Below are 56,855 nucleotides of genomic sequence, written 5' to 3'. Positions count from 1 at the left end.
AAAGATTAGAAGAATGTATGAAAAGATTGAAGCCTTCAGAATGTCTCGTTATAAGGAAGTTTTATTTTGAAGAAAAACTTCTTGGAGAAATAGCAATTGAGTTAGGCATTACGGTTAAGGCAGTTGCAGGACGTAAAGAAAGGGCACTTAAAAAATTAGAAAAAATTTTTCGGGGAATTTGAGAGACATAGGACTATATATAAGGTGTAAGCACCGGAGCTTAATAAAAAATCAAGGAGGAATGCAAAATGGCAGTAAACACTAAAAAAGACGAAGTAAAAGTTGTATTAAAATTTAAAAAAGGATCTCAGACACTGGCTCATTGTAACCAAAGTGCAACAGATGAATCCCTTTATAACTTAGGGGAAGCGATTGGCAGCTTAAATGCAGAAAGCTTAGAAGAGATCATGAAGGTAACAGAAGAGCAGCTTATTAAGACCGTTTAATAGAGAAAAAACAGAGTACATGGAATAAATCAAATTTAGGAGGTAGGAATATGGAAATTACAAAAAGAAGTTTAGTACTTGTATTTGGTACACCAGCAGGTAAAGAGGAGACAATCACGATTGCGAATCCAGGCGAATCACTTGAAGGGACTCAGATTAAGGCCGTTATGGATACAGTACTGGCAACTGGAGCTGTTGGCGAAAAGTCAGCAGTAGATAGTATTGTAGGCGCTAAATATGTGATTCAACAAGTGGATGAAGTGGATTTAGAGCAGGCATAAGATGCAAGATAGCTTAGGGATATAGGTGGGGGAGCCACTCCTTCATATTCGTGTCATGATTTTGGAAAAATCTAAGTTCCTTTTTCAAATGAATGCTGCAAACTCGCTGACGCTCAAACATGCAGCTAAAATCCATTTTAAAAAACTCACTAAGATTTTTCAGTCAAAATCCTTCCAATGAGTACTACGGAGTGTCTCTCCCACTTTTGGAGACCTAGGGATATCTTGCATACAGAATACTTGCTTAGGGATATAGATGGCAGGGGCTACTTCTCCATATTCGTCTCAAAAGCTTGTAAAAATCTAAACTCCTTTTAAAAATGAACACCATAAACTCATTAAGATTTTTTAGCCAAGCTTCATCGAATGAATATTACGAAGTACCCCTGCCATCTCTGAAGCCCTAGGAATATCTTGTGCATAGAAATGCTTGCTGAGGGAACTAGGTGGGAGAGGCACTCCTCCGTATTCGTGTCATGACTTTGGAAAAATCTAAACTCCTTTTGAAAATGAATGTCATAAACTCATTAAGATTTTTTAGCCAAGCTTCATCGAATGAATATTACGAAGTACCCCTGCCATCTCTGAAGCCCTAGGGATATCTGCGCACAGAAATGCTTGCTTAGGGAGAGAGGTGGGGGAGCCACTCCTTCGTATTCGTGTCATGATTTTGGAAAAATCCTTCCAATAAATACTACGGAGTCCCTCTCCCACCTTTGGACTTCTAAGGATATCTTGCATACAGAGATGCTTGAGTAGGGAAGAGAGGTAGAATATTATGAAGTACCCCTGCCATCTATGAAGCTTTAAGGATATCTTGTGCATAGTAATGCTTGTTTAGGGAACTAGGCGGGAGAGATCCTCCCACCTTTGAGCCCATAAGGATATCTTGCATATAGGAAAGGATAAAGATAAAAAAGCATGGGATGAAGGGAGGAAGTACAGATGGAAGAGATTTTAAGTGGTATTAGTAATTTTGGTTTTCCGATTATATTGTCTATGTATTTGCTTATTCGTATTGAGGGGAAGATGGATAAGTTATCGGAAACCATTGCCAAGCTAAGTAGTGCGCTAGAGAAATTTTAAGGGTCCCATTCTAGAAAAGATGGGACTTTTTTATGCTTATTGATAGGTAGTTTAAAAGTAAGATTTCAAGTATATTACATGCAAGTTAAAAAATGTTGAACAATGTTAGTTTGAATTGTATTTTAGGATTTAATCTATTAGAATAGAGATTAGATTAAATATTAGGGAGGCTGTATTTATGAGAAAGCATTATTCTAAGTTGCTCCTTGCTCTTGGGATGGCAGGAGTCATGTCAGTTAATATTTTTGCAGCAGTAACATTTAAAGATGTTCCAAATACACACTGGGCTTATCCAGCGATTAGCTATATGCAAGAGAAGGGTTATATGTCAAGAAATAGTAGTGGCGAGTTCCTTCCATCATCCGAGGTAACTTACTTTGAACTTGCTGAAATCCTTGCTAAAGCAACAGGTTATCAAGATGAACTCGTTGTTAAAGACATGGATCCGACTTTAAAGAAACAAATTGCAGATAACTATGCAGTTCAAAAACCATTACTTAAGACTTATTCCGATAAGTATAAGTCATGGGAATCACGTTGTAATGAAGAGATTGCTTATTTAATTGGTAGAGGTTACTTAAGCAAAGACGAATTAAGTAAATTCATGGTTAAGACAGCAGATGGCAAAGAAGTAAAAAACATTGTAACGAAACAGGATTTAGCAGCGCTTCTTGTGCGCGTTATTGGGAAAGAAAAAACTGCTAAAGAGAGTTACACAGGGAAAACACCATTTGCAGATCATAATTTAATTAAAGAAGAAAATAGACCTTATGTAGCATACCTTAACAAAAATGGTCTTTTAAATGGTGATGCAAAAGGTAACATGGGTGCCAATACAAAAGTAACACGTGCCCTTTGTGCACAAATGACTTATAGTGCGCTTATGTTTAAAGATAAGCTTGAGCAAGCAGAAAAGCCAGTCACACCTGAAAAACCTGTTACACCAGAGGCGCCAGCAGATGGGAGCAACTTGGAAGGTAGAGTCGATAAAGTTGTTGTAAAAAATGCAGCAGAAGGCAGTAACTACGTACTTCTTGAAGTGAATGGAAGTACTAAATTCTACACCGCTACTAAGGATACAAAAGTTGTAGATAGCAATAACAGCGCATTAAGCTTTGATGCAGTGAAAGCAAATGCTAAAGTAAAAGTAACAATGGCAAAGGAAAACGGTGTAGAAGTACTGACTAAAATTCAAATTTTAGATGAGAAAGATACAACCCCAAGTACGAAACCAGAAGGAGATAAGGATCAGACAGAAGAAGAAGTGACAACTTACAAAGGAACGATTGAAAATATTGGAAGAAGTGGTTCAATCTCTGTTCTTACTTCAGGGAAAACTGTAACTTATAAAGTAGAAGATAACTGTGAAATCCTTTACCAAGGGGAAGAACTTGCGCTTGAAGATCTTAACGTAGGGGACAATGTTCGTATCTATGTAGAAGACTTAGGCGTTACTAAAATTAATGTTTTAAAACGTCAAGAAGTAGAAAATGAAAAAATGGATGTGGAATTCCTTAAGAGTGTACGTAAGCCTGATGGCTATAAAGTAACCGTAGTCGAAAAGGGCAAAGAAAAAGAAGTATTAGTAAGCACTGATGTAGAGGTAATACGTAATGGTAAATCAGTAGATATGAGTGATTTACGTATAGGGGATAAGCTTACTGTGAAAATGGAAGGGAATGAAGCTATAGAAATCGAAGCAACTGCAACGACTGAAAGCTTTATTGGGACTGTAGAGAGCATTATCCTTGCTCAAAATCCACAACTTGTTGTTCTCTCAAAAGGTGAGAAAAAGACAGTTAGTGTTACAAATAATACAGAGCTTTATGATGCCAGCCAAAGAGTGGATACAGTACTGAGAGAAATCCAATTAGGTTCTAAAGTAGAAGTGCTTACAGAAAGTAAGGAAGCTATCTCAGTAGTGATTAAAGATGCGCCAAGCCAAATTACTTATAAAGGAACTGTAGAAAATGTAGGTCAAGGTGCTAAATACATAGATGTATTAGTAGAATATGATGCAGTGACTGGTGAAACGATGACCGTAAAACGCATTAATGTACCAAGCCAGGTAGAGATCATTGTAGATAAAGAAAAAGGCTACAGAAATCAAATTAAAAAAGACATGGAAGTTCTTGTTACATTCAACTACGGTGAAGAGATGTATCCAGAATCTATAGAAGTCATTCGATAATGCATAGAAGAGAGGTTAATGCCAAAAGATAACTGTGGCAATAACCTCTTTTTTCTTTGATTTAGCCATGAGAAACTGGTATGATTGTAAAGAGAAGGGGTATTTCCTGCATGTGGGACCAATAGGAGGTAGAACCATGAGAAGAAAATCAAAAACAATTTACTTAAGCAATACAAAAAGAAGACGTAACCGTGCAAATCCAAAAGCTATTTTAATGGGCATTATTGCAATAGGTGCCCTTGGAGGGACAGCATTTGCTTTTTTACCAAATGCCTATGCAGTGAGTGTAGGTGGGGAAGTCATTGGTTATGTCGATAAAAAAGAGTACATAGATACGGCTTTACAAACTGTAGAAAAACAGTTAGAAAATAAATATAACACAGAAGTGCAAATTGAAGGTTTAGATGAACTAAAAAAAGTACATGCCAGCAAAAAGGACATGATTGATCCGAATAAATTACCAAGCTATTTAAGAGAAAACATGGATGTAACACTGAAGTTCCAAAAGCTTTTTGTAGATGGTAAAGAAATTGCGGTTATTGAGTCAGAAGAAGTTTTAGATGAACTTAAAGAAGAACTTAAAGATGTGTATTTTGATGATAAAAATGTAAAAGCTGAATTTAAAAATAAAGTCAAACTAGAAGAAGTTTATACAACAGAAGATGAGCTAGTGGATATGGAAACCCTAGTAGACTTATGTAAGAAACGTCAAAGAAAAGAAGTAACTTATACAGTAGCGGATGGGGACACACTATGGGGAATTGCAAGTAAGCTCGGGATAGATGTACAAAGCCTTATGGATGCCAATGAAGGGGTAACTCCTAAATTAAAGATTGGACAAGAGCTTAAAGCAACTGTACGTATTCCAGTACTAGGGCTTGAACTTATAGAGGAACCAGCAAAAGAAACAAATAAAGAAGCGGTAAAAGAAACACCGTAAAGCATATAAATAAATATAGAAAGAGTGGGGGGATTTTAATGCAAACGATCGCCATTATTGAAGATGAGAAACCAATCTCAGATATTATCAAATACAACCTTGAAAAGGAAGGCTATAAAGTATGTACGGCCTATGATGGAGAAGAAGGCTTAAAACTCATAGAAGCAGTAGACCCTGACCTCATTTTACTCGATATTATGATGCCGAAATTAGATGGACTCGAGGTTTGTAAACGTGTTAGGCAAGTCAAAGAGACACCTATTATTCTGCTTACAGCTAAGGCTGAAGAAATTGATAAAGTAGTAGGCTTAGAGCTTGGTGCAGATGACTATATGACAAAGCCTTTCGGTATGCGTGAGTTAAGTGCTAGGGTAAAAGCAAACCTTAGAAGAAGCCATATACAAGCAGAAAAATTATCAGTAAGTGAAGAAAAGAAAGTCTTAGAAGAAGATAATTTACTTATTGACCTTGTGAAATACGAAGCCAGTAAAGATGGAAGAAATCTCGACCTGACTTTAAGAGAATTTGAGCTTCTTAAGTTTTTAGCGATGCAAAAAGGGAAGGTGTTTTCAAGAGAAATGTTACTTGAGAAAGTATGGGGATATGAATACTATGGGGATGTAAGAACAGTCGATGTAACCATTAGAAGATTAAGAGAGAAGATAGAAGACGACCCATCTAAAGCAAGTTTCGTACTCACTAAACGTGGAGTAGGCTACTATTTCAGAGGCTAACTTATGAGAACCAGTATACAGTGGAAAATCGTAGTCATTTATCTAAGTGTTGTCTTCGTGATTATGGTAGTGAGTGGAAGCTTTATCATTTGTAACATTGAAGATACACACTATGAAAAGATTAAACGTGAATTAATGTCTTCTGCAGAGACGATAGAGGGAAGACTTGGTGTATCGAGTGGAGCAGACTTTGAAGAGAGTATGGATAAAGTAGAAAGTACACTGTCGACTATGGTGGCACTGAATCAGCATGCTATTTATATATTAGCTCCTAACGGAGAGGTGCTTTTAGGCTCTAAGTCAGAGCCAGCTGTAGGGGAGATTATGGTGTCGGATGTACTACCAGAAGTGATTGCTAAGAAGACACCACAAACTCTTGAATGGCCACTTTTTGCCTATAAGGAAGCCAAATATGATTATATAGAACATGATAGGCCTATCTTAGATGCTACAACAGGTGAAATTCTTGCTATTATTTGTGTAAGAGCAGATGCTACAGATATTTATGATAATGTTTTTAATGTCATGAAAACCATTACCCTTGCAGCTATGATTGCCATGGGGATTGCAGCTGTATTTAGTGCGATTTTCGCTAGAATGATTACAGTGCCTATTAAGCAGCTTACGAAAAGTTCTAAGCAGCTTGCAGCAGGGTCCTTTAGTCGCATTCCTATTTATTCGGAGGATGAGATTGGGCAGCTTACCCAAAGTTTTAATTACATGGCAGCAGAGCTTAGTAAGACCATGACTGCTATATCGAGTGAAAAGAGTAAGCTGGAGAAGATTTTAGAGAATATGGCAGATGGGGTTATGGCCTTTAATAGACAGGGCGTCCTTATTCATGCCAATTCTGTATGTTATGAAATGCTAGGAAATACCAATATGGATCATCGTTTTGACTTTATCTTTCCAAAGTTAGGTGTAGAGGTATCCTTTGATAAGCTCCTTGCTGAAGAAAGTAATGGTGAACGCGTTAAGAATGAAGAAGGTATCATGATGGCACTCGAGGATAAATTCTACAATCTCCATTTTGCACCTTATATGAATGGGAGAGGAGAAAGCGAAGGTGTTGTGGTGGTGATGCAAGATGTTACAACTCAGCAGAAGCTTGATCAGATGCGTAAAGAGTTTGTAGCCAATGTATCGCATGAACTTCGTACACCTCTTACAACCGTTAAAAGTTATACGGAAACCCTTATAGATGGTGCCATTGACGATCGAGAAATTGCCATGCAGTTTCTATCCGTTATGGAGAAGGAAGCAGACCGTATGACGACGCTGGTACAAGATTTGCTTGAGCTTTCACGTATCGATAATAAGCAGATGCAGCTGGATATGAGGCCTTTAGATCTAAAAGAAATTGTAAAAGAAACAATAGAAGCACAGAAGATTCATATTGAGAAAAAAGGTCATCGCATTATTTATGAGGCAGATGAAGAGATGATTTATAATATGATAGGAGATAGTGCGAGAATCAGACAAATCTTACACAACATCTTATCAAATGCCATAAAATATAGTATAGATCCAGGAACCATTCATGTGAAACTGTATAAGAACCCAAATATTATTACACTTCAAGTAAAAGATACAGGAATCGGTATTGCTAAACCAGACTTAGAGCGTATTTTTGAAAGGTTCTTTAGGGTAGATAAAGCGCGCTCCAGAAGTCAGGGAGGTACAGGGCTTGGACTATCTATTGTAAAAGAGATGGTAGAACTCCATCATGGCAAAATCAGTATTACAAGTAAGCCTGGAAAAGGTACGACAGTAACAGTGCAATTTAATGTAAGCTAAACGTTATGCCTTTGTAATATAACTGTAAAATAACTAATATATACTATAAATAGGAGTATTACAGTCAAAAACTAAACGGAAGGGGGTTCCACATGAGTAGAATAAAATATCTTATAAGTATAGCTGTATTAGGATGTACCTTTTTAGCACCCAATGCAGTTTATGGGGCAGAGATTAAACCAGAAAAAAAACCAGTACAGACTAAAACAGTACAAACAGTAGCAAAAGAGGAAACACCAACGAGCACTTCATCTGCTATTACATTTGAAAAAGATGAATATGTGAGAATTACCCAATCACTAGCAGGCAAAGAAGAAATTCAAACGTTTGATAGCCAGATTAACATCATGGGTGAAGCACGTACCGGAACAGCTATAGAGATTATTGTGTATACAGGTGATAAGGTAGATAATCCAAAGGCCACTGATACCAATAATTACAAAACCTATACATTAAAAGAAGTAGGGGCAACCATGCTCTTTAGTCAGCTCATTGATCTTAAAGAAGATCAAAATAATGTAGTGATTAGCTATAGCTATCCAGCTGATGAAAAAACAGGTAAGATATACCTTACAATTATAAGAAAAACTGAAAAAGAAAAAGAACAGATTAAATCCTTCATTGTAGAGGATGCAACGCTTTTAAGAAGTAAAAGGTGAGAAGTATGAATGCAAGAAGAGAGCGTATGAAACTGATCTTATTAGGTGCTCTTATAATAATAGCTGTAATACAAACAGGAATGTTGTGGCTTGGCGGTATGTCAAGCCACAATTTTTTAAAGCAGACTATTAAGTATGAGCCTATTATGCCTACCAATATATGGTTTGTAGAAACCAGTAACAGTAATACGGGTGTACCGGGTGCCCTTGCTTATCGTTTAGATGATACGACAGGAAATGAAAAAAGAGAATATGAAAGGCTTATAGGTGAGCTTTCAAAGCTAATGGATAGGCAGAATGAAGAAGGCAATATGCAGAAAATAGATGGTGTAGACTGGGTAAAACTTTTAAGTATGCCAAGTGTTATTTATGAGTATGAATTTCCGATAGATCTAGCTTCGATTACAGGAGAGAGTCAAAATAAATGGATTAAAGAAAAGATAGACCATGTCATTATCTATTCTAAAAATAAATTTGAGAAAGAGGCGACGCTTTTCTTAGTCAACTCAGAAGAAGATTTTATGTATGAACTGAGCGTGGTGGGAACCTTTGATGATATTGAGAAAATCTATAAGGTACTTACAGCAGATGACCTTAAAAGGCATATTATGGCTTATCAGCCTAGTGCTACCATTGATAAGGTGCGTTTAGCAGGCAATAGCTTTTTACCTACAAGTAGCAAAGAAACCCTTCTTAATTATGAGGTACTGACATCGTATAATCCTATAGATCTTAGTCGTGAAGAGGGCTATGAAAAGCTTGAAAGTATGATTAATGGTCTGTTTATTAGTCCTTTAGTTAAAGAGAGGGTGCATCAAGGTGAAAATGTTATTTATACTGAAGATATGAAAACTTTAGTGGTCTATAGACCTGAAGGGGTTATAGAATACTTAAATCTGGCACCAAGGCAGCTGCAAACAGGGACAAGTATGCTAAAAGGCTATAATGTTGCCCTAGAATTTATAGAGAGGGTGCAAGTGATGCCTAAAAGTATAGCAGATAACTTATACTTAGCAGATGTGAAACAAAAGGGACTAGACTTTACCTACTCTTTTAATATGATGTATGAGGGCTATCGTTTACAACTTTCAGAGGAAATGCAAGCGAGCTTAGGAATGGATGCCCTAGTGCAGGTAGTAGTAAGAGGGAAAGATGTGATAGAGGCTCATTTCTCTACCCTTGAGGTTGTACCTAAAGAAGTAGAGCTTAAAGCACTGAGTACCCATTACTTAGAGCCCATTGATAAGATGTATACCTTATTTGAGAAGCAAGGGATTGAGGATTTTATGATTGACCACTTAGAACTGGTTTATTTACTAGAAGGTATAGGAGAAGATATTGATATGACTTGGGGTGCTGTTTATGACCATAAATGGTATTACCCGTTAATCATGAGGCAGATACCAGGCTTTTAAAACGCCTAGTATGCTGCCTATACTTTTGAAGACAAAACATATAAAAAAGGTATAGTAGAGAATAGGAGGGCTGTAAGATGAGATGGAATAAAGCTTTAAACTTCTTACTTATTATCTTTATTTGTTTAAACATAGCGTTAGCATGGATAAATTATGATAGATTTAATGGGTCTTATAAAGTATCTGAAGAGCGTATACAGACTATAAAAAGCCTATTAGCAGATAGGAACATACAGGTTAAAGCGGATTTACCAACTTTATTTCTACCACGTTCTTCTATTTGGATAGAGCCTATTGAGATTAGCGCATCTTTAAGAGATGCTATTGTTAATAGATTGTTTGGTAAAGAAAGAGCAGATGTTACCATTACAAATGAAGTAAGTGGAGACTATGGGAAAAATGCTCTGATTTACAGTAAAGGAGAGGCCCAGCTTAAATTTTATAAGGACCATATTGGTTATAGGAATGAGGCGGCTAAGAGCAAGGAAACGGCAGTATCCATTAAGCAGGCAAGTAAATTTGCAAAAGACTTTATAAGACAGCTTGATTTGGCTGATCATCTTAAAGAAGTAAAAATTGACTATAGAAGTGAGTCATATGGCATAGCAGTGACATATTATGAAGTATATAGAGGTTTACCTATTTTTGACAGCTATGTAAAAATGAAAATATCTCCTAATGGAGTATTTGAAGCAGAGGTAAGGTGCCTTGAGGTAACAGATAAGGTCAGTCTTACAAAACCTTTATATCCTATTGACCAAGTCTTATTTGCATTACAGAAGCCCATAGTAGAAAATGAGACTTATGTCATTGAATCCGTAGAACTTGGCTATAGGTTAGATCATTCAGAAGGCATGCATATTTTGTCTGAAGAAGCTGTGCCTGTGTATAAAATTACAATAGAAGGTTTAAGTGATCCTATATTTGTCAATGCTTATACAAATACCTATGAAGAAATACTTTTTATTTCCCAAGTTTAATGGTATAATGAAAATTGACTAATTCTGAGGCGCGATAGGCCATGTTGCAATAGATATAACAAGAGTTAAACGAAAATAATAAATACAAATTAAGAGGTGTTTAGGTTGAGCAAGCTATGTATACGAGGTGGTAAACGCCTAACCGGAGATGTAGTAATTAGTGGCGCTAAAAATGCAGCAGTGGCTATACTACCCGCTGCACTTTTAGTAGATGGAATATGTGAAATTGAAAATTTACCATATATTAAGGATGTAGTTTTATTAACTGAAGCGATGCAATCTTTAGGAGCTATTACAAGTTTTGAAGATAAGCACACTGTTAAAGTGGATGCAACAACCGTATACAGTTACTGTGCTACAGAGGAAAGTATAGGGAAGATGAGAGCGTCCTATTACCTTATAGGAGCCCTTCTTGGACGTTTTGGGAAAGCAGAAGTTGCTATGCCAGGTGGTTGTAACTTTGGAAAACGCCCAATTGACCAGCATATTAAAGGTTTTGAAGCACTTGGAGCGAATGTTGAAGTGCGAGGAGAGACAATTTACGCAACAGCAGAAAAGTTAAAAGGTACACACATTTATCTTGATGTGGTGAGTGTAGGTGCAACAATCAACATCATGTTAGCAGCAGTTCTAGCAGAAGGGACAACTACTATCGAAAATGCTGCAAAAGAGCCTCATATTGTAGATGTGGCGAACTTCCTTAACATGATGGGCGCAAACATCAAAGGTGCAGGTACAGATGTTATTCGCGTTAAAGGTGTAGAAAAGCTACAAGGTGGGAAATACTCCATTATTCCTGATCAAATTGAAGCAGGAACTTATATGATGGCAGCAGCTATCACAGGTGGAGAGGTATATGTACGTAATATTATTCCTGAACATATGGAGTCTGTGTCACTTAAAATGCGTGAGATGGGCGTGGAGATTGAAGAGGGAGATGACTATATTCATGTATCAGCAGGTAAAGATCTTATTGCAACGAACGTCAAAACTTTACCTCATCCAGGATTCCCAACAGATCTTCAGCCACAAATGACAGTGCTTCTTAGTACTGCAATGGGCAGAAGCACAATGCTTGAGAGCGTATTTGAAAACCGCTTCCAATATGTTGATCAGTTAAATAATATGGGTACAAACATTACTGTATATGGTAATAAAGCAGAAATTGAAGGTGTAAGCCAGCTACAAGGAAGTGAAGTGACTGCAACGGACCTTAGAGCAGGGGCTGCCATGATTCTTGCAGGACTCAAAGCTGATGGTGAGACTTATATCAATGAGATTAAGTATATCGACAGAGGCTATGAGTGTGTAGAAGAGAAAATGAGAGCACTTGGTGCTGATATAACAAGAATTTAATGAGGGAGTTGCCTGGGGCGGCTCCTTTTTTGTATGCGTGAGAGGGGGGGCGTGGGTAGAGGAACTCTTCCGGCTTCTGTTTCCAGGTTGATAACAGCCTCTAAGTTTGATGTCCTCATGAACGCTCACAACTCGCTACGCTCAAACAGTTCGCTAAGAGCCATGAGTACATCTTCTCTAAGAGGCTCTAATCAATCTTTCAAAGGAAGCCTACAGAGCCCACCTACCCATAGCTATCTAACGAAAGGAAAAAAGAGTCGCATGAGGTGAGCCTGAGGAGAAGCTTCCAATTTCTACTTCTAGAACGCTAAGAACCTCTAAGCTCAATGGATTCATAAACGCTGCAAACTCGCTACACTCAAACAGTGCAGCTAAGTACTATGAACCCATTTTCACAAAGAGGTTCTAAGCAACCTTTCAAAGGAAATTTCCAGTTTCTCCTCAGCCACCGGCAAGGAGCCTCGCGAAGGAAGCTTTCAGAGTCTCTCTCCATCTAGCCCTTATGCACTTCGTGTATAAAGAGAGGAGGGAACTTCAAAGGAGGTCTACAGAGTCTCCCTACCCACGCCCGTCTAACGAAAGGAAGAAAGAGTCGCATGAGGTGGCTGAGGAGAAGCTTCCAATTTCTACTTCTAGAACGCTAAGAACCTCTAAGCTCAATGGGTTCATAGATGCTGCAAACTCGCTACGCTCAAACAGTGCAGCTAAGTACTATGAACCCATTTTCACAAAGGGGTTCTAAGCAACCTTTCAAAGGAAATTTCCAGTTTCTCCTCAGCCACCTGCAAGGGCCTCGCGAAGGAAGCTTTCAGAGCCTCTCTCCACCTACCCCCTATGCACTTCGTAGATAAAAAGAGGAGAGTACTCTAAAGGAAGCCTACAGAGTCCCCCTGCCCACACCCGTCTAACGAAAAGAAAAAAGAGCCCACAAGGAGCCTCGCGAAGGAACCTTTAGGAGAGTTGGGGAGTCTAATAGGGTATAGAGTATAGAGAAAAGAGGGTTATGGATGAGGAAAGTACTGGTCCTATTATTAAGTATTATGCTTTTGAGGATTGTAGGGTGCAATGTAGAAAGTGGGATGGATATACCTGATTTAGAGGTCATGTATAAGGGTGAAGTGATTGAAGTTATGAAAGGTGGATATAACTGGACGACAAAGAGTGGATTATGGGGGGAGGAGTCTGTTATTGTAGATGAGGCTAGTCCTGAGGATATTGCGAAGGGTATGGAGGGGAATAGAGTCCCAGTAGGGGCGAAACTCGATTTAGTTTTTTCTAAGGAACCTATTAGTTTTAAGGTAGTTAATTGGGGGGAACCAGGTGAATGTCAATTAACTGCTGCACCAAATACTTTGACAATACCGGAACAGGAAGGAACTTATATTATTGAAGTGATTGGAGAGTGGAAAGAGGGCCAGGTCTCTTGTACTTTCAAAATAAGTGGGCATAAGAATAAGGATTAAAATAGAGCCTAAATAAATTTAAAATATCGTGTATAATAAGTATGTAGGATACAAATGACATCATATTTAGAGCATAAGGAGGCATAAAGTATGTACGAACGAGTTATGGAAACAAAAGAGTATATTTTAAATCAGGTAACTTACCGTCCAAAGATTGGGGTCATCTTAGGTTCTGGTTTAGGGGACTTAGTTGATTTAGTAGAAAATAAACAAACGATTAAATATGAAGAGATTCCTCATTTCCCACAGTCTACAGTAGAGGGGCATGCAGGACAATTAGTATTTGGTACGATTAAAGGTGTGGAAGTTATGCTTATGCAAGGACGTTTCCACTATTATGAAGGGTACACGATGAAAGAAGTTACCTATCCCGTATATGTAATGAAACAATTAGGTATTGAAAACATGATTGTAACCAATGCTTGTGGGGGTATCAATACAGATTTTGAACCCGGTACACTTATGCTGATTGATGATTTCATCAACCTTATGGGTACAAATCCACTTATTGGCCTTAATGATGAGCGTTTCGGACCACGTTTCCCAGATATGTCAGAGCCTTATAGCTTAGAACTGATGGAAAATGCAAAGAAATTAGCAGATGAAATAGGTGTAGCTTATAAACAAGGTGTCTATGCAGCTTGTACAGGTCCATACTATGAAACAGCAGCAGAAATCCGTAGCTATGCACGTATGGGAATTGATGCAATCGGTATGTCTACAGTGCCAGAGACTATTGTAGCGAACTATTTAGGGATGAAAGTATTAGGTATCTCATGTATCACCAATATGGCAACAGGTATTCAGGAGTGCAAGCATTCACACCAAAGAGTAGTAGAGACAGCACAAAAAGCATCAGCCAATCTTTGCAAATGGGTTGCTAGAGTTATAGAAGGAATGAAATAAGATAAAAATTATAAATGCACAAAAGGGATAAATAGAACCTATTTATCCCTTTTGTGCATTTATAATAAATTAAAGGATATAAGGATAAAAATATGTTGAAATATAAATAAATTTGTAAAAGGATGAAGAAAATCATTAGAAATGAATTGAATGATAACACGCGAAATAATAAAATAGAAAGATGACTCTTTATAAGACAGATAGAAATAAGGGGGTGAAGGAGATAAATAAGGTAAGCAAGAGGGGATATATAGCCCTATGTATTATGATTTTTATATTTGCTCTAGTAGATATAGATTATTTATATGCCAGTGAGCAAAAGATAAAAATTGGCTATATACCTAATTATGGGACCTTGATAGATTGGGAAGATGAAAATAAAAAGGGCTATGGCTATGATTATTTTGATGAAATCTCAAAGTATACAGGATGGGAGTATGAGTATATTCCTTGTACTTTGGAGGAAGGGCTAGAAATGCTCCAAAAGGGAGAGATTGATATTTTTGGCCCTATGCAGAAAACACTTGAGAGAGAAGAAGTTTTTGATTTTACAGAAGCTAATTTTGGCTATGAATTTGGACTAATCTATGCGTATGAAGAGAGTCCCTTTTACTATAAGGATTTTGAAGATTTCAATGGGATGCGCGTAGGTGTACAAAATCAAAGTTTTTATTTAAATGAAATGAAGTCCTACTGCCAAAAAAACAATATAGAGGTAGAGTTTGTAGAGGCTGGGAGTAGTAATATTGACGATGAACTAAGAGATGGTAAGTATGATGTTTTTATAAGTGGAAGTCTTTATCATATCCCTAATATAAAAATTGTAGGAAACATAGCCAATAGGCCTTTCTATTATGCAACGAGCAAAGGTAATCCAGAAATTTTGGAGCAGTTAGAGGAGGCACTACAAGCTATTCGTTTAAATCAGGTTGATTTTCAAGGGGATCTTTATCACAAGTACTATGGGGATAGGCTTATGGGTACGCCAACATATACTAAAGAAGAACTGGATATAATAAAAGCTTATCCTAAACTTGTAGTTGAGATAGAGCCTTGGGCTGTTCCACTTCAGTACATAGATTCTAAAACTGGAGAGGGCAGAGGGATTGTAGTTGATTTATTGAATGAAATAGGTAAGCAGTGTGGTATTGAGTTTGAATATATCCCCTCTACACATGATACAGGTCAGTGTGAAGGAAGAGCTGATTTGTATGCAAGTTATCATAAAGAGCGTTATGGGGTACCTATGTATTTAACCAATAAAATTTTATCAGTCTCTATGGTTTTTGTAGCCCCTAAAGCTTTAGATGTATCAAAGTCTTTAACAGCAGGAATTGCTCAGCTTGATAACATAGATGTTAACCAACTGGCAAAGAGATATCCAGATATAGTCATACAGCAATACTATGCTATTACAGATGTATCCGAATTACTTTCAAGAGAAGAAACAGATTTGGTAGTGACATCCTTATATACTTTTAATGAGCTTGTTAAGTATGGTAATAATAAAAATTATTTAGCATATCCTACAGGAATTGAGTTAGATATTGACTTAGGGGTATCTAAAAATTTACCTAAAGAGTTTGTTGCCATTTTGAATAAAGCGAGTACAGCTATTTCAAAAGATAAGATAAATTCTATTATTTTTGCTAATACAATAGAACATGTGAGGGCAAGGTCTATAAAAGATATAATAGAAAGGAATTTTCTGGAAATTATTAGGATAATCATTCGAGTACTCCTTATGATCGTATGTTTCATTATTGTTATCGTATATGTTGTAGATAGCAAGAAAAAAGCCATGCAAAAAGTAGCATACGAGGATCCGATTACCGGGTTATCAACCCTTACAAAGTTTAAGTTAGATATTGCTAAAGCTCTAGAAAATGCAGAGCCTGGAGAATATGCATTGCTTGCTTTAGATGTGGATAATTTTAGTTATATTAATAATTGGGTAGGGTATGAAGTAGGGAATAAGGTATTACAAGTATTAGCGAGAGAGCTTCAAGCATCAGCTAAAAACCAAACTTTTTTAGCAAGGGAAGGTTCAGATATATTTTTAATCTTTACAAATCTAAAAGACTTAAGTGCCCCAAAAGTTCTAGATGATTATAGGAAGAATATAGTAGAAGCGATTCCAGAACTTAAAAAACTTAATCATCATCCTACCTTTAATATAGGCATTTATAAAATCACGGATTTAAAGCAGGATATTTCCCATATGATTGACTGCGCTAATATAGCACGGAGAAGAGTAAAAGGACAGTATGGGGATTCTATTGCAGAATACACAGTAGAATTAAATGCCCAAATTCAAAAGCAACGCCAGATTATCCTAGAGATGGAGCAGGCTTTATATACGCAGGAATTTACGATCGTTTTACAGCCTAAGGTTAATTTATTAACAGAGAAGGTAGAGGGAGCAGAAGCTCTCGTGCGCTGGTATAGACCTAATGGTGAGGGGGTTTATCCAGATGAGTTTATTCCACTTTTTGAGCAGAATGGTTTCATTATACGCTTAGATTTATATATGTTTGAGGAAATCTGTAAGCTTATTAGACAGTGGCAGCATGGAGGTGTTCGTCCTCTTCCTAGAGTATCGGTTAATATCTCCCAAGTAACACTTTTATCAGAAGGCTTATGTGAGACACTTATGGAGATTATAAAGGGGTGTCAAGTAAGTACCAAGTATATTGAACTGGAGCTGACAGAAAGTGCATTTTCAACGAATATGGAGAAGGCTATGCAGGTTGTAGCAAAGCTTAAGCAGTTAGGTTTCTCTATCTCCCTAGATGACTTTGGAAGTGGTTATTCTTCTTTTAATATGTTAAAAGATATTCATGTCGATGTGATTAAAATCGATAAGGAATTTCTCAATCATCATGTTTTAACAGAGAATGATATAGAGATTATTCGTCATATTGTAGATATTGCTAAGGTACTTAAGATGAAAACAGTTATAGAAGGGGTTGAAACCAAAGAACAGGTAGACGTATTAAGGGAAATAGGATGTAACCTAGCGCAAGGTTATTATTTTGCTAAACCTCTTACAAAAGAAGCTTTTGAGCACTATTTTAATGAAAAATAAAAGGTGGATACGTAATAAGATAAATGATAAGGTGAAGATACAGGGCTTCACCTTATTTTTTATAAAAAAATTTAATTAAAATGAACCAAAGGATGAAAACGTGTCTCTTTATAAATAGGTGCACCTAAGAAGGAGGAAGTAAGATGGAGGAAATAGAGCTGGTAAAAGCAGTGCAACAAGGAGATATGAAGGCTTTCGAGGATTTGTTTGAAAGCTACAAGGATAGGGCGATTAAGACTGTTTATCTTATGACGGGACATAAGCAGATGGCAGAAGACATCGTACAAGAGGCTTTTACCACGTGTTATCTATCCATTGGCAAACTCAAAAAGCCCGAATGTTTTAAGACTTGGTTCTTTAAGCTCTTAACAAGGACTGCTTGGCGAAGTATAAAGAAGGAAAGAAGTTTAGTTCCAACAGAGACGATTAGTGAGCTTATAGAAGAAGCTCATTTAATAGAAGGGGCAAAGAGTTTAGAAAGTAGATATGAGTATGAGGCTTTGTATGAACAGATTTTAAGGCTAGACTATCCTTTACAGACTACGCTTATCTTGTATTACTACAACGAACTGACCGTTAAAGAGATTGCAAAGGTTATGGGCTGCTTCGAAGGAACAGTCAAATCAAGGCTTTACACAGCAAGAAAAAGACTAAAGCTTCATTTACTTGAGCAAGAAGAAACTGAGCCAAGAAAGGTTGTGAGGGTGTGATTAAAAAAGTATTCATTCAAAAGGCTGATGAAATAGAGGCAAAAGATGTTTTACTCAGTCAAATTAAAGCACGTATTTATGAGGAGGAGCAAAATCATATGAGTTCTAAAAAGTTTTCATTTAAAAGTAGAAAAAAATTAATTACAGTAATGGTAAGCTGCTTAGCACTAGTGTCTATTACAGTTATAGGAAGTTCTATAGGGAAGGCATGGATTGGGCATAGTAGCCTGAGATATAGTAGCTTCCCAGAGCAGGCTGTTGTACAGAAGGATATAGGTTTCTTACCTAAATATGTAGAAAGTTTACCTGGTGGATTTAACTTCTTCATGGGCCACGTTGGAGAGAATGCCTTAGTAGATGATGTGAATAGACCTATTGTGGAAGCGAAAAGTTTATCTTTAGGTTATAAACAAGAGGGGGCAGATAAACAAGTAACGCTAAGTGCAGAGAAAATGCCAGAACAGTATATGATGTTAGGAGAAGGGAATACACTTATAGATACTTATAAAGACACCTCTCTTTATTATTATGAGAAAATGTATAAATTTGTCCCAGAAAGTTATGAGCTTACAGAGGAAGACCAAGTAGCTCTTGAAAGTGGACAAATTGAGGTTTCTTTTGGGACGGATGAGGTATCTGTAGAAAAGGTACAATATCTTCAATGGCATGAAGGAGATATCCTCTATTCAATAGGAGGTAGTGGTATCGACTTATCAGTAGAAGATCTTGTGGCAATGGCTCAAACGATTATAGATGCTGAGTAGGATTTGAATTCTAGGTCGTAGTTTGCTATAGTTAGAGCGAAGCGATAAAGGGTGACATAGAAGAGGTGGACAATGAATAAACAATTACAAGCAGCCCAGCATCATGATGCAGGCTATAACTGTAGTCAAGCTGTGCTCATTGCATTTTGTAAGGAGCTAGGCCTAAGCCAGGAGATGGCGGCTAGAGTAGCCACTGGATTTGGCGGTGGTATGAGACACGGCGGAACATGTGGCGGTGTAACAGGTGCCCTGATGGTACTAGGCCTTAAATACGGGCAAGTAGAAGCGAGTGACCAAGAAACCAAGATGAAGGCTTATAAAATGGTTCAGGAGTTTCAAGCACGCTTTGCTAAAAAGCATGGCAGCATTGTATGTAAAGAATTATTAGGCCATAATATTGGTACAGAGGAAGGGATGAAATGCATCAAGGAGCAAGGCCTTCTTCAGAGTAAATGTAATACCTTCATTGCAGATGCCATTACCATAGTAGAAGAAATGATACAAGAGCAAGAGCTAGAGAATAATGAATAAAATAAGGGCCTCCCGTATGGGCAGGCCTTATTTTATTGCCTCTTATTCCTTAATCCAATACTGCGCCCCACCATCTATGCGGTCCATAAAGCCGTATTCAATAAGGGCACGTCGCAACGTAACGTAATCGTCATAGATACGTTCTAGTGTGCGGTTGATTTCGGCCTCACTGTAGAAACGACCTTTTTTAAAGAGGGTACTAAGGTGGCTAAGAACAATGATTTTACGTTTTTCTTTAGCAGGATAATTCTTAAGTTTACCTACTTCATCAAAGTAAGTGGATAAGATTTTTTGTTTTTCAGCTTCTGTTGTATCGTATCTATCATCTACCATGGTTGCGGTTTTAGAAGTTTCCTGAAGTTTAGAGTCACCCACCACTGTAAGGGGTTTATTTTGTACATCTTGTAAAAGTTGCATGAGAGCTAAGAAGAGTTTGGCTTGTTTTTCCTTCTCACGCAGTCTGTAGCGGTGATTGCGTACAGTTGAGGGATTAATAGACAGCTTAGTGGCAATTTCCTTATCGTTTATGCCCGTAGCAAGCATTTCAATAAATTGTTTTTGAACTTCTGTAATCCCTAAAAAGTTTGTGTTCATACCGAGCATGTAGTGAAGCATAGAGTGATGCTCCTTGGCAATATGCAGCTGGGCAGTTTTACGCGCATCGTAAAGATTACCGTCTATGGAGTAGATTTGGCCTTTTGTGAAAGTTTCACCACAGATGATACAAGCATAGTCTTTTTCTCTATCCATATAACCTTGTTTAATCGTTTCTAAATCTGCATTCCAAAATAATTCATTAAGATTTTCAATCATTTTGAGTTCCTCCTTTTCCTTATAAATAGACTATAAACAGGATTTATACATTTCTAATAAGACGTAGGAGACGCCATCTATCTGGCGGATACATGCTTTCTCCGTTACAAAACCTATCTTCTTCCAAAATGCATAGCCTATAGTATTAACTTCATAGCAAGCAAGATTAATGCCAGAAAAATGGCTTGCTTTGGCACTTTCTATAAAGATATGGATGAGCTTTTCACCTAATCCTTGATGATGATAGTCAGGATGTAGCATAAATAGACCTAAGTATACTATGTCTTTACTAGGATAGGACTCGATATAATCTAGGATAGCCATACAATCATGGCCTTTATAAAGTGCTATATAGTTCTTCTGTTTCATATCCGTATTGGGTGGCAAGGCAGTAAGATCTTTCCTGCAGGTATCTAAGGAGGGCGTAGGAAATGGGATTTGAGAGTAGTAATAAGTATTGGCCTGCATAAGCTTTAGTACATCCTTTAGATTGTCCTCTGTAATCTTTACAACAGAATAATTTTGCCCTAAGAGATCTTTAAAATGGTTTAACAACATGCTTGTAGATACCTCCTTTGTGGCAAGTATAACACTTGTTAAAAGATAAAACAATAATAAATTCAAACAATATAATTAAAAGATTGGATTTTAGCAAACGATAATATAAAGTGTTTGGTATAAATAGATATTCATTTTTTTTAGGTACTGTGATAAAGTAGAAGTAATAAAAGTTAAGCGTGGAGGATATAGAATGAAAAGACAAGATTACATTTCATGGGATGATTATTTTATGGGGATTGCGCTTCTTGCAGCCAAAAGAAGTAAGGACCCAAGTACACAAGTAGGTGCATGTATCGTAAGTAGTGACCAGATGGAAGGTTCAAGAGCCAACACCATTTTAAGTGTGGGATATAATGGGTTACCGATAGGATGTGAGGATGAGCATTTTCCTTGGGGTCGAGAAGGGGACTTTTTAGATACAAAATATCCATTTGTGGTACATGCAGAGCTGAATGCTATTTTAAATGCACAAGGTAAGTCTTTAGTAGGTGCCAAACTTTATGTAGCACTTTTCCCTTGTAATGAATGCTGTAAAGCGATTATTCAATCAGGGATTAGAGAGGTTATTTATTTATCGGATAAGTATGCTGAATCGGATGCCGTTAAAGCATCCAAGCGTATGTTTGAAGCAGCAGGTGTAAAACTCACAAGACTTCAAACAGCTACAAGCAAGATCGAACTCGATTTTGACGTAGAGTAGAAAGGAACTATAAAAATGGCAAAAGAACTATGGGATATATTAGATGCGAAGGGTAATCCAACAGGGCGTGTGATAGAGAGAGGTATGCCACTAGCAGAAGGAGAATATATGCTTGCTGTACATATTTATATTGTAAACAGCAAGGGTGAGTACCTCATGCAAAAGAGATCTAGCACAAAAGAAGTCCTTCCTGGTGTATGGGATACGACAGGCGGTGCAGTAACTTCAGGAGAAGACAGCAGATTAGGTGCCCTAAGAGAAGTAGAAGAAGAGATTGGCATCAGCCTAGAACTAGATGAACTAGAGTACGTTACACGTATTCAAAGGGAACAAAGCTTTGTAGATATTTGGTTTTTAAAGAAAGACTTTGAGGCAGATGCGTGTGTTCTTCAAGCGGAAGAAGTAGAAGCTGTTAAGTGGGTACCAGCCAAAGAAATGATAGATCATATTATGAATGCTCCTTGGAGACAAGCTGAATATAGAGAAAAAGTAGTAGGGGCGATTAGAGAAAGGATGGCACATAAATAGGGGTTTATTTCTATTGAAATAATGGTATAATATAAGTAATAAAAAAGAAGAATGCTGGTAACATTCTTCTTAGTACAATTTAAGTTGTTTAGGCAACTGGTATCACTGTTTAGTTTAGATGAAAAATAGTAGCACATCATTGCAGAAGAGGGCTACTATTTTTTTGTGATTTTTTCAATAAGCAACACTATAAATGTTAAAAGTGTTAATAGAAAAGAACCCGCATTAAATAGTAACATTAAATCATCGTTACTCATATGTATCACCTCCTCTCCCTAAGAGGTAGAAGTGATACCAGTAGCCCGCTCAAACTATGAAATTGTAGTCTAGATTATAACATAAGACGAAACTAGTTACCATAAAAATGGTAATATTAGTAACAGAAATAAATAAGTAAAAAGATGATGTCTAAATAATAGGCGTCATCTTTTTTTGCTTAAAATGATAGAAAAGTGTATTGGCTTTTAGAGATAGGTACAACATAAGCCTAAGAAAGTGTGATATTTATTACGGAAAGAAATGAAAAGATAGAGTAAAATGGAGATAGTATATTTTTTAACAATCATTAACGTATTAGAGTCCTTGATATATAAAGGAGGTAAACAAGGTGAAACAGATTCGTACAGAAGATGCAGTAGGTCATGTGCTTTGTCATGATATTACGCAAATTATTAAAGATGTCACAAAAGGTGTAGCTTTTAAGAAAGGCCATGTAGTTAAGGCGGAGGATATTCCTGTTTTACTCTCCATTGGTAAGGAACATTTATATATTTGGGAAAAAGATGAGGATATGCTTCACGAAAATGAGGCTGCTGAGATTTTATATGGCATTTGTCACAATGAACATATTAAGCCATCCGAGGTGAGGGAAGGAAAGATAGAGGCCATTGCCACATGTGATGGGCTTTTTAAGGTAGATACTGAAAGGCTTATAGAGATTAATAGCATTGATCAAGTCATGATTGCGACGCGTCATACCAACTTAGCTGTAAAAGCAGGAGAAAAACTGGCAGGTACAAGAGTTATTCCACTTTTAATAGAAAAAGAAGTGATGGAAGAAGTAAAAAGAGTAGCAGGGTATAAGCCACTTCTTCAAATTCTACCTTTTCAGCATAAAAAGGTAGGCATTGTTACAACAGGTAGTGAAGTGTATAAAGGGCGTATCCAAGATGCCTTTGGCCCAGTTATTCGTAAAAAGTTAGAGCCATTTGGCGCAGAGGTTTTAGGGCAACGTATTGTAGATGACAAAATCGAAAGGATTACAGAGGCTATAGAGGACTTCTTAGCACAAGGTGCGGATATGATTATTTGCACAGGCGGTATGAGCGTAGACCCTGATGATGTAACGCCAAGTGCTATTAAGGCGGTAGGGGCTGAAATTATTTCTTATGGTGCGCCAGTGTTGCCAGGCGCTATGTTTTTACTTGGTTATTACGGAGAGGACATTCCTGTTATGGGGCTTCCGGGCTGTGTTATGTATGCAGGGGCTACAGTATTTGACCTAGTCTTGCCACGTATTATGGCAGGCGAGAAGCTTAATAAGAAAGACTTAGTGAAATTAGGACACGGCGGACTATGTACAGGATGTAAACCTTGTGTCTATCCGCACTGCTCCTTTGGTAAAGGAGAGTAGGTATGGTAGGAATGAGTTTAGAAGAGGCCATTACCCTCTTAAGATCAGCAAGTAGGGTGCATTTGGAAGCAGAGGTGCTGCCTTTAAATCAGGCTAATGGACGTATTTTAGCCAGGGACTATAAGGCACCTATCTCCAATCCACCTTTTGACCGTTCCCCTTTAGATGGTTATGCCTTTAAGGCAGCTGATAGTGAGGGAGCATCTAGCGATACACCTATTACTTTAAAAGTAGTAGGTGAAGTCTGCGCAGGAGATTACTTTCCAGAAGAAGTAGGAGATAAAGAAGCTGTTCGTATTATGACAGGTGCACCTATTCCAAAAGGGTGCGACTGTGTCTTAAGACAGGAAGATACAGATGAAGGTGAAAAGGAAGTAAAGCTTTATAAAGCCCTTAAACCTTATGCCAATTACTGCTATCAAGGAGAAGATATTCAGGAAGGCACAACGCTTTTACAGGAAGGCGAGAAGCTCTCATCTATTACTTTAGGTATTCTAGCCAGTATGGGTATAGAGCAGGTAGAAGTAAGAAGAAAGCTTAAAATGGGACTTTTATGTACAGGAGATGAGCTGACACCTTTAGGGCAACCTTTAAAACCAGGTAAGATTTATAATGCTAATGAAGTCATGCTAGAGGCAAAGGCTACAGCATTAGGTATAGAGGTACACGTCTTTAGAATGAGCGAAGATACAGCGGAGCAAGTAGCCCATGTATTAGAAAAGCATTGGAATGAAGTAGACCTTATGGTCACTACAGGTGGTGTATCTGTAGGGAAGAAGGACATTATGCATGAAGTGATTAAACTACTAGAGGCTAAAAGACTATTTTGGCGTATAGCTATGCAGCCAGGGACACCCGTACTAGCGGCCTTGTATAGAGATAAACTACTTGTAGGGCTATCAGGCAATCCCTTTGCTGCACTGGCAAACTTTGAGCTTCTCATTAGACCACTTTTAGCCCATCTTTCTGGGGATAAGAGCATTCAGCCTCTTTATACGGAAGGGCAGATGGCAAGTGTCTTTCTAAAGCATAGTCCAAAGAGACGTTTTATACGTGCTTCTTTTGAAAATGGAAAAGTAACACTTAATCATAACAATCATGCTTCAGGTTCTCTTTATACCATGAGCCTATGCAATGCACTTATTGACATTCCAGCAGGTACGAAGGGACTGGAAGTAGGCGATAAGGTTCAAGTTGTTTTAATATAAAACAAAAAATAGAAGTTCGTAATAAAAGTAAGCGATTAGGCCTAGATAAAAGAAAAGGTGATAAACATGGAAGACAGATTAACACATTTTGATGCATCAGGAAATGCCGTTATGGTGGATGTTTCCGAAAAGGCAGTGACAACACGTATTGCCGAGGCAAGAGGCAGTATTCAGGTGAATCAAGCTGTATATGATGCTATTTCAAATGGAACAGCTAAAAAAGGCGATGTATTAGGTGTAGCAAGAATAGCAGGCATTATGGGAGCGAAGAAAACATCAGACCTTATCCCAATGTGCCATCCTCTTATGATTTCTAAATGCACGGTAGACTTTACCATGCATCCAGAGACTTTAAGTATTGAAGCATGCTGCATTGTTAAAGTAAGTGGACAGACAGGCGTGGAAATGGAAGCCTTAACAGGTGTAAACTTAGCACTTCTTACGATTTATGATATGTGCAAAGCTATGGATAAAGGGATGAAGATTACAAATGTTCGTCTTATAGAAAAGCAAGGTGGTAAAAGTGGACACTATAAAAGAGAAGAAGCCTAAAGTTTTTGCTGTAAGTGGTATTAAAAACTCAGGTAAAACCACTTTAGTGGAGCAGCTTGTAACAAGATTAACTCAGTTAGGATACAAAGTAGGTGTCATCAAGCATGATGGGCATGAGTTTGTGGCTGACCATGAAGGAACGGATAGCTACAGACATAAAGCGGCAGGAGCTAAGAATGTTATTGTCTATTCTAAGACCAAGATGATGATGGTACAGGAGCATGAAGAGCCTTCTATTGAAAAGATGATAGCCTATCAGAAAGATATGGATATTGTTATTTTAGAAGGGATGAAATATTCTACTTTTCCTAAAATAGAGGTAGTAAGAAGCGCTAGGTCCAAGGAAAGCGTATGTGACCCTGAAACTTTGTTAGCCATTGTAACAGATGTTCCATTAGAAACCAGCGTACCTCTTATAGGTTTAAATGACATAGAGGGCGTTTTAGAGATTATCAAGGAGAAAATATTATCTCCTCTTAACTAAAAAATCTAGAAAGATTGGAGGAGAAGCTGATGGAAGATGGAAAACATAGATCTATAGATTACTTAAGAATTTCTGTTACAGACAGATGTAATCTAAAATGTGTCTATTGTATGCCTGAGGGCGACATCTCATGCTTAGAAAAGGAAGAAGTACTAAGCTTTGAGGAGATTATAAAAGTATGCAAAAGTGCAGCCAAACTGGGTATTAAAAAGATTAAGTTAACAGGTGGTGAGCCTTTAGTAAGACCTGACTTTGTAAGTTTAGTGAGACAGATTAAAGCTGTAGAAGGTATTGAAGAAATTACACTTACGACGAATGGGCTCCTCTTAGAAAAGCAGTTAGAGGATTTAATAGAAGCTGGTATTAGTCAGATTAATATTAGCTTAGATACTTTAGACCCAAAGCGTTTTAAGGAAATTACAAAAGTAGATGGTTTAGATAAAGTATTAGCAGCTCTTCATAAGGTAGCACATAGTGACCTAAAAAGGGTAAAAGTTAATGCTTTAGTCGCTAAACATCTAAATGAAGAAGCTATTTGCGCTCTTGCTCAATTAGCTCAGCATGATGCTATTCATGTACGCTTTATTGAGCTTATGCCTATTGGACTTGGTAAACAGTTTGAGCGTATAGGTAAAGAAGAGATTATAGCTATACTTGAAGAGAAGTTTGGTATACTTAAGCCTTATAAAGGCAAACTAGGCAATGGCCCTGCTCAGTATTGGGAGATAGAGGGCTTTAAAGGTAAGATTGGCTTTATTAGTGCAGTGAGTGAGTGCTTCTGCGATGCATGTAACCGCATCCGCTTAACAGCAGATGGCTTCTTAAAGCTCTGCTTACACTCTAAAGCAGGACTTGATGTGAAACATTTATTAAGAAGTGGTATTAGCGGGGAAGAACTTACCAGACTTATAGGAGAAGCCATTCATTACAAACCAGAAAAACATCATTTTGGTGATGCACCTAGGGAAGAAGACGAAGATAAAATCATGGCACAAATAGGAGGTTGACATGGGAGAAGTGATGGCACTATGTATTAGTGAAAAACGAGGTACACAAAAGATTAATATTGAAGAAGGTAACTTTATAGAGGACTTCGGCATTGAAAAGGATGCCCATGCAGGGAAATGGCACCGTCAAGTCAGCCTCATTAGTCATGAGCAAATTGAAGCTTTTAAAGAAAGAGGTGCCAAGGTAGGACCAGGTGCTTTTGGTGAGAACCTTATTGTAAAAGGGTTTGACTTTAAGCATTTACCAGTAGGAACACGTTTTCAGTGCAATGATGTGATTTTAGAAATGACACAAATAGGTAAACAGTGTCACCATCATTGCCAAATCTATTATCAAGTAGGAGACTGCATTATGCCAAGAGAAGGTGTATTTGCACGCGTTATTCATGGGGGCACTATTAAAGTAGGTGACGAAATGAGGATGATCGAAAATGATTAAAGTAGGCATTATTACCGCCAGTGATAAAGGTTCTAAAGGTGAAAGAGAAGATAGAAGCGGCGAAGTCATTAAGGAAATGGTAACTGCTAAGGGTTGGCAAGTCATAGACTATGTGATTTTGCCAGATGAAAGAGAACAGCTTAGTCAAAAGATGAAGACTTGGTGTGATACAGGGCATGTCGATTTAATCTTAACAACAGGTGGGACAGGCTTTTCAAAAAGAGACCGTACACCTGAAGCGACCCTTGATATTATAGAAAAGCAAGTACCTGGTATACCAGAGGCTATGCGTTACTATAGTCTTCAAATTACACCAAGAGCCATGTTAAGCCGCAGTGTAGCAGGCATTCGTCGGGATACTCTTATTGTGAACTTACCAGGTAGCCCAAAGGCAGTACGTGAAAATCTAGAGAGTATACTAGATAGCCTGGAACATGGAATTGGAATCTTAAAAGGGAGTGCATCAGAGTGTGCCATGCCAGAGCATAGCACTAATAGAGTATAATAAGTATAGGAAGTAAGTAGGAGGTGCGGCTTGAAGAAAATATTACACGTCTTAGTAATAAGCCTTCTTGTATTCATTGTAAGTGGTTGTAGTCAAAAGGCGCTTTCAAGGGAACTGACTATTTCGGCAGCGGCCAGTTTAACAGATTGTATGGCAGATATACAAGAGGCTTTTAAAGGGCAGTATCCAGATATAGGTTTGAAGTTTAACTTTGGTAGTTCAGGGGCCCTTGGGCAGCAGATTGAGCAAGGTGCGCCTGTAGATGTTTTTTTCTCAGCAGGGATCGCGCAAGTTCAGGCATTAATAGAATCAGGGCTTGTAGAAGAGGAGAATACGAAAGAGGTCTTACGTAATAAGCTTGTACTCATTACAGGAAAAGATAATGGTAAATCTTTAAGCTTTAAAACTTTAGGTGAAACAGACTTAGAGAAGCTTGCAGTGGGTGACTTTGGAAGTGTACCAGTAGGACAGTATACAGAAGAAGTTTTTAAAGCCTTAGGGCTTATAGATCAGTTAAAGGATAACTTGGTTTACGCTAAAGATGTAAGGGAAGTACTCTTTTGGGTAGAGACAGGTAACGCAGAGGCGGGTATTGTCTATGAGACGGATGCAAAGGTGAGTCAGAAGGTAACAATCTGTGACAGCGCAGATGAAAGTTGGCATGATCCTATTATTTATCCTGTAGCACTTATAAAAGGCAGCCCTCGCTTAGAAGAAGCTAAGCTTTTTACAGCCTTTCTAACTTCTAAGGAAGCACAAGATATCTTTCGAGCATATGGTTTTACACCTCAAGAATAAGGAGGAGCAAAGATGCCTATGGATTTAAGTCCGCTTATTTTATCCTTAAAAATAGCTTTAACAGCTCTAAGTATTGTGTTCCTATTAGGTGTTGGAATGGCGAGATTATCTATGAACTTACAAGGACGTATAAAGTGGTTTTTAGATGTATTATTTACCTTGCCTTTAGTCCTTCCCCCTACTGTTATAGGTTTTATATTATTAGTCCTCTTTGGTAAAAAGGGGCTTAACTTAAATATTATTTTTACCCCTACAGCCGCTGTTTTAGCGGCTGTTGTTGTAGCTTTTCCACTTATGTACCGTGGGGCAAAGGGGGCTTTTGAACAGGTAGATGAAGAAGTAATTTGGGCAGCTAGGACTCTTGGACTATCAGAGCTTCAAATTTTTATGCGTATTCTTATTCCCGAGGCCTTACCAGGTATTTTAGCAGGGCTTATTTTAGCTTTTGCAAGGGCACTAGGAGAGTTTGGGGCTACGCTTATGATTGCAGGGAATATTCCAGGTGTAACCCAAACCATGCCCCTAGCTATTTACTTTGCTACAGCAAATGGTAAGGTGGAGCTTGCAGCTTTTTGGACGGCTATTATCACCCTTATCTCTTGTATCATGTTAGGATTAATGAATTACTTTAATAGAAGGAGCTAAGAGCATGAGTCTAAAAATCCATGTTGAAAAGGTATTAGAGGGATTTAATCTCAAAATAGATTTAGAGACAGAAGATGTGGTCACAGGACTTTTAGGATATTCTGGATCGGGTAAATCAATTACACTTAAAATGATTGCAGGGATCATCCTACCAGATAGGGGAATGATTACCCTTAATAATAGAGTGCTCTTTGATTCAAAGCGTGGGATTAATCTTAAACCACAAGAGCGGAATGTAGGACTTATGTTTCAAAGCTATGCCCTTTTTAATCACATGAGTGTTTATGATAACATTGCCATTGGTATGAAAGGGACTAAGGAAGAAAAAGAGAAGCGTATTAGGGATTATCTAAAGTTCCTAGAACTTGAAGGACTTGAATGTAAAAAGCCCAAGGCCCTTTCAGGTGGACAAAAGCAAAGAGTAGCACTGGCTAGAATCCTTGCTCAAGAGCCAGACCTTTTAATGCTAGATGAACCTTTTTCTGCGCTAGATAGCCACTTGCGTCAGACACTGGAGGAACCTTTCCAAAAAGCTTTAGAAGCTTTTAAAGGGAGTGTGTTGTATGTATCTCATAATAAAGAGGAAGTTTATCAATACTGCCAAGAGGTAGCTATTATTTCACAGGGAAGGGTTATAGAAAGAAATAGAACAGAAGCAATCTTTAAAAGACCTACCACCTTAACTGGGGCAAGACTCACAGGACGCTGTAACGTGGCACCTTTAACACAAATAGATGCACAGACAGTAGGGGTGGAAGCTTGGGGGCTTAAATTAGAAGGCGTAACGATTTCAGATGATATAGGGTATGTAGGTATTAGAGAAAGTGATCTAGTCATCACGCCTTATTCAGGTAGCCAAAATCATGCTAGTGCACAGGTAGGGAAGGTTATGGCTCTGCCTGACAAGGTTAGGATAGAATTATACTTAGAAGATGGCTCAAAACTTCTATACAGTTGTAGCAGACGAGAATATGAAGGCATAGAAGAAATACTTGGTGAGCAGAAGGTAGGTATTGTGATAGATACTTCAAAATTATTATTTTTACGAGATTAGTTTAACCTTCCTAGTACAAAAAGAAATGCTTACTACTTCTCTAATAGTGCTTCGTACTCCTTAGGTGTATTAATATTGCGAAGGAGTTTTTCACTAAAAGTCGTCTCATTTAATGGAATGATTTTAGCGCCTGCACGTTTAAGGAGAGCACCAAGGCGGTAGTTTTCCTTTTCAATCTGCTCTTTAATAAGAGGGAGCATGGTTTTAGAATAAATGCCACCAAGTGGGTAGAAGCGCCCGCTAGAGTCTGATACAACAATGCAGGAGGTATCAGGTTCAAGCTGACTATAAAGGTAGTTAACAAACTCAGCCTCCATAAAAGGCATGTCGCAGGCGATGATAAACACATAGTCAGACGGCACCTTAAGGAGCGTAGAGTAGATACCCCCAATAGGGCCAATCTCTTTATAGCAGTCTTCTATAAGAGGGTAAGGCAGATGGCTATAAAGGGATTTATCATTAACAGAAAGATAGATAGGCCCGCAGGACTTAAGACTTGTAATAATCTGATCGAGAAAGCTTTTCTCGTGAAGCTTTAAAAAGGCTTTATGCTGGCCATTCATACGTTTATTTTGACCACCCATTAAAATAAGAGTAGCTAGATTTGGTATCATAGAAGTATCCTTTCTTTCATATAGAATAAAGACTGTTAGAGTTAGTATTACTTTAACAGTCTTTTTATATTTCATTATTTAAGTGTTATGTATTAAGCAGATTCGTTTGTTTTAAAGCTTTTAACAAGCATCATAAAGAAGTTAAATACTACAAAGGCAACGATTGCTGTAGTCACATAAAGTTGTAAACCAGCAATTTGTTTAACCGCATTGCCAAAGGCTTCATGGCCTGCATTAATAAGGAAAGCAGACATTTTATTAGAAGCAACAATACCGATAGCCATTGGGAATGTAAGGCCTGCAAAGCCTGGATGGAAAGTGAAGGAGAAAAATTTTGGTAAGTTCATCACCACATAAAGAAGTGAAACAAAGACAATAGTATATAAACCGTAAACAATCCATACATTTGGCTCGGTAATGAAGTTTAGGTAACTTACAAGGCAAAGGCTCGTTGGTGCTAAAATAATAGCTTTTGTCATAAAGAGTGGACCTGTTGTAATAGGGTATTTAATCAGCCTTACAACCATTAAAGGAAGTAAAATAGCTAAAGCAACAAGACCATAGTAAACGATAAATTTACCAATAGTAGGTTCATTCATAGGAACACCTACTACAGTAGAAACCATAATACCATTAAAAGTCACAAACCAACTTGGTACAAAAGTATCTTTATTAAAGCCTTTAATAATATTTCTATAAATAAACACGATTAAGTGGAGAGCATGAAGCACAAGTCCTAAAGCCCAAATGGCTTTACCTATAACAGGACTAAAGTCAAATACATAACTTCCTAAAATCATAGTAATCATGGTAAACCCAGCGTATAAGCTAGCAGGTACAGTATTAGAGTATTCTGCTTTAACTGTTTTAAAGTGGCAGATCATTTTACCTACATAGCATAGCATAACAATGGCGCAGGCCCACATGGTTAAATGGCGAATCCAGGTGAAACCAAGTGGCGCCCACATATTTGAAAGTGTAGCTGTACCAACAAGTGTTGGTAAAATAGGAACAGGTAAGTTAGCAAGTTTAGCTTTAAGCGATTTTTGAGGCATAACAGTCTCCTTAATAAATAGATTTTATTCCCGTTTTAGTGCTCTTTATAGGTGAACTCAAAGTTCTCAGTCATATTGAAGAAGTCTGAGTAGTCAATTTTAAAGAGTGGCTTTTTCACTTTAGAAACATCAATATTGTTTCGAATAAGCTGTGTTAAAACACCTGAATAGGCTAGGTCACCTTGGAGGATGGCACCATAGATTTTGCCGTCTTTATGAACAATTTTCTTATAGTTGCCTTTGTCATCTTCTTCTATTTCAATGTTATAGTCTTCAGGGTTTTCTGGCTGTGCTAGGCCAAGTGACATAGTAGGGATATTTAAGAAGTTCATAGTAGACTTACTTGCGAAGAAGTCTGTCATTTCTTTAGTTTGCCCTGCCATATTGCTTGCAGCAACAATCCCTTCTTTAACAGCTACAGGCCAAATTGGATTACGTCCAGTAACATCACCTGCACCATAAACATCTGGGTGAGAAGTTTGGCCAAGTGGGTCAATCACAAGACCAAAACGGTCTACTTCAATACCACTACCTTCTAAGAAGCCTACATTAGCACGTACTCCAGAAGCTACAATGAGAAGGTCACAAGGGATGACTTCATCACTGTTTAGTTTGATAGCAGTAATGGCGTTGTTTTCATCTAAGATAAGTTCTTTCGCACCTACGCTATAAAGCTGCTTAACACCTTTTTGGGCAAAAGCCTTTTCATAGCTACTGGCAGCTTTGTGGTCAAGCTGAATAGAAAGCATACGGTCACGCATTTCAACGATTGTAATCGATTTGCCTAAGTGGAGGAGGCCACTTGCAGCATCAATCCCGACAAGACCAGCACCCATAATCACTACATTGTTTGCTGTTTTAGCTCGCTGCATAATAGCTTCACATTCATCAAGGTCATGGAACCCAATAGCATTATTAGCCTCTTTAAGACCTGGGATAGGTGGGAAGAAAACATGGGAGCCTGTAGCAATAAGAAGTTTATCAAAAGTTACTTCTTTGCCAGTAGAAGTTGTAACGATTTTACGATCAGTATCCACCTTTACAGCAGCCTCACCTTTTAGCCAGTGAATACGGTTTGCTTCTATAAAATCAGCTGGCACAAATTGAAGTTTATTAAGGTCACGAATCCCTTCAATATAGTGATGTAAAATACATCTTGAGTAAATATGCTCATCTGTTGAGATTAAAGTAATCTCAGCAGATGCATCAAGTTCACGTAGTCTTCTTGCACCGCTTATACCAGCAGCAGAAGCACCAAGTACAACATATTTCATTTTTTTATACCTCCCCTAAAGTAATAGCTTGCATTGGACACTTATCAACGCACATAGGCCCATCACCTCGGTGAGCGCACATATTACATTTCATAATTTCTTGGTGTTTAAGGGAGTCACTTTTAAGTACCCCATATGGACAAGCCATAATACACATATAGCAGCTTGCACATTGCTCTTTATCATATTCTACAAGACCAGTTTCAGGATTTTTATGCATAGCACCTGTCATACATGTAAAGACGCATTCAGGCTCTTCACAGTGACGACAGAAAATCGGTGCATATTTATTTTCACTATCGATGACAATACGGTTTCTAGGGTCTAAGCTGTCATTGCTAACCATACAAGCTGTTACACAAGTGAGGCAGCCGACGCATTTAGAACGATCGATTTTTATTCTTTTCATCTTAACATTCTCCTACAATTTTATAGATGTTAATGGGTGTGGTTTTATAGGATGGTTCTTTTGAGAACGGGTCATAAAGAGATGGTGTTAAGTTATTGGTTTCAATGTAATGCATTGGTGCATAAAGTTGGTTAACAGTTACATTTTCAGTAATTCTTGCAGCAAATCTAGAAGTACGGCCATTAATAGAAGCTACTTCAAAGATTTCATTTTCCTTAATACCTTTCTCTTTTGCAAGTTCAGGGTGAATGTAAATATAAGCCTGTGCTGCATAAGCATCTTCAGCTACGCCAATTTCTCTAGAACGTACTTGTGTATGCCACTGACCTACTGTGTCGCGACCTGTATTTAAGATATATGGGAACTGGGCTGTTGTAGGAAGTGGGTTGTCCATAATCTTATCAAACATGAATTTAGCTTTTTTAGAAGGTGTGTAGTAGTTACCATCTTCAAAGAGACGACGTTCATCTTCTTCTAAAGTTTCACCTTCTCTAAATGGCCACTGAATACCAGCGCTGCCTTCAAGTGCCTTATAAGTTACACCTGTAATATCGCAAGGCATACCTTTTGAACATTTTTTCATAAGCTCAAAAATAGCTTCTGGTGTTTGCCAAAGGTAAAGTAAACTGCCCATTCCAAGTGCCTGACCTACACCAAGGAATACCTCAAGATCTGTTTTTTCATGTTCAGCTTTAGAAAGGACAGGACGCATTGCAGAAAGACGTCTTTCTGTATTGATATAAGTTCCTGTTTTCTTAAGACCTGATACAACAGGGAAGAATACGCCTGCATCTTGAGAAGTATGTGTGTCGTCATAAATATCTTGGACGATGAAGAGCTCAAGTTTTTCAAGGGCTTCTTGGAAAGTCGTATTGTTAGTCCAAGAATGGCGTGGATTTGTTGAAACAATCCATAAGGCTTTGATTTCGCCGCTGTTAATTTTCTCAATAATCGCATTGTAAGGGAGAGTTGGTTTATTAATAAGCTGTTCATCTGTAATTTGAAGTGCTTCGCATACAGCCTTGCGTCTTACCAGGTTGTCATAGTCGCCACCACCGTAAAGGCCTGCTGTATTACTAAATACACGAGAGCCCATGGCATTACATTGTCCCGTAATAGAGTTAGCCCCTGTTCCTGGGCGGCCTATATTACCTGTCATAAGGGCAAGGTTAATGATCGATTGAGCTGTTCTTACTGCTTCGTAGCCTTGGTTAACACCCATTGTCCACCAGAAGGATACACGCTCACCTGTATGAATAAGCTTGGCCATTTCATAGAGTGATTCTATAGATAAGCCAGTCTCTTTAGCAACCACATCAGGTGTATACTCCGCGACAAGGTCTTTAAAGCCTTGGAAGTTTTCTGTATGAGCCTCAATATAGTTATGGTCTAGGTAATCTTTTTCGATCAGAATGTGAGCTAGTCCATAGAAGAGGTAAATATCGGTTTTACCATTTAAAGCATAGTGGTAATCTGACCTTTGTGCTGTTTCCGAACGTCTTGGGTCAATAACGATTACTTTTTTATTTGGATTATTACGGATACGGCTCCAAATAATTGGATGTGTAACAATTGGGTTAGCTCCAATTAAGAAAATGGTATCTGAAAGTTCAAAGTCATTTAAAGTATAAGGTGGTGCATCAAAACCAAAGCTTTGTTTATGGGCTACTACAGAAGTTGCCATACATAGTCTTGTATTCCCATCTACATGGCCTCTTAGGAAGTTACGCATAACATGAGAAAAGAGTGCCATTTCCTCTAAAGGAAGTTGGCCTGTACTAATAGCAGCAATGCTGTCACCACCATAAGTTTCTTTGATTTCAAAAAGCTTTTTAGCAACATAATCATAAGCTTCTTCCCATGTTGTTTCTTGCATTTCACCTTTTACGTTACGGATTTTTGGAAGAGGTGAAGGTTTGAATTTAGTGTTTTGTTTATCAAGTGAAATGCCTTTAATACAAGAAAACCCCTTGTTTACAGGGTAGTGTGGTGTAGGTATCACTTTTACGATCTGTTCATTCTCTACATAGAAGTCAAGATTACAAGCTAAAGAACATACATTGCATGTAGATTGTACTTTTTTCATGGAGAACCTCCCTTTTGATAATTAATTAACGATAGCTAGAGTATACTTGTTTATAAATAAAATCACCGTGACCAATCTCACGGTGATTTAAAAAATATAGAAAGAGCACTAGGGTCAGGGATAAATATATACTTGTGTTCGTAAATAATAAGCTCTTTTTCAATCAAAATTTTGAGTGCCCTCGACACTGTTTCACGATAAGAACCTAGAAGATCTGCAAGAGAAGTAATCGTGATAGGGAAGTTAATCATGGTGCCCTTTTCATGAGGCACGCCGTAGTCTTGAGCAAGCTTCCAAAGTTTAGCAGCAAGTTTCTTTTCGATCTTAATGATGGATGTAGAATTCTTAAGCTGGCGATATAAACGTCTAATGCGTTTACTAAGATGATTTGTAAAGTTTTGTACAAGTCTAAAATCCTGTTGAAAGAGACGGATAAGGTCTGTACGGTAAAATACAAGGACTTTACAATCTTCATGAATTTTGCAGCTAATAGAAGCAGGGATAGGATCAAAGAGTGTTTCGTTAAGTAGAGTATCTTTGCCTAGTATAAAAATAGTTTTTTGTTGGCCATTAGAATTGGTTTTATAAAGAGAGACAGTTCCTGATAATATAATGTAAAAACAGCAGAGTTCATCTTTTTCTCTAAAAAGGTGTTCACCACTTTTATAAGTTTCAACACGTCCTATATCCATAAGGGCAGCGTAAGTAGAAGACTGTAATCCCTGAAATAAGCTAAGCTTTTGTAAAGTTTCTTGAGTAATAGATGCCATAAATATCCTACCTTCTGTTTAGAATCTCGATATTTTAACATGATTTAAGGTATTTAATCTAGTCCAATTCTTATTATGTGACTACATCATAAAATTTAAGCATAAACGTGATAAACATCACATTTCTTTTTTTCAATCTCTAATATACTGGCAGAAGACATCGTGTTAACGAATTAACGAGAATGAAAAGAATGGAGTGTAAAGAATGGGATATAGAACAAGTACAGCACACTTAGATAGCATTTTAAGAGAGCTTTCAAAAGAATACAGCATCTATGCACCTAAGACCTTTGTAGGAGAAGGCACATATTCAGATACAGACCGTGTACGTTATGGGACTGTAGAATCATTAGGGGAGATCAATTTTGAAGTAAAATCAGAGTTCTCTTATAAAGAGATTTTAACACCTATTTCTGAGACACTCTTTTATTTTACTGAAGATGAAGTAAAGGTAGCAGATGGGCCTAAAAAAGGTGCTATTGTTTTTGTGCGTAGCTGTGACCTTCATGCTGTAAAACGTATGGATGATATCTATCTTAAAAATGGATTTGAAGACTTTTACTATAAAAGAATAAGAGAAAAAACAAAGTTCATCTTAATGGGATGCTCACAGTCTTTTGACAGCTGTTTCTGCGTAGACATGGGAACGAATAAGTCGGATCACTATGATGCTTATATTAAAGTAGATGGGGATAGTGCACTTATAGATGGTGAATTTGAAGCCCTTATTACGCGCCTTGAAGAAGTAGAGGAAGTAACTGTAAAACCTGACTTTGTAACAGAGAATAAAACACGCGTAAACATTCCGGAGAATCTTTCTTTAGACATTATGGATAGTACCATGTGGAATGAATACAATGAACGCTGTATTGCTTGTGGAAGATGTAACTTTGTATGTCCAACTTGTACATGCTTTACCATGCAGGATGTATTTTATGAAGGATCTGACCGTAAACAGGCAGGGGAGCGCCGCAGAGTATGGGCTTCTTGCCAAGTGAACGGCTATACAGATATGGCAGGTGGTCATAGCTTTAGAGGTGATAAAGGTCAGCGTATGCGCTTTAAAGTTCTTCACAAAGTATACGATTACAAAAAACGTTTTGGCTACAACATGTGTGTAGGCTGTGGACGTTGTGATGATATTTGTCCAGAATACATTTCATTTTCTGCTTGTATCAACAAATTATCAGATGGCATGAAGGAGATTGAGGGCTAATGAAAAACGAATATATTCCTTTCTTATCAGAAATTAAAGAAGTTATCCAGCATACAGCTATTGAATATACATTCCGTATGGCATTTGAAGGTGATGTAAAGCCTGGCCAATTTTTTGAAGTTTCTCTTCCTAAGTATGGGGAAGCACCTATCTCTGTAAGTGGTATCGGAGAAGGTACTATTGACCTTACTATTCGTAAAGTCGGGAAAGTAACAGGAGAAATCTTTGAAAAGTATGTTGGGGATAAACTGTTCTTAAGAGGGCCTTATGGAAATGGCTTTGAGCTAGACAACTACAGAGGGCATGAAGTAGTGGTTGTGGCAGGTGGAACAGGTCTTTCACCAGTAAGAGGCATTATAGAGCATTTTGCAAAGCACAAAGAAGAATGTAAAGGACTTACACTTATTACAGGGTTTAAAACGCCAGATGATGTACTCTTTAAAGATGACCTTAAAGCTTGGGCAGAAGCTGCAAAGATTACAGTGACAGTAGACCAGGCACCAGAAGGTTATGAGGGCCCTACAGGTCTTGTAACAAAATATATCCCAGACCTTGAGATTAAGGATATGGAAAATGTACAGGTTGTCGTTGTAGGTCCACCTATTATGATGAAGTTCACAGTAGCTGAATGCTTAAAACGTGGCATTAAAGAAGAGAATATCTGGATTTCTCAGGAACGTAAAATGTGCTGCGGTATTGGTAAATGTGGTCACTGTAAAATTGGCGATACTTACATCTGCTTAGAAGGACCAGTATTTAACTATACACAAGGGAAACTATTAAGAGACTAGGAGGGGTTAAGTGATGGATATCAATACAAAGAAACTGAAAAAGAACGCTTTTAGGGTAACTAAAGTAAGAGGGATCACTGCTTCTCGTGTACGTGTTCCAGGTGGTCTTATTAATGCCGAGTACCTTGGTAAAATCCAAGAGATTGCAGAAAAATACGGTAATGGTCAAGTGCATATTACCATTAGACAGGGTTTTGAGATTCTAGGTATTAAGTTTGAAGATATGGATAAAGTTAATGAAATGCTTCAGCCTATTATTGAAGGTCTTGGTATTAATCAAGAAGTACCAGGTAAAGGGTATACTTCAGCAGGTACACGTAACGTATCAGCATGTATTGGGAATAAAGTGTGTCCATTTGCAAATTATAATACAACAGACTTTGCTAAAAAAATTGAGAAGGCTATTTTCCCAAATGACCTTCACTTTAAAATTGCTTTAACAGGCTGCCAAAATGACTGTATTAAAGCCAGAATGCAAGACTTTGGTATTATTGGTATGACAATGCCTCAGTATGATGCTACAAGATGTGTATCTTGTGGAGCATGTGTAAAAGGGTGCAAAGGCCGTTCTGTAGGCTGCTTATCAGCTAAAAATTACCGTGTAGAACGCCAAGCAGATAAATGCGTAGGCTGTGGTGTATGTATTAATGCCTGCCCAACAGGTGCTTGGACAAGAAGCCAGAAGAAATACTACAGACTTGCCATTATGGGAAGAACAGGTAAGACTAATCCAAGACTTGCTGAAGACTTCATTGTATGGGCAGATGAAGAAAGCATTATTAAAATCATCTTAAATACTTATAAATACGTAACAGAGTATATTGATAGAAATGCACCAGGTGGCAAAGAGCATATCGGTTATATTGTAGACCGTACAGGCTTTATGGAATTCAAGAAATGGGCTTTAGAAGGCGTAGAACTTCCTGAAGAAGCTGTTGTGAAGAATAATGTATATTGGAGCGGGATTCAATATAAATAATAGGAAGTGTAAAAGGCCAGGTGGGATGCTCTTCCGGCTTCTATCTACAGAGCATCCCATCTAGCCTTTATGGGGACACAGACATATTGTTCTTTTATAGATTTTCTAGGGTGGTAATTAAATAGACAGTTACATCCCCTAAGCTAACAGCTTCAAGGGTTACGCGTAAAGGGGGAGTGGATGCAGGAGTGGTTGAAGGTGCCCAGTTAAAGTGAATTTCATAGTTTAAAGGATCTATTTTATTTATGGAAAAGCTTTCAATCTGTGAACTAGAAAGGCCTGTAACCCAATTGGTATTTTCAAAATCCATGCTATATCTTTCTTTTAAGCGCTCGTGAAGTAAGGCGTATTGTAGCATACCATTGCGATTTTTAACAGCATTTGCATAATAAGAAACACATTCATCTGCTGTAAAGGCTGGCGTAAATAATGTATTTTGAATGGAGTTTTTCGTTTCTTGAAGGCAAGTATTGAGCATTTTTTCAAAAGCTGTAGCGGGTATTTTTTCATCGCCTTGCGTGGATGCATCAAAAAAACCAGCATTTTTAGCTGAGTTAATAAAATCATTTGGGTAGATTAAAGTTGAATGCACTTTAGGCAGGTAAAAAGCAGATGTGAGTATGGCATAGGCCTCATTGTATGTCAGTGCTTCTTGAGGATGGAATGTGCCATCTGGAAAGCCTTTAACAATGCCCATGGCTTTGGCAAGAGAAATAGCGTTTTCAGGTTCCTTAATATCAGAAAAACCTGGTTCACTTACATTTTGATATAAGGTGCATAAAACGGGATAACCCTCAATTTTTAAAGTATAGTCAGGTACAAAATGTGTAGAGCCTGATGCATGAATGCAATAATAGTCATCGATAGTGAAAGTTTTTTCGTTGTTATAAGCACCATTATACAGTGCTTGAATGACTTTTAAGGTTGCATCAGAGCGTGTGATTCCCGTGGTAGAATCGGCTGCAAAAGAGGTAACGGCAAAAGATAAGAATAAAGTGGCTGTAAAAAGAGTCATGATAAGTTTTTTCATCATAAGGAATCTCCTAAATAAAATATAAATTATTTTTGACAAATAAAAAATTAACATAGCCTTAAATGCAAAAGTATTTATAAAGGCAATTTATAAAGAGTAACAGGAAAAAGTAGTAGCATCTCTATATAAAAGATGCTACTACTTTTTATTTATAGACTTGGTTTAAAACGGCGTTCTAGATCTGCTGGGATGCTTTCAGTCCAGATTGGCTTCATAGAGAAGGCAAAGTGGATCTCTTTTTCGTTAAAGGCATATTTTTCAGCCAGTCTAGGACCGCAGCTATTAGAGCCGATGCCTGTTTGGCGGTAGTCGATATGGACGATGGTTTCTTTGCGAGGTTTAAGAAGGTGTGCCATAGGTGTATCAGAAAGGTCATGCGCTGTATAGTGAAGTGCACTAAAGTTAAACTCTGAATCCCCTTTGAAGATAAGGCCAACACCTCTTTGATTTTGAATAAGTGCCCATTTGACATGTGTATGGTTACCACATTCTTGTGGTTTAATATAAGGTTCATAAAGGTCATTTACTGTTGTATGGAACAGTCCCATATGAGCACTTCTACATAAGTCTATATAGTTTTCATTTGGTCCCATGCCAAAGTAGGTAACTTGTTCATTACCTTGTGGCATATGAAGTTCTAATCCAAAGCGTGGAAGAACATCAAGGTTGTCGCGAACCTGGGCATCCATAGCCACTTCGATTTCACCATTTGCCCAAACGGTATAAGTTGTAACGCCTTCAAGAAGTGGGCGTACAGATGGGCCACCTAGAGCGTAGCGTACTTCAAGTTTTACAAAGTGAGGAGTTTTTTCACGAATGCCAGCTTGGTAGACATGAGCAGTACTGCAATGCATCATTTGCCCGCGCCATGTGTGGTAAATATTACGGTCGTTATCCGTAGGTGCACGCCAAACACTTACCTGTGGGCAAGCTGCTAAAAGCTCTACGCCATTTGAAGTTAGGCTTTCAAAGGAGCCAGTGAAGGTATTGAAACTATATTTAAAGTCTTCTCCTATAAGTGTAATATGCTGAGTGGTTTGTACGCATTCGAGTGTGCTTACTACAGGAATAGAAATTTTAGATGCTACTGCCAGTTCAAACTGAGCAAAAGCGACTTCATAACCACGACTAGCCCAAGGAGTAGATGTTTTTTGAACGAAGGAGAGATTTAGGTAGTAATCCCCATCCTTTGTGTGTGTATGTGTATAACCAAGGGTTATATCTTCTGTATTATGTGGATAAATGGCAAGATCCTGTACAATACCTGACTCTATTTCTATACCATCTTTAGTCACAGTCCATTCTAATGCGAGATGGCTAAGGTCTAAGAAGTCATAACGGTTTGTAAGTGTAAGGGTACCAGTAGATAAGTCTTTGGCTTCTACTTGTACAGGTTGGATAACGTGTTTATAGTCTTTAAGACCTGTATGTGGAACGCGGTCAGGGCTTACTAAACCATCTACGCAGAAATTGCCATCGTGAGGGAACTCCCCAAAGTACCCGCCATAGACGAAGAAGTCTTTGCCATTTTCATCAGTTTGACGTACAGAGTGGTCGCACCATTCCCATACACAGCCACCGATAAGACGAGGGTATTTATAGAATAAATCCCAGTAATCTTTTAAGTCTCCAGGACCTACACCCATAGCATGACTGTATTCACATTGGAAGAATGGTCTCATATCTTCTGTTTCTTGTCCTTGTTTTTCACACTCTTCAGGAGAGGCATACATATGGCTCACTACATCTACACAAGGATGTGGCTTGCCGTCTACTAAGCCGTTAGCAGCAGTTCCTTCATAGTGAATAAGACGGCTGTCATCGCGCCATTTTGCCCAAGTCGCCATAGCTACATGATTTTCACCCATAAAGGATTCATTTCCAAGTGACCACATGATGACACATGGATGATTTTTATCGCGTTCTACCATACGTATCATACGATCTACATAGGCATCTTTCCAAGCGGGGTCATTGGTTAAAATATTGCAGTCAGAAGCGGCATAAGTACCATGTGTTTCAAGGTCTGCTTCATCGACTACATAGAACCCATATTCATTACAAAGTCTTAAAAATTCAGGTGTATTAGGGTAGTGAGAAGTTCTGATTGTATTGACATTATGACGTTTCATAATCATAAGGTCTTCTACCATATGGTTTACTGGTGTGTAGTGCCCTAGGTCTGGGTGAGAGTCATGACGATTGACACCTTTAAGTTTTACAGGTGTACCATTAATTAAGAGTGCACCGTTAGAAGCGACTTCTAATTTCCTAAAGCCAATTTGGATTGGAATATATTCATCCTGATGGTGAAGGACTAAGGTATAAAGCACTGGTGTTTCAGCAGTCCATTTCCTAACATTTGGAACTTCAAAGGTAAAGTCCGTACAAGAAACAGTTTTGGTCATAAGAAGTTGACCTTTTGCATCAAATAAAGACGCTTCAAATTCAGATGGATCCTCTCCGGTAAAATCCACATTTACTTTTAGTATACCGTTTGTATAGGTTTCATCTAATGTAGGTCTTGCACAAATATCACGAATAGCATGAGGCGTTCTAGCAAGAAGGTAAACATCTCTAAAGATACCGGATAAACGGTAGAAGTCTTGGTCTTCAAGATAGCTACCATCACACCATTTGAGTACTTTAACAGCAAGTTTATTCGTACCTTTTACAAGGGCATGGCTTAAATCAAACTCTGCAGGAATGTGTGTCCCTTGGCTATAGCCTATATATGTACCATTTAACCAAATATAGAAGCAGGCATTTACCCCTTCAAAGTTAATGGATACTTCTTTATTAGCCCAGTTTTCAGGGAGTGTAAACTCTTTAATATAAAGGCCTGCAGGGTTTTCATTAGGAACATAAGGTGGATTAACAGGGAAAGGATAATTGACATTCGTATAATGTGGTTTATCATAGCCATGCATTTGCCAGTTAGAAGGAACAGGGATAGATGTCCAAGTAGAGCTATCAAAATCTAAAGTGTGGAAGTTATCTGGTGCATCACTATACTTATCATAGTAACTAAACTGCCAAGTTCCATTAAGGAGTTTGTAGTAAGGGGACATGCCTTTGTGATGCATAAGCGCAGTCTTGGTTGTTGCAAAAGGAATGTAATAAGCACGAGCGGGTTTACGATTTACTTGTACAATAGCTGGGTTTTGCCATTCTGGCTGAGTAGTAGATTGAGGGTACATAGTCGACTCCTTTTTATACAAAATAATAATTTGAGATATAAGAATATTAATCTATAATTGCATTATAGGTAGTGTTAAAATATAAGTAAATCTAAAGATATTGCAAAGGATATAAAAATATTGAACGGAGGAGTGGGTATGGAGAAGCAAGTGTTATTTCCCATGCTAACTAAAGATGTAGAGAGCCTTCCTTGCTTTGTAACAGGGATAGGTATGTATTATGAGGAGAATGGTGTAGAGAGGGAAAAGGGGTATTCTGACTATCAATGGACGTATTGTTTAGAGGGCGAGGGAATACTTAAAATTAATGGGGAGGTCTATACCATTAAACCAGGTATGGCTTTTTTCTTTAGAAAAGATATCCCTCATGTTTATGAGCCTACGATCAAAACTTGGAAAACAGCATGGATTACTTTTAATGGAATGCAGATAGAAAGTATTTTAGATTATATGGGGATAGGGAATGCATTGGTTCTAAATATTGAGTGGATGACAGAAATGAGACAAAGGATAAAAGAAATTTTTTATACCCTTAATGTGCCACTAGATAGACATGAGAGGAACATTATAGGTTCAGGGCAACTTTATAATTTCCTTATTTTTATGGATCAGAATAGAAAAGCTTGTCAAAATGAGAATCAAATTTATGAAAGACTGAGACCTGTTATCCGCTATATGGATACCTATTATGCTCAAGAGATTACGTTAGAAGATTTAGCAAATCAAATTGGGGTGACGAAATACTATTTATGCAGACTTTTTAAAGAGGCGTATGAGCATAAACCCATTGATTATCTCAATAAGATTAGAATTAAAAAAGCTAAAGAATATCTAGTTATGCAGGAGCAGGTGAAAATCAAAGAAATCGGAGAGGCTGTAGGTTTTAAGGATTCAAGCTACTTTTGCTCTAAGTTTAAAGAGTATGAAGGCTGCTCACCGCTAGAGTTTAAGCGTAAATACATTTAGAGAAAATAGAATAAGAATTTTATAAGATTTATAAGGAGTAACTCAAATGATCAAATATCGTATTTATGAAATGCAAGATGTACAGATTGAAGAAGTCATGAATATTTGGCTTACATCAACACTACAAGGGCATCCCTTTATCGCTAGGGATTATTGGGAAGCAAACTACAAGGTTGTAAAAGAGCAGTATTTACCTCTAGCTAAAACTTTTGTCTATGAAGAAGGTAAACAGATACAAGGGTTTATTAGTATTATAGAGGGGAGCTTTATTGGAGCACTATTTGTAGATACACGTTCACAAGGAAAGGGTGTAGGCAAAGCTTTAATAGACTACTGCAAAGCACAGTATGAAGTGTTAGAACTCGCTGTTTATGTAGAGAATCAAAGGGCTGTAGATTTTTATAAAAAACAAGGTTTTCATGTAATAGCGGAGCAGGAAAATGAAGATTCCAAAGCAAGGGAGTATGGGATGAGATGGGAGAAAGTATTGTCAGTTTAATAGTTTGTCTAATATGTGCCGTTACTTTTTTAGGTATAGGTCTATATGCTTTAAAAGCAAAAACACCTATACACTTTTGGTCAGGTACAGTTGTAAAAAGTGAAGAAATTACAGATATTAAAGCTTATAACAAAGCCAATGCAATCATGTGGCTCGTATATGGAAGCCTTTATATTGTAGCTGGCATATTAGGATTTTGGAGTATAACTTTAGCAAGTATTTTAATGGGGTTAAGTGCTTTACCTGGGCTGATTCTTTTAATACTTGTGTATAGAAGAATTGAGAAAAAGTATCGCATTAAAGGTTAGTTTAGGGTAAAGAGTATAGAAATGAGGAAGTTAATATGAAAAACATCTATTACTATGATACAGCCATAGGGAAGATTGGTGTTGCTGAAGAAGAGGGATGGATTACCAATGTCATCCTAGAGGCAGAGAACTTTCAGGAAGAATGTATACAAGAAGAGACGGAGCTTCTACAAAAAGCAGCAGAAGAGCTGAGAGAGTATGTAGAAGGGCGTAGAAAGATTTTTGATTTACCCTTAAGGCCACAAGGAACACCTTTTAGACAGCGCGTATGGGAAGCACTTTGTACCATTCCTTATGGTGAGACGAGAAGCTATAAGGACATTGCCCATGCTGTAGGTAATGAAAAAGCATGCAGAGCAGTAGGTGGCGCTAATAATAAAAATCCTATTCCTATTTTTATACCTTGCCATAGAGTGATTGGAGCAGATGGCAAGCTTGTAGGATATGGTGGTGGCCTTGAAATGAAAATCAAATTATTAGAATTAGAAAAGAGATAAACTGTAAAAGCGTTTATCTTTTTTTATGTGGTTCTGTATAATCAATAAAAATATATCGCTTTTCGATAAAAAAATATTGAAATTAGAATGTGACCGTTATATAATCACCTTGAGGTGATAAAATGGAAAAGAATTTATTAAGCAAATTTTTGTATGGGTTATGTTTAGCAGGATTAATTGTATTAACAGGTGTGATGATTGGGTTACCTTGGATTGTACCAGCGGTATTAAAGCGTACGACTTTCTATGGCGTGCAGCATTATAAATCTTTTATGATCTTGCTCTATGGGTCAGGTATACCAGCTTGGATGGTTTTATGGTACACAAAGGGATTAGCAAGAAATATTATGGTACGTGAACCTTTTTCGATAAGCAGTCAAAAGCATTTAAAAGGGATTAGTGTATGCGCAGCTATTATTTTCGTAGCGTATGTAGTGGCAGCCATTGTCATTGGACCAAGCCTCAGTATACTGATTATTGCTATAGGAGCCTTTATGGTTACACTTATTGGTGCGATTTTATATAAACTTGTACAGATTGCCATTGAAATTCAAGAAGAGAATGAACTTACAATATAGAAGAGGTGATTGAAATGGCTATTATCGTTAATTTAGATGTGATGTTAGCAAAGCGAAAAATGAGTATGAATGAACTGTCAGAACGTGTAGGGATTACCCTTGCTAACTTATCCATATTGAAGAATAACAAAGGCAAAGCAGTAAGATTTTCTACGCTTGATGCCATTTGTAAAGTATTAGACTGTCAACCAGGGGACTTACTTGAGTATAGACCTGATGAAGAGTAGATAGAAAGGGGAAAGGATTTATGGGATATAAAGATGAGAGAATGAGGATGGGGATTACCATTATCCTCACCTGTTTAATGGTAGAGCTTTTAGTATTTGGAGGATTTGGGATAGCTGTACCTATTGTAGTTGCAGCTTTTTATATAGGGGTTATCTTTCTGTATAAATCCAAAGGGCCAGTGAGCCTTATTTTTAAAGATAAACTTTTTATTCCTATAATCTTATTGGCACTAAGCTTTAGTATCTTTTCAAATGAACTATTGAAATTCTTCAACTGTGTGTTCTTAGCAGCTCTTATGGTATTACAACTTGGGGGACTTTTTGAACGTAATACTTATGAACGTTACTCTGTAAAATGGTTTTGGCATGCGGGTATGCTCGCTCTAACGATGCCTTTCCAAAACTGGGGGATAGGGCTTAAGTCTATAAAGCAAGATGAGGAACTTGTCAGTTCTAAGAAAATGCAGCTGGTAGGTAAAATTGGGATAGGATGTCTTATTGGGATACCTATTCTTCTTATAGCTGGGAATCTCTTAATTGGCGCAGATGCAGCCTTTGAAGGCATGATAGATTTAATCATACGAAATCTATACATAGATGTAGAGGTTGAAGATATTGTTGTACGTATCGTAAGTTTCACCATAATCTTCTTCCCACTAATGGGTTTCTTATATGGGCTGACACATGAGAAGAAAGAGGAAAGTAGGGGATGTGGATTAGACAAGAGAGAGGCATGGAGTTTGGATGGAGAGATAGACAACGAGGTGCCAGCTACACAGTATGAAAGAGGGTTAGATTTTACTATTGTGATGACAGTTAGTACCTTGCTGGGGATGCTCTACTTATTATACTGCTTCGCGCAGCTTAGTTACTTTGTATCAGCTTTTCAAAGTATTTTGCCAGAGAGCTATACTTATGCAGAATATGCTAGACGAGGTTTCTTTGAAATGCTTCCTATAGCTTGTCTTAATTTGGGTGTTATTGCGGGGATCAATATCTTTACAAAGGGTAGGGGTGAAGCCAAGAAAAGGAAGTGGATGAAAGGTTATACCTTTTTCTTTATAGGTTTTACTTTATTTATTATTGTAACTGCGCTATCTAAAATGGCTATGTATATGAATAACTACGGACTTACTTTAAAACGTATTTATGTAACTTGGTTCCTTGTTCTATGTATCTTAGTATTAGGACTTATTACGCTTAAAATATGTAGAGAAAAGGTTAGACTTTGTAAATCTTTATTTATTATCTTTACAGTTATGTATTTAGGGCTTAATTATATGAATCCAGACTATCAGGTAGCACGTCATAATGCAGATTTATACCTAGAAAAAGGGGAAGATACAGTAGATGATTTCTACGGCCTAAGTTTATCTGCAGTAGGACCACTCTTAGATATGAAAATAGTAGAAAATGATGACTATGAATATTGTGTACGTAACTATGAAGAGTGTGTGAATTTTGTATCTAAGTGGCAACAGTGGAATCTTTCCTATGCTCATGCAGCGCAGCTATTTAGAGAAGGGAATCATACGAATCAATGAGTAATGAGGAGGAAATGATGATAGAGGCGTATTGGTTAAATATAGGGAGTTTAATACTTGGATTAATCGCATGGGGAATGCCTATTATAGATATGATGCAATATAAGAATAGAAATTTTAAAAGAACAGGTACATTTTCAATAGTTAGTTTAAGTGCATGTGCTGCTTCATTATGCATGCAAATTTTTTATACAGATCATTTAGTTAAGATAGAAGATTGGACAGCACTTATGGATATATCTTATGCAGTAGCAAGAGTTTCTTTAATCCTTCTTATAATTACACTTATACTAAATGGAATTTCATTAGCCTTAGGGTATGGGAAAAATAAAAGAAATGGATAGTAAGTTATCTAGGATTTTAAAATAAAAAAGCGGGTGCTTTATGTGAGCACTCGCTTTTCATTTTAAGATGTATTTGTACTTTGGGGACCTTTAAATGCTTAGCCTTGGGATTGGTTTTATTTGTTTAGGTGAAATTGTTTATATAAATATTATAACACAAAATATTTGAAAAATATAGATTAGTAATTCAAGGATTTACTTGTTATACTAGGTTTACTCACCAAAAAATAAGAGAGTATACTTCCTGAGGGAGGGATTTTAGTATGGTTGTTAGTGAATTATTAGAAGCATTATATTTTAGACAGATTAATGAGCTTACTAAGAAGTACAAAGAATTTACACCAGAATGTGGGCATGAAAGGGTTTTATTCTCTTTTATAAAAGAGTAAAGGGGGTATGTCAATAAATAAGAGTAGTAAAGAATGAAATAGGGGGAGAAAATTCATGATAAGCGGTAGACTAAAAGACGATTTTTTTAGATTTCAAAAGGCAAATCATAAAGAAGAAATAGTCCACTTGCTTCAAGAAGCCCTTAATACAGAGGATTTTACTAACCAAGAGCGTTGTTGGGCCCTATGGAATATTTCTGATAATCTAGCTATGTTACGGAAGTCACAAGAGCAACTTATAAATCATAAGTTATTTGAAAAGCAATTACTTCAAATGGATAAACAATATCTGCACTGGATTGTATCAGATGGAACACAAAAAATGACTTTATTAATAGGTGGATTTGAATCCTATTGGAATAAATTATATGAGTATGCTTGTAAAAATTCCCCTAAAACACAAGAAAATGTTGTTATTCGATTTGAATCTCATAGAGCAAATGTGGCAATCCCTTGTCTGATTGATTTTAAGTTTGATAAAGAACATTCACTTTATGCACTTGAAAACCTGAGAGAATCAGTAGTAGAGCTTAAAAATACTTCTACGGCTACATTTTATGAGTTAACTTATTTTACGCAGCTCATTGCTACCTATGGGTTAATGAACAAAGATTATAAGCAGTTTTTAGATGAATCACAAAATTGCTTTGAAGATATATTAACTTATTTGAAGTATCCTAATGAAAAGGAGCAAATGCACTTAATTGGTACGTGGGAAGCATTAAATGCGCATCGTACACCCTATAGCCAAGCTACTTGTGGAATAAACAACTATATTATTACGCTTATAAATGCTAAAGAATATAAACTAGCATTATATTGTTATGAAAAAATTGAGCCATTTAATTTAAACTATAGCAGATATTTTTATAGCAGAATCAATCTTGCAAAACAAGAAGTTAGTTTTTAATCTAGCCAATAGATAAAAAGATTTATATTAGACATAGGGGGGAGGTAAAATGGAATATTTATTCCTAATGTATATGATGAAATATTAAAATATGAACAAGCAGGGCTAGTTGAAATTAGAAGATATGATTCTTTATCTGTGGAGGAGAAAAATCGATTTATGGATATGATGATTAGCTATATAATTGACAAAAAGTTAATATTAGCCCCCAATAGTGAAGAGGCAAAATTTATTTCAGAACACTTTGTTGAAGCATGGAACAAAACAATACTCACAAAGTAAAGTTTCGTAAGTTTCACTTCTATGTAATTAGTATGATGAATCGAAAGTAGGTATCAAAGAAATTTAAAATTAGTAGAAAAAAATAAAGGGGGTTTATTTTTAAGAAAATATTGTTATAATATAAGTATATAAAGAAATGCTCAGTAGCTGCCAACTACTAAGCATTCCTAAGATGAGACGTTTGTTTTATTTTAGGGCTATTGGATTATGAAAATAATATATTTACAAAAAAGACACTACTTCTTGCTGGATGGAGTGTCTTTTTCATTTTTAGTCTCAAAACTTAATTTAAAACCTTTTAGGCTACCTTCAAGATTAAATTTAATAACATAAATACCTTTAAGGACATAAACAATAGTAATAGTTAAAATAGCTAATACTATGATGATCATTAGTATCATATCCAATACCACCCCCTTTGTGCTATGATGAATGAATCAACAATAGCCCAAGGAGGAGAAAACGTTCAAAACCTCCACAGCCATCCCTCTGTGGTTTAGTTATATTTGCTAGGCTATTATAGCATAACAATAAAAGTATTAATAGGAGAAGATAATTAATTTTAATAGCTTAAACTACTTAATGAAAAGGAATGGAAGTTAGGCTGGGAGGGAAATGAAATCAATCAAACAGTAGATAGAATGATGAATAGGATTGTAGATTCTATAAAGAGATAAATTCTAGTTTAGATAGCTGGGGATAGACGCAACCTTTAAACTGAGTAAAGTAGCACTTGAGGAAGAGCTTACAGTTTTATCTGTTATTTTGCTATAAATACTTATTTGATTGTATAAATATGATAAGTTTAATGTAAAAATAAATACGTATTTTATAAGATAAGAGGAAAAATGAGATGAATAGAGACAGGCATTTTACAGTATCCGTTTATGTAGTAAATAATAATAGTGTTCTGCTACATAAACATAAAAAGGCCCAAATATTGTTGCCGGTTGGAGGGCATATAGACCTAAATGAATTACCAGAAGAAGCTGCAGTAAGGGAAGTTTTTGAAGAGGCAGGAGTTGAAGTAGAATTATATAACATAGATAGTTTAAAAGGGCAAAATGTAAATACGGAAAGAGAAAAGATGCTCATAAATCCTGTGCATATGGTATGGGCAGAAGTAGGGGAAAAGCATGAACATATTGACTTTGTCTTTTATGCAAGAAGTATTTCAGAAAGGTTAAAGCCACGAGAGAATGAATCCCGTGATTTGAAGTGGTACTCAGAAAGTGAACTAGATAGTATTAAAGATGAACTTTTAAAAGATGTTTATCTAATGGCAAAAGAGGCAATTCATACATATAAGGCAAATGAAATATAAGTTATGAATATATGCGATTAAGAAAAATGAAATAGTTTTTACACACGAGCTATGTTCTATAGAAGTATTGTAAAATGATTATGTGCTTATAACTGTAAAGTTTATGAGCACTTTTTTATTTTATTTAGGGTATGGTTAATATTGGTTATACTAAAAATAAGAAAATGGGAAAATATTAGTCTTTTGATGTGTCTATATAAGTGAATACCCTAATAAGGAGGATAGTATGGACGAGAAACAAATACTAGAGGGGATAAGGGCTAGCCAAGTAGAGAGCTATGAAAATCTTATTGATGTATATAGTAGCTACATAGCACGTGTTACCTTTAAAGTTTCCTCTAATAGGCTGACTAAAGAAGACATGGAAGAGGTTTGTGCGGATGTGTTTGTGAAACTCTGGGAAAACAGGCACAAGCTTACTATAAAAGAAGGTTCTTTAAAGGCGTACTTAGGAGCCATGACGAGAAATCATGTACTCAATAAAATAAGAGCTAAAGGTCATTATGAGCTGCTTCCACTTGAAGAGGATCTTATAGAGTATGCTACACCTGAAAGTGATCTTATGGCAAAGGAAAGTGACGACTTGATTAATGAGTTAGTAAGTGCACTGCCAGAGCCAGATAGAGAGATTTTTATTAGACGTTACTTCTATATGGAGAAGTTATCAGAAATCGCTAAACATATAGGGATTAATCCTGCTACAGTTGGGACTAAGCTTTTTAGAGGTAAGAAAAAGCTGGAGCAGCTTTTAAAGGAGAGAGGTGAGTGTTATGAGTAAGAAAATATCTGAGATGATGGATAATTTAGATATAAAGTACCTAGAAAGCTATGATGAGGAAGCACTTTATGGAGGTAATGAAGAGCGTGAAGCGTTGTTAGATACAGATAAGAAACTAAATGAGATGCCGTCTTTAGATGTCATTAAAAGAAGAGCCTTAGAAGGTATTAAAGGAACTTCTTTAGAGAGCCATAGAGAGGCAAAAAAAGAAAAGAAGTCTCGGTTAAAAGGGAGGAAGCGCATCCTTTTACCTTTAGTGGCAGTTTTTACAGCACTTGGCATGAGTGTAGTAGCAGTAAGTAATAGCCCTGTTCTTAGTAGTCTTATAGGGGATCAATTTGCTATGATTCACAAAGAAGCTCAAGTGGTGGGGCAAAGTGTGAACCATCAAGGCATTATTTTTACAGTAGAGGAGGCCGTTATTGATAGTTCATCTGGTTTTATCGCACTCAGTATGACAAAAGAGAATGGGGAGCCTTTTGAGGAGAATACTTTAGTAGAAAATATTCGTATTCAACCAGCAAAGCATACAAGTATGGGGTATGCATATGAACCTATCCTCTCAGAAGATAAAAAGAAGCTTTATTACCTTATTGACATTAGCATGAATAAAAATTTATACGGGCAGGAAATTACTATTGTAGCAGAAAATATAGGACATTTTGAAAGTGAAGAAATACCTTTAAAAGTAGATTTACAAGAAGCCTATCATAAGATGCAAGAGCTTGATTATAATTACTATGAGGATATGGACTATGAGAAAGACCAAACCTTAAATATACCGTTAACGGATAAACTTGAAGGGTTTATGTTAGATCAGATGATTCTAGATCATAAAGGCACTTTAAGACTTTATACGAGCTACCCAGATCCTTATGAGGAAAATCATTTAGATACACGCTTTAAACTTATGAATTCTAAGCTAGACTTAGAAGTTTACTATCAAGAAGGAACGAATAGGTGGGATGAAGATACTCAAAGGCGAAGGATAAAAGATGTCTTTGGATCCATAACAGAAGAGGATTTAAAAGACTTAAAGCTACAATTAGCCTATGAAAATTATACACCTATAGTAAGAGATGAGTGGTCACTCACCTTCAAACTCAGTAAGAACTCTAATGTGAAAAAAGCAAGACCCAATAGAGTGGTAGAATCAGAACAAGGGGCTAAGATAAAAGTGAAAAATGTGGAAGTATCGAGTCTAGGTGTAAGGGTAGATGGCTATCAGCTAGAAGGCTCAGTAGGTGTATTTGATTTAAGTCTTAAAATGAAAGATGGACAAATCCTTAAACTTTCCACTTCTGGGTTAAGCACAAGCGCAAACTATTTCTTTACCGAGCATCTTAAACTTGCTTTAACAGAAGAAGCAAATCAGCCTCATACTCCTACTTCTCATTCAGATCATGATCCGTATACAGAGAGCATAAGTCATATAATGGGTTTAAGTGCAAATGATTTTATAGACTTAAATGAAGTGCAAAGTCTTATTATTGAAAATACAGAAATCCCCCTCCATTAGAAGGGGGATTTGTTATTATTTCACCAACACTTTCTCAATTTCCACAATATACATTTCATGATAATCCTTATTAGGATACCATTTTTCATCAATGCTACTTTCTATAAAACCTTCTGGATTAAGAGATTGTTTATAGAGTTTTTTACATATCATAACAAGGTTAGCTTCTTCAAAGTAAGGTGTTTCATGACTATGTGCTACTGTTAGGCCAGCTTTTTCGATCTTGTCTTCATCTCGACCAGATACTTTACCAAGGTAGCCAAGTTGTTTTTTGAATTCAGGTGCGAAGAAAGTAAGAGAGAATGTATCACTACCATCTATAAATTCTTTTGTATAGCGTTGTGGTCTAATCACTACATAAGCTACATTTTTCCCCCACATTACACCTAGGCCACCCCAAGAAGCAGTCATAGTATTGACAATGCCATCTTTTTCAGCTGTTACAAGCATCCATTCTTTGCCTATAAGTTGGAAGGGACTTTTTTCAAGGCTTTCAGGTGTAATTTCTATAAATGTATTCATTTCATCATCTCCTTTTAATATACATAATATTATGTTATAAATAATTATAAAAATAAAGCATTATATTATAATATTTTAATGATTAATAATTAATGACAGTCCATAAAAATTAGGAGATGAAAAAATGAGTGAAATAGAAGATTTACTTTATACAATACCAGCAGTCCTCATAGCCATTTCAATGCATGAATTTGCTCATGGCTATGTATCTTATAAGTTAGGGGACCCAACACCTAAGCAGTCTGGAAGATTATCATTAAACCCTTTTAGACATTTGGATTTAGTAGGAACCTTATGTTTAATGTTCTTCCATTTTGGATGGGCAAAGCCTGTCATGGTTAATCCTTATTATTATAAAAAGAGGAAAAAGGGCATGCTCTTGGTAGCACTAGGTGGACCTATTATGAACTTCTTTATTGCTTTTATGAGCTTATTGACGATGGGGCTTATGATCAAAGTAACAGGTGGCTTTATCACAAGTAGCTTAGTAAGGATGGTGTTTAATGGGCTTCAATATATGGTGATTATTAATCTTGGGTTAGGTGTTTTTAACTTAATTCCAGTTCCGCCATTAGATGGTTCTAAAGTATTAGGTGCAGTGCTTCCGGAAGATAAATATTTTAAATATATGCAGTATGAAAGATATGGTTCACTTATTCTAATCCTTTTATTAGTTATAGGTGTGATCAGTGGCCCACTTAGTTTTGTAACCAATCTCCTTCATAATGGAATGGTAGAGATAGTGAGTTTAATTTTAAGAATTTAAGAGGTGATTGAAATGTCATTACTGAAAAAAGGTGATAAGGTAGGCCTTGTAGGATGTTCAAATCCTCAAGCTTTAACTTATAAAATACGTATTGATGAACTTATACAAGAATTAGAATCATTAGGACTTAGGGTGGAAATGAGTCCTTGCATTTATGAAAGAGAAGATGGCTTTAATGGAACAGCTAAAGAGAAGGCAGAGGCTTTTATGGCGTTTTATAAAGATCCAGAGATTCAAGCTATCTTTGACCTTTCAGGTGGTGATTTAGCGAATGAAGTATTAGAGTACCTCAATTATGAACTTATGAGGAATTTACCACCTAAAGCTGTATTTGGATACAGTGATTTAACAACTGTACTGAATGCCCTTTATACTAAAGCAAATATTAAACCTTATTTATATCAAATTCGATTTTTAATCGGCTCAGAGAGAAGGCTGCAAAAAGAACGTCTTCGAAAAAGTCTATTTGAAGGTCAAGATGATTTATTCAGCCTGGATTATAAGTTTGTACAAGGTGAGAAATTAGAAGGTGTAGTAGTTGGTGGGAATATTAGATGCTTCTTAAAACTAGCAGGGACATCTTATATGCCAGACTTTAAAGATAAAGTCCTTCTTTTAGAAAGCTATAGCGGAGGGCCTATGCAAATGAGTACTTATCTTAATCAGTACAAGCAGTTAGGTGTATTCAAACAGATTAAGGGGATTTTGCTAGGAAGCTATACTGTAATGGAACAGGAGCATTTCTTACCAACGATAGAAGAACTTGTTCAAAAAATAGTGGATGACCCTACTATGCCAATCGTTAAAACTTCTCAGATTGGTCATAATATGGATTCAAAATGCATTAAAATAGGTCAGCCTATTTACCTGGAAGTATAAAAGAGACCTTTAAAGTTCATAATAGCTTTAAGAAGGAGGTCTGACCATGCCAACAATTAATTGTTCTGTAGAATCTTGTGTTTATAACAAAGAAAAGATATGTGAAGCTGAAATTCTTCAAATCGGAGGAAAAGGAGCTAACTGGACAGAGTCCACTTGTTGTGAGACTTATAGAGATAGTGATGACGTTCATAATAATGTAACGGAAGCAGGCGAAACAGAAGAGATTCTATGTAAAGTAGAAACATGTGCTTACAATGTCAATAAACATTGTAGTTTAAGTGAAATTGAAGTAAGTAGTCATGGTGATGTAAGTGATTATACAGAAACAGACTGCTTAAGCTTTGAGCGTAAAGTCCTCTAAATAAAAATGGAGCACTATCCGTAAAGGAGTGCTCCATTTTTATTTAGAGGATAAGGAAGGCTTAACACTTTTCAGCTTGATAGACAATTTTACCATTGATAAGGGTATAAAGAGGCTTAGTGAAGATCTCCATAGGATTTCCCGTGAAGATAGCCATATCGGCATCTTTACCGACTTCTAGGCTCCCCACTCTGTTTGCAACACCACAAATTTCAGCTGCATTAATGGTAATAGCACGTAAGCCCTCTTCTATACCTAAGCCTTCTCTTGCCGCTATACCTGCGCACCTAGGAAGATGATAAAGTGGTGTAACAGGATGATCTGTTGTAATCGCAACTTTCACACCAGCCTTATGAAGGAGGCCAGCTGTTTTAAAATCTATATTTTGAGTCTCAATTTTATCACGAGAGGCTAGGCTAGGACCTACAATAGCAGGAAATCCAGAAGCGGCTATATGC

At 37.1% G+C, this 56,855-nt stretch carries 64 protein-coding genes (2 of these 64 running past the window's edge); 50 read left to right on the top strand and 14 right to left on the bottom strand.

Annotated features, from left to right (window positions below; genetic code table 11):
* From ACLTBU_RS04025 to ACLTBU_RS03940, 18 genes are all read left to right on the top strand, one after another.
* Positions 1–182: the end of a sigma-70 family RNA polymerase sigma factor gene (locus tag ACLTBU_RS04025; protein ID WP_412217690.1), read on the top strand. The gene continues 328 nt to the left of window position 1, outside the view; the window shows 182 of its 510 coding nt (coding positions 329–510); the start codon falls outside the window, past its left edge; the stop codon is at positions 180–182.
* A 66-nt stretch (positions 183–248) separates the two neighbouring features.
* The gene (locus ACLTBU_RS04020; protein WP_177671968.1) at positions 249–446 is read left to right on the top strand and encodes a hypothetical protein; all 198 of its coding nucleotides are present in this window, start codon (positions 249–251) and stop codon (positions 444–446) included.
* Between the two features lie 50 nt (positions 447–496).
* The gene (locus ACLTBU_RS04015; RefSeq protein WP_320650368.1) at positions 497–727 is read left to right on the top strand and encodes a DUF2922 domain-containing protein; all 231 of its coding nucleotides are present in this window, start codon (positions 497–499) and stop codon (positions 725–727) included.
* Positions 728–1,672: 945 nt separating this feature from the next.
* Positions 1,673–1,813 (top strand): YvrJ family protein, encoded by a 141-nt coding sequence (locus tag ACLTBU_RS04010; protein ID WP_177670389.1) that lies wholly within the window; start codon positions 1,673–1,675, stop codon positions 1,811–1,813.
* Positions 1,814–1,991: 178 nt separating this feature from the next.
* Positions 1,992–4,004, top strand: a complete 2,013-nt coding sequence (locus ACLTBU_RS04005) for an S-layer homology domain-containing protein (RefSeq protein WP_412217687.1) — start codon at positions 1,992–1,994, stop codon at positions 4,002–4,004.
* A gap of 136 nt (positions 4,005–4,140) precedes the next feature.
* Positions 4,141–4,944 (top strand): LysM peptidoglycan-binding domain-containing protein, encoded by an 804-nt coding sequence (locus tag ACLTBU_RS04000; RefSeq protein ID WP_412217686.1) that lies wholly within the window; start codon positions 4,141–4,143, stop codon positions 4,942–4,944.
* Positions 4,945–4,976: 32 nt separating this feature from the next.
* Complete coding sequence (locus ACLTBU_RS03995) at positions 4,977–5,678, top strand: response regulator (protein ID WP_408646566.1); 702 nt, start codon at positions 4,977–4,979, stop codon at positions 5,676–5,678.
* A gap of 3 nt (positions 5,679–5,681) precedes the next feature.
* Positions 5,682–7,475 (top strand): ATP-binding protein, encoded by a 1,794-nt coding sequence (locus ACLTBU_RS03990; protein WP_412217685.1) that lies wholly within the window; start codon positions 5,682–5,684, stop codon positions 7,473–7,475.
* A gap of 92 nt (positions 7,476–7,567) precedes the next feature.
* The gene (locus tag ACLTBU_RS03985; RefSeq protein WP_412217683.1) at positions 7,568–8,134 is read left to right on the top strand and encodes a hypothetical protein; all 567 of its coding nucleotides are present in this window, start codon (positions 7,568–7,570) and stop codon (positions 8,132–8,134) included.
* Positions 8,135–8,139: 5 nt separating this feature from the next.
* Positions 8,140–9,549: a hypothetical protein gene (locus ACLTBU_RS03980; RefSeq protein ID WP_412217681.1), complete on the top strand. Its 1,410-nt coding sequence runs from the start codon at positions 8,140–8,142 to the stop codon at positions 9,547–9,549.
* A 77-nt stretch (positions 9,550–9,626) separates the two neighbouring features.
* Positions 9,627–10,529, top strand: coding sequence for a hypothetical protein (locus ACLTBU_RS03975; RefSeq protein ID WP_412217680.1), 903 nt, complete (start codon positions 9,627–9,629; stop codon positions 10,527–10,529).
* Positions 10,530–10,634: 105 nt separating this feature from the next.
* Entirely contained in the window at positions 10,635–11,885 is a 1,251-nt protein-coding gene (locus ACLTBU_RS03970) for a UDP-N-acetylglucosamine 1-carboxyvinyltransferase (protein ID WP_177670404.1), read from the top strand.
* A gap of 1,007 nt (positions 11,886–12,892) precedes the next feature.
* Entirely contained in the window at positions 12,893–13,348 is a 456-nt protein-coding gene (locus ACLTBU_RS03965) for a hypothetical protein (protein WP_412217679.1), read from the top strand.
* A 90-nt stretch (positions 13,349–13,438) separates the two neighbouring features.
* A complete protein-coding gene (locus ACLTBU_RS03960; RefSeq protein ID WP_249331926.1) occupies positions 13,439–14,254 on the top strand; it encodes a purine-nucleoside phosphorylase in 816 nt (271 codons plus the stop codon).
* A gap of 214 nt (positions 14,255–14,468) precedes the next feature.
* Positions 14,469–17,342: an EAL domain-containing protein gene (locus ACLTBU_RS03955; protein ID WP_412217677.1), complete on the top strand. Its 2,874-nt coding sequence runs from the start codon at positions 14,469–14,471 to the stop codon at positions 17,340–17,342.
* Positions 17,343–17,485: 143 nt separating this feature from the next.
* Entirely contained in the window at positions 17,486–18,052 is a 567-nt protein-coding gene (locus ACLTBU_RS03950) for an RNA polymerase sigma factor (RefSeq protein ID WP_320650610.1), read from the top strand.
* Positions 18,049–18,816 carry a hypothetical protein gene (locus tag ACLTBU_RS03945; RefSeq protein ID WP_412217675.1) on the top strand — a complete coding sequence of 256 codons (768 nt, stop codon included), beginning with the start codon at positions 18,049–18,051 and terminating at the stop codon, positions 18,814–18,816. Before ACLTBU_RS03950 ends, ACLTBU_RS03945 begins: the two co-directional genes overlap by 4 nt.
* Before the next feature lie 72 nt (positions 18,817–18,888).
* Positions 18,889–19,347: a C-GCAxxG-C-C family protein gene (locus ACLTBU_RS03940; RefSeq protein ID WP_412217673.1), complete on the top strand. Its 459-nt coding sequence runs from the start codon at positions 18,889–18,891 to the stop codon at positions 19,345–19,347.
* A 42-nt stretch (positions 19,348–19,389) separates the two neighbouring features.
* Here the strand turns inward: ACLTBU_RS03940 and ACLTBU_RS03935 are convergent, their stop codons facing one another.
* Both ACLTBU_RS03935 and ACLTBU_RS03930 read right to left on the bottom strand, forming a co-directional pair.
* A complete protein-coding gene (locus ACLTBU_RS03935; RefSeq protein WP_412217671.1) occupies positions 19,390–20,160 on the bottom strand; it encodes a DUF2087 domain-containing protein in 771 nt (256 codons plus the stop codon).
* A 30-nt stretch (positions 20,161–20,190) separates the two neighbouring features.
* A complete protein-coding gene (locus ACLTBU_RS03930) occupies positions 20,191–20,718 on the bottom strand; it encodes a GNAT family N-acetyltransferase (protein ID WP_412217669.1) in 528 nt (175 codons plus the stop codon).
* A 193-nt stretch (positions 20,719–20,911) separates the two neighbouring features.
* Between ACLTBU_RS03930 and ACLTBU_RS03925 the strand changes: the two genes are divergently transcribed.
* On the top strand, positions 20,912–21,421 hold the full coding sequence (locus ACLTBU_RS03925; protein WP_249331912.1) for a deoxycytidylate deaminase: 510 nt from the start codon (positions 20,912–20,914) through the stop codon (positions 21,419–21,421).
* A 15-nt stretch (positions 21,422–21,436) separates the two neighbouring features.
* A complete protein-coding gene (locus ACLTBU_RS03920; RefSeq protein ID WP_412217666.1) occupies positions 21,437–21,949 on the top strand; it encodes an NUDIX hydrolase in 513 nt (170 codons plus the stop codon).
* Between the two features lie 155 nt (positions 21,950–22,104).
* Here ACLTBU_RS03920 and ACLTBU_RS03915 read toward each other — a convergent pair whose 3' ends face one another.
* Positions 22,105–22,206, bottom strand: a complete 102-nt coding sequence (locus ACLTBU_RS03915; RefSeq protein ID WP_177670425.1) for a putative holin-like toxin — start codon at positions 22,204–22,206, stop codon at positions 22,105–22,107.
* Positions 22,207–22,556: 350 nt separating this feature from the next.
* Between ACLTBU_RS03915 and ACLTBU_RS03910 the strand changes: the two genes are divergently transcribed.
* From ACLTBU_RS03910 to ACLTBU_RS03865, 10 genes are all read left to right on the top strand, one after another.
* Positions 22,557–23,582 carry a molybdopterin-binding protein gene (locus ACLTBU_RS03910; RefSeq protein ID WP_337531417.1) on the top strand — a complete coding sequence of 342 codons (1,026 nt, stop codon included), beginning with the start codon at positions 22,557–22,559 and terminating at the stop codon, positions 23,580–23,582.
* Positions 23,583–23,584: 2 nt separating this feature from the next.
* Positions 23,585–24,790 (top strand): gephyrin-like molybdotransferase Glp, encoded by a 1,206-nt coding sequence (gene glp / locus ACLTBU_RS03905; protein WP_412217662.1) that lies wholly within the window; start codon positions 23,585–23,587, stop codon positions 24,788–24,790.
* Positions 24,791–24,856: 66 nt separating this feature from the next.
* Positions 24,857–25,342 carry a cyclic pyranopterin monophosphate synthase MoaC gene (moaC, locus tag ACLTBU_RS03900; RefSeq protein ID WP_412217660.1) on the top strand — a complete coding sequence of 162 codons (486 nt, stop codon included), beginning with the start codon at positions 24,857–24,859 and terminating at the stop codon, positions 25,340–25,342.
* Complete coding sequence (gene mobB / locus ACLTBU_RS03895) at positions 25,314–25,826, top strand: molybdopterin-guanine dinucleotide biosynthesis protein B (protein WP_412217658.1); 513 nt, start codon at positions 25,314–25,316, stop codon at positions 25,824–25,826. The genes moaC and mobB overlap by 29 nt, the downstream gene beginning before the upstream one ends.
* Positions 25,827–25,855: 29 nt before the next feature.
* Positions 25,856–26,833, top strand: a complete 978-nt coding sequence (gene moaA / locus ACLTBU_RS03890) for a GTP 3',8-cyclase MoaA (RefSeq protein ID WP_412217655.1) — start codon at positions 25,856–25,858, stop codon at positions 26,831–26,833.
* A gap of 1 nt (position 26,834) precedes the next feature.
* Positions 26,835–27,272: an MOSC domain-containing protein gene (locus tag ACLTBU_RS03885; protein WP_249331895.1), complete on the top strand. Its 438-nt coding sequence runs from the start codon at positions 26,835–26,837 to the stop codon at positions 27,270–27,272.
* Positions 27,265–27,777: a molybdenum cofactor biosynthesis protein B gene (locus tag ACLTBU_RS03880; protein WP_412217653.1), complete on the top strand. Its 513-nt coding sequence runs from the start codon at positions 27,265–27,267 to the stop codon at positions 27,775–27,777. Before ACLTBU_RS03885 ends, ACLTBU_RS03880 begins: the two co-directional genes overlap by 8 nt.
* A gap of 30 nt (positions 27,778–27,807) precedes the next feature.
* A complete protein-coding gene (gene modA / locus ACLTBU_RS03875) occupies positions 27,808–28,575 on the top strand; it encodes a molybdate ABC transporter substrate-binding protein (protein WP_412217651.1) in 768 nt (255 codons plus the stop codon).
* Positions 28,576–28,587: 12 nt separating this feature from the next.
* Positions 28,588–29,220: a molybdate ABC transporter permease subunit gene (modB, locus tag ACLTBU_RS03870; protein WP_412217649.1), complete on the top strand. Its 633-nt coding sequence runs from the start codon at positions 28,588–28,590 to the stop codon at positions 29,218–29,220.
* A 4-nt stretch (positions 29,221–29,224) separates the two neighbouring features.
* Positions 29,225–30,274 carry a sulfate/molybdate ABC transporter ATP-binding protein gene (locus ACLTBU_RS03865; protein ID WP_412217647.1) on the top strand — a complete coding sequence of 350 codons (1,050 nt, stop codon included), beginning with the start codon at positions 29,225–29,227 and terminating at the stop codon, positions 30,272–30,274.
* A 32-nt stretch (positions 30,275–30,306) separates the two neighbouring features.
* On the opposite strand, the gene ACLTBU_RS03860 is transcribed toward ACLTBU_RS03865, so the two are convergent.
* The 6 genes from ACLTBU_RS03860 to ACLTBU_RS03835 form a co-directional block, all read right to left on the bottom strand.
* Positions 30,307–30,888: a molybdenum cofactor guanylyltransferase gene (locus ACLTBU_RS03860; protein ID WP_412217644.1), complete on the bottom strand. Its 582-nt coding sequence runs from the start codon at positions 30,886–30,888 to the stop codon at positions 30,307–30,309.
* A gap of 92 nt (positions 30,889–30,980) precedes the next feature.
* Positions 30,981–31,943 (bottom strand): TDT family transporter, encoded by a 963-nt coding sequence (locus tag ACLTBU_RS03855; protein WP_177670446.1) that lies wholly within the window; start codon positions 31,941–31,943, stop codon positions 30,981–30,983.
* 35 nt (positions 31,944–31,978) lie between these two features.
* A complete protein-coding gene (locus tag ACLTBU_RS03850) occupies positions 31,979–33,217 on the bottom strand; it encodes an FAD-dependent oxidoreductase (protein ID WP_177670448.1) in 1,239 nt (412 codons plus the stop codon).
* A gap of 4 nt (positions 33,218–33,221) precedes the next feature.
* On the bottom strand, positions 33,222–33,626 hold the full coding sequence (locus ACLTBU_RS03845; protein WP_412217642.1) for a 4Fe-4S dicluster domain-containing protein: 405 nt from the start codon (positions 33,624–33,626) through the stop codon (positions 33,222–33,224).
* Position 33,627: 1 nt separating this feature from the next.
* Complete coding sequence (locus ACLTBU_RS03840; RefSeq protein WP_412217639.1) at positions 33,628–35,712, bottom strand: molybdopterin oxidoreductase family protein; 2,085 nt, start codon at positions 35,710–35,712, stop codon at positions 33,628–33,630.
* A 77-nt stretch (positions 35,713–35,789) separates the two neighbouring features.
* On the bottom strand, positions 35,790–36,482 hold the full coding sequence (locus tag ACLTBU_RS03835) for a Crp/Fnr family transcriptional regulator (protein ID WP_412217636.1): 693 nt from the start codon (positions 36,480–36,482) through the stop codon (positions 35,790–35,792).
* A gap of 205 nt (positions 36,483–36,687) precedes the next feature.
* On the opposite strand from ACLTBU_RS03835, the gene asrA reads away from it, so the two are divergent.
* From asrA to asrC, 3 genes are read left to right on the top strand one after another with little or no spacing between them, the layout of a single operon-like run.
* The gene (gene asrA, locus ACLTBU_RS03830; protein WP_177670455.1) at positions 36,688–37,698 is read left to right on the top strand and encodes an anaerobic sulfite reductase subunit AsrA; all 1,011 of its coding nucleotides are present in this window, start codon (positions 36,688–36,690) and stop codon (positions 37,696–37,698) included.
* The gene (gene asrB, locus ACLTBU_RS03825) at positions 37,698–38,489 is read left to right on the top strand and encodes an anaerobic sulfite reductase subunit AsrB (RefSeq protein ID WP_412217633.1); all 792 of its coding nucleotides are present in this window, start codon (positions 37,698–37,700) and stop codon (positions 38,487–38,489) included. Before asrA ends, asrB begins: the two co-directional genes overlap by 1 nt.
* Before the next feature lie 13 nt (positions 38,490–38,502).
* Positions 38,503–39,468, top strand: a complete 966-nt coding sequence (gene asrC / locus ACLTBU_RS03820; RefSeq protein ID WP_412217630.1) for a sulfite reductase subunit C — start codon at positions 38,503–38,505, stop codon at positions 39,466–39,468.
* A 94-nt stretch (positions 39,469–39,562) separates the two neighbouring features.
* On the opposite strand, the gene ACLTBU_RS03815 is transcribed toward asrC, so the two are convergent.
* Both ACLTBU_RS03815 and ACLTBU_RS03810 read right to left on the bottom strand, forming a co-directional pair.
* Positions 39,563–40,501, bottom strand: a complete 939-nt coding sequence (locus ACLTBU_RS03815; protein ID WP_412217628.1) for an S-layer homology domain-containing protein — start codon at positions 40,499–40,501, stop codon at positions 39,563–39,565.
* Positions 40,502–40,650: 149 nt separating this feature from the next.
* Positions 40,651–43,701: a glycoside hydrolase family 2 TIM barrel-domain containing protein gene (locus tag ACLTBU_RS03810; protein ID WP_412217626.1), complete on the bottom strand. Its 3,051-nt coding sequence runs from the start codon at positions 43,699–43,701 to the stop codon at positions 40,651–40,653.
* Positions 43,702–43,839: 138 nt separating this feature from the next.
* Between ACLTBU_RS03810 and ACLTBU_RS03805 the strand changes: the two genes are divergently transcribed.
* From ACLTBU_RS03805 to ACLTBU_RS03755, 11 genes are all read left to right on the top strand, one after another.
* On the top strand, positions 43,840–44,667 hold the full coding sequence (locus tag ACLTBU_RS03805; RefSeq protein WP_412217623.1) for an AraC family transcriptional regulator: 828 nt from the start codon (positions 43,840–43,842) through the stop codon (positions 44,665–44,667).
* 46 nt (positions 44,668–44,713) lie between these two features.
* Positions 44,714–45,166 (top strand): N-acetyltransferase, encoded by a 453-nt coding sequence (locus ACLTBU_RS03800; protein WP_412217621.1) that lies wholly within the window; start codon positions 44,714–44,716, stop codon positions 45,164–45,166.
* Entirely contained in the window at positions 45,142–45,474 is a 333-nt protein-coding gene (locus ACLTBU_RS03795; RefSeq protein WP_249331855.1) for a hypothetical protein, read from the top strand. The genes ACLTBU_RS03800 and ACLTBU_RS03795 overlap by 25 nt, the downstream gene beginning before the upstream one ends.
* A gap of 35 nt (positions 45,475–45,509) precedes the next feature.
* On the top strand, positions 45,510–45,971 hold the full coding sequence (locus ACLTBU_RS03790; RefSeq protein ID WP_412217618.1) for a methylated-DNA--[protein]-cysteine S-methyltransferase: 462 nt from the start codon (positions 45,510–45,512) through the stop codon (positions 45,969–45,971).
* Positions 45,972–46,093: 122 nt separating this feature from the next.
* Positions 46,094–46,549 carry a DUF2975 domain-containing protein gene (locus tag ACLTBU_RS03785; protein WP_337530588.1) on the top strand — a complete coding sequence of 152 codons (456 nt, stop codon included), beginning with the start codon at positions 46,094–46,096 and terminating at the stop codon, positions 46,547–46,549.
* A 14-nt stretch (positions 46,550–46,563) separates the two neighbouring features.
* On the top strand, positions 46,564–46,776 hold the full coding sequence (locus ACLTBU_RS03780) for a helix-turn-helix domain-containing protein (protein WP_177670471.1): 213 nt from the start codon (positions 46,564–46,566) through the stop codon (positions 46,774–46,776).
* Positions 46,777–46,796: 20 nt separating this feature from the next.
* On the top strand, positions 46,797–48,320 hold the full coding sequence (locus tag ACLTBU_RS03775) for a DUF4153 domain-containing protein (protein WP_412217614.1): 1,524 nt from the start codon (positions 46,797–46,799) through the stop codon (positions 48,318–48,320).
* A 17-nt stretch (positions 48,321–48,337) separates the two neighbouring features.
* The gene (locus ACLTBU_RS03770) at positions 48,338–48,664 is read left to right on the top strand and encodes a hypothetical protein (protein WP_412217611.1); all 327 of its coding nucleotides are present in this window, start codon (positions 48,338–48,340) and stop codon (positions 48,662–48,664) included.
* Positions 48,665–48,927: 263 nt separating this feature from the next.
* Complete coding sequence (locus ACLTBU_RS03765) at positions 48,928–49,053, top strand: hypothetical protein (protein WP_412217608.1); 126 nt, start codon at positions 48,928–48,930, stop codon at positions 49,051–49,053.
* Between the two features lie 55 nt (positions 49,054–49,108).
* Positions 49,109–49,963, top strand: a complete 855-nt coding sequence (locus ACLTBU_RS03760) for a hypothetical protein (RefSeq protein ID WP_412217606.1) — start codon at positions 49,109–49,111, stop codon at positions 49,961–49,963.
* Between the two features lie 159 nt (positions 49,964–50,122).
* On the top strand, positions 50,123–50,245 hold the full coding sequence (locus tag ACLTBU_RS03755; RefSeq protein ID WP_412217603.1) for a hypothetical protein: 123 nt from the start codon (positions 50,123–50,125) through the stop codon (positions 50,243–50,245).
* 236 nt (positions 50,246–50,481) lie between these two features.
* On the opposite strand, the gene ACLTBU_RS03750 is transcribed toward ACLTBU_RS03755, so the two are convergent.
* Positions 50,482–50,652, bottom strand: a complete 171-nt coding sequence (locus ACLTBU_RS03750) for a hypothetical protein (protein WP_177670477.1) — start codon at positions 50,650–50,652, stop codon at positions 50,482–50,484.
* A gap of 446 nt (positions 50,653–51,098) precedes the next feature.
* Here ACLTBU_RS03750 and ACLTBU_RS03745 point away from each other — a divergent pair, with 446 nt between their 5' ends.
* From ACLTBU_RS03745 to ACLTBU_RS03735, 3 genes are all read left to right on the top strand, one after another.
* Entirely contained in the window at positions 51,099–51,569 is a 471-nt protein-coding gene (locus ACLTBU_RS03745; protein WP_412217600.1) for an NUDIX hydrolase, read from the top strand.
* A 226-nt stretch (positions 51,570–51,795) separates the two neighbouring features.
* On the top strand, positions 51,796–52,347 hold the full coding sequence (locus tag ACLTBU_RS03740) for an RNA polymerase sigma factor (protein WP_249331841.1): 552 nt from the start codon (positions 51,796–51,798) through the stop codon (positions 52,345–52,347).
* Positions 52,340–53,866, top strand: a complete 1,527-nt coding sequence (locus tag ACLTBU_RS03735) for a hypothetical protein (RefSeq protein ID WP_412217597.1) — start codon at positions 52,340–52,342, stop codon at positions 53,864–53,866. Before ACLTBU_RS03740 ends, ACLTBU_RS03735 begins: the two co-directional genes overlap by 8 nt.
* Positions 53,867–53,881: 15 nt before the next feature.
* Here ACLTBU_RS03735 and ACLTBU_RS03730 read toward each other — a convergent pair whose 3' ends face one another.
* On the bottom strand, positions 53,882–54,388 hold the full coding sequence (locus ACLTBU_RS03730; protein ID WP_412217594.1) for a flavin reductase: 507 nt from the start codon (positions 54,386–54,388) through the stop codon (positions 53,882–53,884).
* 124 nt (positions 54,389–54,512) lie between these two features.
* Between ACLTBU_RS03730 and ACLTBU_RS03725 the strand changes: the two genes are divergently transcribed.
* From ACLTBU_RS03725 to ACLTBU_RS03715, 3 genes are read left to right on the top strand one after another with little or no spacing between them, the layout of a single operon-like run.
* Positions 54,513–55,154 carry a site-2 protease family protein gene (locus ACLTBU_RS03725; protein WP_412217592.1) on the top strand — a complete coding sequence of 214 codons (642 nt, stop codon included), beginning with the start codon at positions 54,513–54,515 and terminating at the stop codon, positions 55,152–55,154.
* 12 nt (positions 55,155–55,166) lie between these two features.
* On the top strand, positions 55,167–56,033 hold the full coding sequence (locus ACLTBU_RS03720; RefSeq protein WP_412217590.1) for a S66 peptidase family protein: 867 nt from the start codon (positions 55,167–55,169) through the stop codon (positions 56,031–56,033).
* Positions 56,034–56,079: 46 nt separating this feature from the next.
* On the top strand, positions 56,080–56,397 hold the full coding sequence (locus ACLTBU_RS03715) for a DUF1540 domain-containing protein (RefSeq protein ID WP_177670488.1): 318 nt from the start codon (positions 56,080–56,082) through the stop codon (positions 56,395–56,397).
* A gap of 61 nt (positions 56,398–56,458) precedes the next feature.
* Here the strand turns inward: ACLTBU_RS03715 and ACLTBU_RS03710 are convergent, their stop codons facing one another.
* Positions 56,459–56,855, bottom strand: the 3' portion of a protein-coding gene (locus ACLTBU_RS03710; protein WP_177670490.1) for an amidohydrolase. It continues 773 nt past the right edge of the window; 397 of the gene's 1,170 nt are visible here — the last part of the coding sequence; the start codon falls outside the window, past its right edge; the stop codon is at positions 56,459–56,461.

Origin of the sequence: Zhenhengia sp., assembly GCF_046966505.1 — a bacterium.
GTDB classification, from domain to species: Bacteria; Bacillota; Clostridia; order Lachnospirales; family Cellulosilyticaceae; genus Zhenhengia; species Zhenhengia yiwuensis.
The sequence above is the reverse complement of the archived record's forward strand: the minus strand, read 5'-3'. Positions and strand labels throughout refer to the sequence as shown.

Bases quoted from the DNA above. Each gene is read 5' to 3' on its own strand.
- ACLTBU_RS03765 (WP_412217608.1), top strand. From the start codon at position 48,928: ATGGTTGTTAGTGAATTATTAGAAGCATTATATTTTAGACAGATTAAT.
- ACLTBU_RS03725 (WP_412217592.1), top strand. From the start codon at position 54,513: ATGAGTGAAATAGAAGATTTACTTTATACAATACCAGCAGTCCTCATA.
- ACLTBU_RS03770 (WP_412217611.1), top strand. From the start codon at position 48,338: ATGATAGAGGCGTATTGGTTAAATATAGGGAGTTTAATACTTGGATTA.
- ACLTBU_RS03740 (WP_249331841.1), top strand. From the start codon at position 51,796: ATGGACGAGAAACAAATACTAGAGGGGATAAGGGCTAGCCAAGTAGAG.
- ACLTBU_RS03845 (WP_412217642.1), bottom strand. From the start codon at position 33,626: ATGAAAAGAATAAAAATCGATCGTTCTAAATGCGTCGGCTGCCTCACT.
- ACLTBU_RS03785 (WP_337530588.1), top strand. From the start codon at position 46,094: ATGGAAAAGAATTTATTAAGCAAATTTTTGTATGGGTTATGTTTAGCA.
- ACLTBU_RS03780 (WP_177670471.1), top strand. From the start codon at position 46,564: ATGGCTATTATCGTTAATTTAGATGTGATGTTAGCAAAGCGAAAAATG.
- ACLTBU_RS04010 (WP_177670389.1), top strand. From the start codon at position 1,673: ATGGAAGAGATTTTAAGTGGTATTAGTAATTTTGGTTTTCCGATTATA.
- ACLTBU_RS03760 (WP_412217606.1), top strand. From the start codon at position 49,109: ATGATAAGCGGTAGACTAAAAGACGATTTTTTTAGATTTCAAAAGGCA.
- ACLTBU_RS03980 (WP_412217681.1), top strand. From the start codon at position 8,140: ATGAATGCAAGAAGAGAGCGTATGAAACTGATCTTATTAGGTGCTCTT.
- moaC (WP_412217660.1), top strand. From the start codon at position 24,857: ATGGAAGACAGATTAACACATTTTGATGCATCAGGAAATGCCGTTATG.
- ACLTBU_RS03805 (WP_412217623.1), top strand. From the start codon at position 43,840: ATGGAGAAGCAAGTGTTATTTCCCATGCTAACTAAAGATGTAGAGAGC.
- ACLTBU_RS03860 (WP_412217644.1), bottom strand. From the start codon at position 30,888: ATGATACCAAATCTAGCTACTCTTATTTTAATGGGTGGTCAAAATAAA.
- ACLTBU_RS04000 (WP_412217686.1), top strand. From the start codon at position 4,141: ATGAGAAGAAAATCAAAAACAATTTACTTAAGCAATACAAAAAGAAGA.
- ACLTBU_RS03965 (WP_412217679.1), top strand. From the start codon at position 12,893: ATGAGGAAAGTACTGGTCCTATTATTAAGTATTATGCTTTTGAGGATT.
- ACLTBU_RS04015 (WP_320650368.1), top strand. From the start codon at position 497: ATGGAAATTACAAAAAGAAGTTTAGTACTTGTATTTGGTACACCAGCA.
- ACLTBU_RS03730 (WP_412217594.1), bottom strand. From the start codon at position 54,388: ATGAATACATTTATAGAAATTACACCTGAAAGCCTTGAAAAAAGTCCC.
- modB (WP_412217649.1), top strand. From the start codon at position 28,588: ATGCCTATGGATTTAAGTCCGCTTATTTTATCCTTAAAAATAGCTTTA.
- ACLTBU_RS03915 (WP_177670425.1), bottom strand. From the start codon at position 22,206: ATGAGTAACGATGATTTAATGTTACTATTTAATGCGGGTTCTTTTCTA.
- ACLTBU_RS03815 (WP_412217628.1), bottom strand. From the start codon at position 40,501: ATGATGAAAAAACTTATCATGACTCTTTTTACAGCCACTTTATTCTTA.
- ACLTBU_RS03940 (WP_412217673.1), top strand. From the start codon at position 18,889: ATGAATAAACAATTACAAGCAGCCCAGCATCATGATGCAGGCTATAAC.
- ACLTBU_RS03850 (WP_177670448.1), bottom strand. From the start codon at position 33,217: ATGAAATATGTTGTACTTGGTGCTTCTGCTGCTGGTATAAGCGGTGCA.
- ACLTBU_RS03885 (WP_249331895.1), top strand. From the start codon at position 26,835: ATGGGAGAAGTGATGGCACTATGTATTAGTGAAAAACGAGGTACACAA.
- ACLTBU_RS03950 (WP_320650610.1), top strand. From the start codon at position 17,486: ATGGAGGAAATAGAGCTGGTAAAAGCAGTGCAACAAGGAGATATGAAG.
- ACLTBU_RS03840 (WP_412217639.1), bottom strand. From the start codon at position 35,712: ATGAAAAAAGTACAATCTACATGCAATGTATGTTCTTTAGCTTGTAAT.
- glp (WP_412217662.1), top strand. From the start codon at position 23,585: ATGGTAGGAATGAGTTTAGAAGAGGCCATTACCCTCTTAAGATCAGCA.
- ACLTBU_RS03810 (WP_412217626.1), bottom strand. From the start codon at position 43,701: ATGTACCCTCAATCTACTACTCAGCCAGAATGGCAAAACCCAGCTATT.
- ACLTBU_RS03925 (WP_249331912.1), top strand. From the start codon at position 20,912: ATGAAAAGACAAGATTACATTTCATGGGATGATTATTTTATGGGGATT.
- ACLTBU_RS03985 (WP_412217683.1), top strand. From the start codon at position 7,568: ATGAGTAGAATAAAATATCTTATAAGTATAGCTGTATTAGGATGTACC.
- moaA (WP_412217655.1), top strand. From the start codon at position 25,856: ATGGAAGATGGAAAACATAGATCTATAGATTACTTAAGAATTTCTGTT.
- ACLTBU_RS03835 (WP_412217636.1), bottom strand. From the start codon at position 36,482: ATGGCATCTATTACTCAAGAAACTTTACAAAAGCTTAGCTTATTTCAG.
- ACLTBU_RS03745 (WP_412217600.1), top strand. From the start codon at position 51,099: ATGAATAGAGACAGGCATTTTACAGTATCCGTTTATGTAGTAAATAAT.
- asrC (WP_412217630.1), top strand. From the start codon at position 38,503: ATGGATATCAATACAAAGAAACTGAAAAAGAACGCTTTTAGGGTAACT.
- ACLTBU_RS03975 (WP_412217680.1), top strand. From the start codon at position 9,627: ATGAGATGGAATAAAGCTTTAAACTTCTTACTTATTATCTTTATTTGT.
- ACLTBU_RS03920 (WP_412217666.1), top strand. From the start codon at position 21,437: ATGGCAAAAGAACTATGGGATATATTAGATGCGAAGGGTAATCCAACA.
- ACLTBU_RS03855 (WP_177670446.1), bottom strand. From the start codon at position 31,943: ATGCCTCAAAAATCGCTTAAAGCTAAACTTGCTAACTTACCTGTTCCT.
- ACLTBU_RS03865 (WP_412217647.1), top strand. From the start codon at position 29,225: ATGAGTCTAAAAATCCATGTTGAAAAGGTATTAGAGGGATTTAATCTC.
- ACLTBU_RS03720 (WP_412217590.1), top strand. From the start codon at position 55,167: ATGTCATTACTGAAAAAAGGTGATAAGGTAGGCCTTGTAGGATGTTCA.
- ACLTBU_RS03960 (WP_249331926.1), top strand. From the start codon at position 13,439: ATGTACGAACGAGTTATGGAAACAAAAGAGTATATTTTAAATCAGGTA.
- ACLTBU_RS03795 (WP_249331855.1), top strand. From the start codon at position 45,142: ATGGGAGAAAGTATTGTCAGTTTAATAGTTTGTCTAATATGTGCCGTT.
- ACLTBU_RS03880 (WP_412217653.1), top strand. From the start codon at position 27,265: ATGATTAAAGTAGGCATTATTACCGCCAGTGATAAAGGTTCTAAAGGT.
- ACLTBU_RS03755 (WP_412217603.1), top strand. From the start codon at position 50,123: ATGGATATGATGATTAGCTATATAATTGACAAAAAGTTAATATTAGCC.
- ACLTBU_RS03790 (WP_412217618.1), top strand. From the start codon at position 45,510: ATGAAAAACATCTATTACTATGATACAGCCATAGGGAAGATTGGTGTT.
- ACLTBU_RS03935 (WP_412217671.1), bottom strand. From the start codon at position 20,160: ATGATTGAAAATCTTAATGAATTATTTTGGAATGCAGATTTAGAAACG.
- ACLTBU_RS03775 (WP_412217614.1), top strand. From the start codon at position 46,797: ATGGGATATAAAGATGAGAGAATGAGGATGGGGATTACCATTATCCTC.
- ACLTBU_RS03715 (WP_177670488.1), top strand. From the start codon at position 56,080: ATGCCAACAATTAATTGTTCTGTAGAATCTTGTGTTTATAACAAAGAA.
- ACLTBU_RS04005 (WP_412217687.1), top strand. From the start codon at position 1,992: ATGAGAAAGCATTATTCTAAGTTGCTCCTTGCTCTTGGGATGGCAGGA.
- ACLTBU_RS03990 (WP_412217685.1), top strand. From the start codon at position 5,682: ATGAGAACCAGTATACAGTGGAAAATCGTAGTCATTTATCTAAGTGTT.
- ACLTBU_RS03800 (WP_412217621.1), top strand. From the start codon at position 44,714: ATGATCAAATATCGTATTTATGAAATGCAAGATGTACAGATTGAAGAA.
- asrA (WP_177670455.1), top strand. From the start codon at position 36,688: ATGGGATATAGAACAAGTACAGCACACTTAGATAGCATTTTAAGAGAG.
- ACLTBU_RS03930 (WP_412217669.1), bottom strand. From the start codon at position 20,718: ATGTTGTTAAACCATTTTAAAGATCTCTTAGGGCAAAATTATTCTGTT.
- asrB (WP_412217633.1), top strand. From the start codon at position 37,698: ATGAAAAACGAATATATTCCTTTCTTATCAGAAATTAAAGAAGTTATC.
- ACLTBU_RS03735 (WP_412217597.1), top strand. From the start codon at position 52,340: ATGAGTAAGAAAATATCTGAGATGATGGATAATTTAGATATAAAGTAC.
- ACLTBU_RS04020 (WP_177671968.1), top strand. From the start codon at position 249: ATGGCAGTAAACACTAAAAAAGACGAAGTAAAAGTTGTATTAAAATTT.